This window comes from Pleomorphomonas koreensis DSM 23070 (genome assembly GCF_000425185.1).
GTDB classification, from domain to species: Bacteria; Pseudomonadota; Alphaproteobacteria; order Rhizobiales; family Pleomorphomonadaceae; genus Pleomorphomonas; species Pleomorphomonas koreensis.
In genome coordinates, this window is record NZ_AULH01000008.1 from 1 (window position 1) to 56,011 (window position 56,011).

Consider the following 56,011-nt stretch of genomic DNA (forward strand, 5'->3'; position numbering starts at 1 on the left):
CCACGCGCTACGACAAGACGAGACTTTCATACGAGAGTTTCCTCAACCTCGCCGCCGCGATGATCTGGATAACGGCTTTTGTCAACGCAACCTAGATACCGTCGTCGGCCGGCCGCTTGACCCCGACATCCTTCGGCGGAGCCTCGATTTGCTTTGTCCGAAGCTCCAGAACGAGTGCGGTCGCGTTCAGCGTGACGTTCTCCACGTAGCCATCCATGACGGAAGCACCATTGCCGCCTCGCCCGACCACCATGGGAATAAGTGCAGCGGCCACTACATCTTCCTGAGGCTTGCAATATCCTATGGCCGCCTTGACAACCGTTTCCGCGGACTCGCTCAGCAATAAAGCATATTTGGCGCTCTGGGCCTGGACGCACTCCAGATGAAGTCCCTTTGCTTCCGCTACACGCTCATCGGACAGCTTTTCATTCTCAGCCCTTATTTTCTCATTCAATACATTTGTATAAAATTCAAATAGGATATACTGCCGATCCCTATAAATCTTGTTGACAAGAGATTTAGCCTCCTTTGTGGACAGTCCCATGGATTGAAGACGGCCCAGGACGGAAACCATAAACGACCGGCATGTCTTCCCGATCTTAAGCTCCACCTCGTCGAAACTCTGCGAACCTGCCTCGACTGCGTTGTTGATGGTGCGCAGGGCACAAGTGGCATATGTATCGGTAAAATATTGATTTACTTGCGGAGTCCAGTACGGAATCAATAACGCCACCGGTCGCTCCGAGGCCAGGGCGGGAAAGCCGATAGTCATCGACAACAGGACAAGCCACACTCCAACGCGCACCAAGATCCCGGGACTCGAAAGAGCGCTGCGCCTCACCAACACTGCGACCTCCGTTCCGACACCACAGATTTTGCCAGCAGCAGAATACAATCATTTCACAGACCGAATGGCCGCGCGAGTCCCTTCTCAAGGTTCCCCCTTCCCGTCATGCAATTGACGAGAGAAGTCGGCATGACGGCCCGACAACAGGCCGCCGCCCATTGACACCTCATGCCGCCGGTGCTTCACTCTTGTATAGACAAGCATGGAGGCTGTCATGCCGAGCAACACCCGCTATCGCGACGTCGAGATCCGCGCTCCCCGCGGCACGACCCTCCGGGCCAGGAGCTGGCTGACGGAAGCGCCGCTCCGCATGCTGATGAACAATCTCGACCCCGACGTCGCCGAGAATCCCAAGGAGCTGGTCGTCTACGGCGGCATCGGCCGCGCCGCCCGCGACTGGGAATGCTTCGATACGATCGTCGCGACGCTCGAACGCCTCGAAGACGATCAGACGCTGCTCGTCCAGTCCGGCAAGCCGGTCGGCGTGTTCCACACCCACAGGGACGCGCCGCGCGTGCTGATCGCCAATTCCAACCTGGTGCCCAACTGGGCGAGATGGGAGCACTTCAACCGGCTCGATGCGGCGGGGCTGATGATGTACGGCCAGATGACGGCCGGCTCATGGATCTACATCGGCGCGCAGGGCATCGTGCAGGGCACCTATGAGACCTTCGTCGAGGCCGGCCGCCAGCATTATGGCGGCGACCTTCGGGGCCGCTGGGTGCTGACGTCGGGCCTCGGCGGCATGGGTGGCGCCCAGCCGCTCGCCGCCGCCATGGCCGGCGCCGCCTCGCTCAACGTCGAGTGCCAGCAGTCGCGCATCGATTTCCGCCTGAGGACCGGCTACGTCGACGAGCAGGCGGCCGACCTCGACGACGCCCTCAACCGCATCGCCGGCCACACCGAGCGCGGCGAGGCCGTCTCCGTCGCCCTGCTCGGCAATGCCGCCGACGTGCTGCCCGAACTGGTGCGGCGCGGTATCCGTCCCGACCTCGTCACCGACCAGACCTCGGCCCACGATCCGCTCAACGGCTACCTGCCGTCCGGCTGGACCTGGGATGAGTATCGCGCGCGCGGCCTCATCGAGCCCGAGGCGGTGGTGGCCGCCGCCACGGCGTCGATCCGCCGGCACGTCCGTGCCATGCTCGACTTCAGGGCAATGGGCGTGCCGGTGTTCGACTACGGCAACAACATCCGCCAGCGCGCCTATGACGCCGGCGAGGCGGACGCCTTCGCCTTTCCCGGTTTCGTGCCGGCCTACATCCGGCCGCTGTTCTGCCGCGGCATCGGGCCGTTCCGCTGGGTGGCGCTGTCGGGCGATGCGGCCGACATAGCCGCCACCGACGCCAAGGTGAAGGAGCTGATCCCCGACAATCCGCACCTGCACAACTGGCTCGACATGGCCTCGGCGCGCATCGCCTTCCAGGGCCTGCCGGCCCGCATCTGCTGGGTCGGCCTCGGCGCCCGCGCCCGGCTCGGCCTCGCCTTCAACGAGATGGTGCGGCAGGGCATCGTCAAGGCGCCGATCGTCATCGGCCGCGACCATCTCGATTCGGGCTCAGTCGCCTCGCCCAACCGCGAGACCGAGGCGATGCGCGACGGCTCGGACGCCGTCTCCGACTGGCCCCTCCTCAACGCGCTGCTCAACACCGCCTCCGGCGCCACCTGGGTGTCGATCCACCACGGCGGCGGCGTCGGCATGGGCTTCTCCCAGCATGCCGGAATGGTGATCGTCTGCGACGGCTCCGAGGATGCCGACCGCCGCATCGCCCGCGTGCTCACCAACGATCCGGCCACCGGCGTCATGCGCCACGCCGACGCCGGCTACGACATCGCCGTCGACTGCGCCCGCGAGAAGGAACTCGACCTGCCGATGCTGGGGAAATGAGCCTGCGCCTGCTCGGCGCCGCCGACTTCCGCCGCCTGCCCTGGCAGAACGGTCGCGGCAGCACGCTGGAGCTTGTCCGCCGCGACGACCCGGACGGCGCCCTCTCCTGGCGCCTTTCCGTCGCCGACGTCGTCGAGCCCGGCCCGTTCTCCCCGCTCCCCGGCATCGACAGGGTGATCACGCTGATCGACGGCGACGGCTTCGATCTCGATTTCGGCGCCGCCCGGCCACCGTCCGCGCTCAGGCCGTTCGAGCCGCTGACCTTTTCCGGCGACTGGCCGACGACCGCAACGGCGGTTCACGGCCCGTCGCGCGACTTCAACGTCATGACGGCGCGGGGACGCATCGCCGCCGAGGTCGAAGTGGCCAAGGGAAGCCTGAGGGCCGGTCCCCTCGCCTATGTCTTCGCGGCGCGCGGCGGCGTGACCGCCATGGCCGGCGAGACAACGGTGCATGCCGGACCGGGCAAACTGATCGAATGTCGGGAGGAGCGGCAGATCGACCTGACGATGGACGATGCGGCGGTCGCCCTTGTCGTCCGCCTTCGCCGCGCCGATGGCGGGACGCCGGCCTAAGGCGCCACCGCCATGCGTATTGGCACGAGGACGCCGCTCGCCGCCTGGATGCTGGCGTTTGCCGGCCACCGGTGCTAGGGGAAAGCCGTTATTTTCGGCGTAGCAGCTTGGACACGGGCCATGAGCGACAAGACCAGGATCGTCATCACCTCCGACCACACGGCCATCGACCTCCGGAGGGCGGTTGTCGCCCATCTCGAAGCGCGCGGCTGCGTCGTCGAGGACGTCGGCCCTGTGACGACCGAGAGCACCGACTATCCCAAGTGGGGCGAGAAGGCGGCGCGGGTGGTGCTGGCCGGCGGCGCCGACCTCGGCATCGCCATCTGCGGCACCGGCTTCGGCATTTCGCTGGCCGCCAACAAGCTGGCCGGCATCCGCTGCGTCGTCTGCTCCGAGCCCTACACCGCCAAGCTGTCGCGCCAGCACAACAACGCCAACATGCTGGCTTTCGGCGCCCGCGTCGTCGGGCAGGATCTGGCGCTGATGATCGTCGACACCTTCCTCGACGCCGAGTTCGAGGGCGGTCGCCATGCCCGCCGCGTCGGCATGATTTCCGAGCTTGAGGCGGGCCGTTCGGTCTGCTGAAAGGGCGCGGCCGCGACTCCTGGAGATGCGGCCGGCCGGGAGGAGATCAAGGGCGCCCGGACCGAGGTTCGGGCGCCCTTCTTGTCAGAGCCCGCCGAGCAGCTCGGTGAACAGCTTGCCGGCCTTGCCGGGGTTCTTCACCGCCTTGGCAGCCTCGAGGTTGGGCGACGGATCGCCGACCACCACCACGGCCACCATGCCCATCACGAAATGCGGCTTGCACTTGACGCCGTAGACGCCCGGCACCGTGAAGGTCACCGTCACGTCCTTGCTGAGCTGGCCCTCGAAGGGCTCGGCGCCGTCCGGCAGCATGCCCGGCACGCTCATCGCGTCGTGGCCGGGATTGACCGAAATGAAGGTGACGCTGTCGCCCGGCTGGATCTTGACGAGATCGGGCTCGAACACCATGACGCCCTTGGCGCCCTTGTTCAGCATCTTGACTTCGATATTGGCGGCCTCGGCGGCCGAGAGGGTGAACGCCAGGGCGGCGGCGATGGCGGCAGGCAGCAGGAACTTCATTTCTTCAGGTCTCTCCCATTTCCGGCACGACAGACGCGCCGGTTAGAATTAATCTAAACGGCAGAAGGGCTAAACCTTTGATCTGGATCAAATTGTCGCGAAAAAACGCTTGCCGGACGATATGGAGGATCACACCGTCCGGCGGCGCGGCATCAGCGGCCGCACCAACCGGTAGGCGAGAAGCAGGACGATCAGGCCGACATGCGCCGCCTGCGTCGGATCGACCACCTTGGTCGCCATCAGATAGTGCACGGCGGCGAGCGCCGCCGCGACATAGATGAGGCGGTGCAGCCGCCGCCAGTTCCTGCCGAGCCGGCGGATCGACAGCCGGTTGGAGGTAAGCGCCAGCGGCACCAGCAGCACCAGGGCCGAGAAGCCCAGCGTGATGAACGGCCGTTTGGCGATGTCCGGCAGGATGGTGCCCCAGAGAAGGCCGCGATCGAGCGTCAGGTAGACGGTGAAATGCATCACCGCGTACCAGAAGGCGAGGAGGCCGAGGGCGCGGCGATAGCGCAACAGGTTGACGCCGGCAAGCTCTCGCAGCGGCGTCACCGCCAGCGTCAGGATCAGGAAGCGCAGCGCCCAGAGGCCGAGCGTCTGCTCGAACTCGCGCACCGGATCGGCGCCGAGACCGCCGGTCGCCCCCAGCCAGAAATAGATGGCGGCCGGCAGCAGGCCGACGACATAGATGCCCCAGCCGATGAGACTGTCGGCGATGCCGAACGACCGCCCGGCCATCAGTAATTGGCCCCGAGGTCCATGCCGGCATAGAGGCTCGCCACCTCCTCGGCATAGCCGTTGAACATCAGCGTCGGCCGCCGGCCGGAGCCGAAGAAGCCGCTCTCGCCGATGCGCCGCTCGGTCGCCTGACTCCAGCGCGGATGGTCGACCTCCGGATTGACGTTGGCGTAGAAGCCGTATTCGCTGCCTTGCAGCAGGTTCCAGGAGTTGGGCGGCTGCGCCTCGACCAGCGAGATGCGGACGATCGACTTGATGCCCTTGAAGCCGTATTTCCACGGCACCACCAGACGGATCGGCGCGCCGTTCTGGTTGGGCAGCGTCTCGCCGTAGAGGCCGACGGCCAGAATGGTCAAGGGATGCATCGCCTCGTCGAGCCGGAGGCCCTCGACATAGGGCCAGGGCATCGGCTGGAACAGGCCGGACTGCCCCGGCATCTCGTCGGGCCGTACCACGGTCTCGAAGGCGACGTATTTGGCCGAGCCCAGCGGCTCCACCTTGTCGAGAAGCGCCTTCAGCGGAAAGCCGTCCCAGGGGATCACCATCGACCACGCCTCGACGCAACGCATGCGGTAGACGCGCTCCTCGACCGGTATCTCGGCGATCAGCTTGTCGACATCCAGGGTCTGCGGCTTGCCGACCAGCCCGTCGACGGTGATCGTCCACGGCCGCGGCTTGAAGTCGCCGGAATTGCGGGACGGATCGGCCTTGCCCGAGCCGAATTCGTAGAAGTTGTTGTAGGTGGTGACGTCGTCGCGCGAGGTCAGCGGCTCATCGACCTTGTAGGCGCTCGGCACCGTCTTCAGCGGCACTGTCGCCGGCGCCTCGGCATGGGCCGGACCGAGGCCCAGCGCCGCCCCTGCCCCGGCCATCAGGCCCATGAATTCGCGGCGCCTGAGATAGACGGCCCGCGGCGTGATCTCGGACGCGGCAATCGGCGGTGGACGATAGGCGGGCATCGGTCGATCCTCCCGGCGGCATGGAGCCGCACCTTGGAGGCATTCTTGATTGAAGTCGCCGGAATGAAAAGCCACGATTTCGTGTAGCTCGACGCGAAAAAAGCCGGCGCCGCGCGAGGCGACGCCGGCCGTTCTCAGCAGGGATCGACGGTCACTCGGCGGCGACGGCCACCGGTGCCGACGCGGCGGCAAGCGCCTGGTCGAGATCGGCGATGATGTCGTCGGGGTGCTCGATGCCGATGGAGAGGCGCACGTAGCCGGGCGTCACGCCGGTGCGGAGCTGTTCCTCGGCGGTCAGCTGCGAGTGGGTGGTCGAGGCCGGATGGATGGCCAGCGACCGGGCGTCGCCGATATTGGCGACGTGGTAGAACAGCTTCAGCGCGTCGATGAACTTGCGGCCCGCCTCGATGCCGCCCTTCAGCTCGAAGCCGATCAGCGCGCCGTAGCCGCCTTCGAGATAGGCGTCGGCGCGACGCTTGGACTCGCCGTCCTGCAGCTTCGGATAGATGACGCGCGTCACTTCCTTGTGCCCGGCAAGATAGTCGGCCACCTTCTCGGCGTTCTGCACGTGCTGGCGGATGCGGAGCGGCAGCGTTTCGAGCCCCTGGATGAGCTGGAAGGCGTTGAACGGCGACAGCGCCGCGCCGATGTCGCGCAACAGCTTGACGCGGACGCGCAGCGCGTAGGCGATCGGGCCGAGCGGCTTTGCCGCCTGCGACCACACGGCGCCGTGGTAGGCGGCGTCGGGCGTGTTGAACAGCGGCTGGCGCTCGGGGAAGGCTTCCCAGTCGAAGTTGCCGCCGTCGACGATCAGCCCGCCGATCGACGTGCCGTGGCCGCCGATATACTTGGTGGCCGAATAGACCACCACCGCCGCGCCATGCTTCAGCGGCCTGGACAGCAGCGGCGCCGCCGTGTTGTCGATGATCAGCGGAATGCCGAGGGGACGGCCGATGTCGGCCACCTCCTTCACCGGGAAGACGTTGAGCTTCGGGTTGGGCAGCAGTTCGGCATAGTAGGCGCGGGTGCGGTCGTCGGTCGCCTTGCGGAAGTTCTCCGGATCGGCCGGATCGACGAAGCGCACCTCGATGCCGAGTTGCTTCAGCGTGTCGGCGAACAGCGCCCAGGTGCCGCCGTAGAGGTCGGTGGACGACACGATATTGTCGCCGGCCGAGGCGACGTTGAGGATGGCGAAGGTCGAGGCCGTCTGCCCCGACGACACGGCAACCGCCGCAGCGCCACCCTCGATCTCGGCGATGCGCGTCTCCAGCGCGTCCTGCGTCGGGTTGCCGAGGCGGGTGTAGATGAAGCCGAGTTCCTCGAGCCCGAACAGCCGGGCGGCGTGTCCGGCATCCTGGAACTGATAGGAGGTCGTCTGGTGGATGGGAACGGCCACCGATCCGGTCGTCGGGTCGGCACGGAAGCTGCCGCCATGCAGGGCGAGGGTTTCGGGATGCAGCGACTTGCTCATGAAGGACACTCCCAGCTCGATCATCCGGCGCTCGCAGGGGCGCCCGTTCAGGCAGGGAAGGATTTCTCATCTCGCATCCCTTTGCCGAAATGCATTCCACCATGCCCGCGAAAACCGGGACAGTTCTGGAATTTCATTCGCCCGGCCGAAACAGCAATTTCCTTCTCCGAAAGGCGAACCGACGAGGCATCTTTTCTCCTGGGCGCCAGGGCTTCCCACCGCCCCCGATCGGTCGTTCCCGATACCGCCATGGCCGGACGGCGAGTTGATTGTTCAACGGAAATCGGAAATGCTCGTCAATGCTCCGGTTTGACGTCGAATCGTGCGGAACGCAGCCCTTCGCCTGATGTCGGAACGGCTGGACAGCAGCGGCGGATTGCCGGCGCTGTGCGAGCAGGACCGACGGGAGGATCGATTCGGTGAGCGAGCTGTTATCCCGCCAGCTTTCCGAGGCGACACGTCCGAGCGGCGAAGTCGACATATCCCGGCTGCTGGAAGCGGTCGGCGCCACCTACCAGCATCTGGACGCATCGCTGACGCAGGCCGTCCGCACGGCCGAAGCCTTGCGCGCCCGCATGGATGCCGTACTCGACGTCGCCGCGGAGGGCTTTGCCCTCTTCGACCCCGACGACAGGATCGTCCTCTGGAACCGGCGCTTCGTCGCGTTCTATCCCGAGCTTGACGGCTTCATCGAGCCGGGTCGCACCTTCGAGGCGATCCTGCGGCACAGCCTCACGCACGGCACCTACCTCGAGGCCCGCGGCCGTGAGAAGGAATGGCTGGCCGCCCGTCTCGAACGGCACGCGCGGCCGAGCAGCACCGAGGAGCAGCAGCGCTCCGACGGGCGCTGGATCCGGGTGGAGGAGAACCACCTCGCCGACGGCAGCCGCATCGGCATCCGCATCGACATCAGCGAGTTCAAGCGGCGGGAGGCGTCGTCGCGGCTGCTGTTCGAGGACAGCCCGCTGCCGATGTGGCTGTTCGACTTCGAAACGCTGCGCTTCCTGGCCGTCAACCGCGCCGCCGTCGCCCATTACGGCTACAGCCTGCACCAGTTCATGAACATGACGATCATGGACATTCGCCCCGAGCGCGACCGGGTGGAGGCGCTCGATGCCATCCGCCACTCGATCGACTCGCAAAGCGGCGAGCGGCTGTTCAGGCACCTGAAGGCCGACGGCACGGAGATCGACGTCGAGGTCTACATCCGCCAGCAGATGCACAACGGCCGGCGGGCGGTGCTGGTCACCGCCCTCGACGTCACCGAGCGCAAGCGCGCCACCGACGAGCTGAAGGCGACGCAGGAGTTCCTCAACACCATCCTGGAGAACGTACCGGCGGCGCTGTTCGCCAAAGACCCGGTCAGCCGTCGCTACATCCTGCTCAACAAGGCCGGCGAGCTGCTGTTCGGCCACCAGCGCGAAGCCTTCATCGGCCAGAACTCCCGCAACATCTTCGGCGAGCGCGTTGCCGCCGCCGCCGAGGCGGTGGAGGACGAACTTCTGTCGAGCGGCGTCCGCCAGCTCACCGCCTCCGAAACGCTGCCGACGCCCAACGGCAACCGGCAGGTGACCGTCACCCGCATGGTGGTGCGCAACGCCGACGGCACGCCCCGCTTCATCGTCGGCGTCACCATGGATGTCACCGAGAAGCGCCGCGCCGAGGAGCAGATCGCCTACCTGTCGCACCACGACACGTTGACCGGCCTGCCCAACCGCGAGGCGATGATGATCCGCCTCGCCGACGGCATCTTCGCCGCCACCGCGACGCAGGCGCGTTTCGGCCTGCTCAGCATCGACATCGACCGCTTCAAGACGCTGAACGACCTCTACGGCCATACCGTGGCCGACCAGGCGCTGAAGGAAGCGGCGCGCCGCCTCGTCGAGATCGCCGGTGAAGGACTGGTGTTCCGCCTCGGCGGCGACGAGTTCGTGGTCATCTCCAACGATCCCGACCAGCCGGATGCCTCGTGCCGGCTGGCCGCCCTCGCCCAGCGGGTGTTCGCCGAGGACATCGTCATCGATGGCAAGGCGATCCGCCTCGGCATCAGCATCGGCATCGCCACCTATCCGCTCGACGGCGACGACGGTTCGGTGCTGCTCGCCAACGCCGATGCCGCGCTCTACCACGTCAAGTCGGAGGCGCGCGGCTGCGTCCGCGTCTACGAATCGAAAACCGACCAGCTGATCCGCGACCGCTGGGCCTTGCAGGCCGACCTCGGCCATGCCCTGCGCAACCGCGAGCTGTCGCTGCATTTCCAGCCGCAGGCGGAAATCGACGGCCGCATCTTCGGCTTCGAGGCGCTGATGCGCTGGACGCATCCGACGCGCGGGCCCATCCCGCCGGACGACTTCATCCCGCTTGCCGAGGAATCCAACCTGATCCTCGACATGTCGGCCTGGGTGCTGGCCGAAGCCTGCCGCACGGCCGCCGGCTGGGCGCATCCGCTGACCGTCGCCGTCAACCTGTCGCCGATCCAGTTCCAGCACGGCGACCTGCCGCTGCTGATCCAGCAGACGCTGGTCAACACCGGCCTGCAGCCGTCGCGCCTGGAGCTGGAGATCACCGAGGGCATCCTGCTGGGCGATTTCGCCCACATCGTCGGCATGCTCAGGCGGATCAAGGCGATGGGCGTGCGCATCGCCATGGACGACTTCGGCACCGGCTACTCGTCGCTATCCTATCTGCAGGCTTTCCCCTTCGACAAGATCAAGATCGACAAGAGCTTCGTCCAGTCGATCGGCCGCACCGAACAGGCGACGACCATCATCCGCGCCGTCATCGGCCTCTGCCGCGGCCTCGGCATCCCGGTGATCGCCGAGGGCGTCGAGACCGAGGAGCAGCGCGGCTTCCTCGCCCAGGAGCATTGTCCGGAGATCCAGGGCTACATCATCGGCCGGCCCGCGCCGATCCAGGTCTACAGCGAGATCGTCCGCCCGCTGGACGCGGCGCGCATGATCTGAGCGCTCACGGCGGCAGGGCGAGGCCCGGCAGCTCGGCGGCCAGCGCGTCGATGGCGGCGCGGACGCGCGTCGGCAGGTAGGGCGTCTTCGGCCAGATGGCGTGGATGTCGGTGCGGCGACCCTCGGTCGCGACGGCGAGCAAGCCGACGAGGCGACCGTCGCGCACCGGCGCCCGCACCAGCCAGCAGGGCAGATAGGCGATGCCGAAGCCGGCCAGCGCCGCCTCGGCGATGGTCTCGATGTCGTTGAAGCCGACGCGGCTGTCGATCGTCAGTTCCCGAAGGCCGCCGCTGCCGTCGGGAAAGCGCCAGCGCTCGTTGCGGCCCTGCCGCCGGTAGACGATGCAGTCGTGCGCGGCGAAATCGTCGAGGCCAGCCGGCATGCCCCGCAGGGCCAGATAATCGGGCGCCGCCACCAGCATCATCCCCTGCCGCACCAGGAGGCGCGCCATCAGGTTGCCGCTGTCGCCGACCGGGCCGGAGCGCACCGCCAGGTCGAAGCCCTCTTCCACCAGGTCGACCGGCCGGTCGTTGAAGTCGATCTCCAGCGACAGCTCGGGATGCCGCCGGGCGAGCGCCAGCAGCACCGGCGCCACGCAGCGCCGGCCGAAGGACAGCGGCACGGAGACGCGCAGCCGGCCGCTCGCCACCCGCCGGCCGGTGTCGAGCAGCGCCCGGCCGGCCCGGATCTCGGCGAGCCCGCGCCGGCAATGGTCGAAGAACGCCGCGCCGTCGTCGGTCAGACTCTGCAGCCGCGTGGTGCGGTGGAACAGCCGCACGCCGAGCCGCGCCTCCAGCCGCGCCACCGCCTTGCCGACCGCCGAGCGCGTCAGGTGCAGCCGCGCCGCCGCCGACGCGAAGCCGCCGGCCTCGGCCGCTTCGACGAAGACCGCGATGTCGTCGAGGGACTCCGGCATGTCCGTCTCCGTAGAATTTCAGGAACCAAAGTGACGACGATTCGTCATCACCGGCGCTCTCAAAGCTACGATAGTCTTGCCGCCGTCGCCCGCAAGTCCCTCATCGCATCAAGGAGCCCTCATGACCGCCACCATCCGCCATTGGCTTCAGTCCGGCACCGGCCGCGGTAGCCTCAGCCTCGTCACGGCGCCGAAGCCCATTCCCCATGCCGGCGAGGTGCTGGTGAAGGTGAAGGCCGTTTCCCTCAACTATCGCGACAAGCTGGTGCTGGAGGGCGGCATCGGCCTCACGCCCGTGGAGCCGATCATCCCGGCCACCGACTTCGCCGGCGTGGTGGAGGAGGTCGGCGACGGCGTCGCCACCTTGCGGCGCGGCGACCGCGTGGTGAGCGTCATTGCGCCCGACTGGTTCGACGGTGCCGTGCCGACGCCCGACCTGCCGCTCGCCCCGACTTTCCCCAGCCCGGCAAGAGGCACGATCCCGCCGGGTGCCCTCTCCGAATACGTCGTCCGACCGGCCCATGCGCTGGCCCGGTCGCCCGACAGCCTCGACGACGCCGAGGCGGCAACACTGCCGATCGCCGCGCTGACCGCCTGGTACGCGCTGATCGAGCGCGGCCGCCTGAAGCCCGGCGACGGCGTACTGATCCACGGCACCGGCGGCGTGGCGCTGTTCGGCCTGCAATTCGCCAAGCTGGCCGGCGCCATCGTCCTCGTCGTGTCGTCGTCGGCCGACAAGCTCGCCGCCGCCCGCCAGCTCGGCGCCGGCCATCTCCTGAAGCGCGACACGCCCGATCTTGCCGCCGAGGTGCGGCGGCTGACCGGCGGCCGCGGCGCCGATCACGTGCTCGAAACGGTGGGCGGCGCCAACTTCGCCCTGTCGCTCGACGCGGCGGCGCCCGGCGGCCGCGTGTCGCTGATCGGCCAGATCGACGGCACCGACCTCGCCGGCAACAGCCTGCACCTTGCCCGCAAGCGGCTGATCGTCGAGGGCATCGCCGTCGGCCACCAGCGTGCCTACGACGAGATGCTGCGCGCCGTCGATGCCGCCCGGCTGAAGCCGGTGATCGACAGCCGCTTCCCGCTAACCGACCTCCCCGCCGCCCTCGACCGGCTCGACGCCGGCCCATTCGGCAAGATCGTCGTCGACCTCGCCTGAGGCCGATGGCCCGTCATCCACATGAAACGTTTCGACCCGGTTGTGTCGCGCACCCCGGACGCCTAACCTTGCGCCCAACGCCGCGCCGTCCGCCGACAAGGACCGCCGGCATCAGGGAGAAACGCCATGGAGAATTTCACCTTCCTCAACCCGACCAAGATCATCTTCGGTCGCGGCACCGAGGCGTCGGTCGGCATGGAGACGGCGCGCTACGCCAGCAAGATCCTGCTCCACTACGGCGGCGGCTCGATCAAGGCGTCCGGCCTCTACGACCGCGTCTGCGCCTCGCTGAAGGCGGCCGGCGTCGAGTGGGTGGAGCTTGGCGGCGTCAAGCCCAACCCGCGCCTGTCGCTGGTCCAGGAGGGCGTCCGGCTCTGCAAGCAGCACGGCCTCGGCTTCATCCTGGCGGTCGGCGGCGGCAGCGCCATCGATTCGGCCAAGGCGATCGCCATGGGCGCCGTCATCGACGGCAACGTCTGGGACTTCTACGTCGGCCGGGCGCAGCCGTCCGACGCGCTGCCGATCGGCACGGTGCTGACCATTCCGGCCGCCGGCTCGGAATCGAGCGACGGCACGGTGATCACCAACGAGGAAGGCTGGCTGAAGCGCGCCGTCGGCGGCGCCTTCCTCTATCCGAGGTTCTCGATCCTCAACCCGGCGCTCTGCAACACGCTGCCGCCCTTCCAGGTGGCCTGCGGCGCCGCCGACATCATGGCGCACCTGATGGAGCGCTATTTCACCAACATCCGCCACGTCGCCTTCACCGACCGACTGATCGAGGCGACCATGAAGACCGTCGCGGCGCAGGCGCCCAAGGTGCTGGCCGATCCCGACGACTACGACGCCTGGTCGGAGCTGATGTGGGCCGGCACCATCGCCCACAACAATCTGCTCAACACCGGCCGCATCGGCGACTGGGCCTCGCACGACATCGAGCACGAGGTGTCCGGCATCTACGACGTCGCCCACGGCGCCGGCCTCGCCGTGGTTTTCCCGGCCTGGATGAAATACGTCCTGCACCACGACGTCGACCGCTTCGTGCAATGGGCGGTGCGCGTCTGGAACGTCGAGCTGGACGTGTTCGACAAGGAGGCGACGGCGCGCGAGGGCATCGCCCGGCTGGAAGCCTTCTTCCACCGGATCGGTCTCGGCACGACGCTCGCCTCGCTCGGCATCCACGACGACCGCATCGACGAGATGGCGAAGAAGGGCACCAACGACGACAGCCGCACGCTCGGCCAGTTCGTCAAGCTCGACAGCCGGGCCGTCGCCGACATCCTGCGCCTCGCCCGGTGAGCCAGACTGCGGCGGAGGATCACTTTCTCCGCCGCACCGACCAGGCGACGAACCACGGCGGGCAGCGGCCATCGCTGATCCGGCCCTGTTGCCAGATCGCCTTGCCAGGCAGCGGCGCCGGCAGCGGTGCCGGCTGACAGGAAAGGTTGAGCGTCAGCATCAGGTCCTTGTCCGCGCCCTGCCAGACGACGCGGACGACGCCGTCATCGACGCGCCACGCGCCGGCCTCGCGGATGCCGGGCAAGAGCGGCACCACCTCGCGTCGGCGGACCCGCAGGATGGCGCGATGCCAGTCGAGCACGCGGGCGTGGCGCGACTGTCGCGGCTCCCGCCAGTCCAGCCGGGCGGCGGCAAAGGTCGCGGGATCGAAGGGATCGAGCAGGATGGCGGGATCGACGTCGAAGGCGGCGATCCGCCCGTCCCGCACCGCCGCGACAAAGGCCGGCGACAGGTCCGAGAAGAAGGGAAAGGGCGTGCCGGCCGCCCATTCCTCGCCCTGGAACAGCATGGGGATCTGCGGCGCCAGCAGACAGGTCGCCGCCGCGGCCCGGCAGGCGGCGGCCGGCGCCAGCGCGCCGATGCGCTCGCCGCGCGCCCGGTTGCCGATCTGGTCGTGGTTCTGGAGGAAGGCGATGAACGCCGAGGGCGGCAGGGGCGCCGCGCTGCCCTCGCCGTCGCCGGGCCGGAAGCCCTCGGCCAGCGCCCGGGCCAGCACGTCCGGCCGGCCGGCGCATTTGGCATAGTCCCGGTCGCACTCGCCGGTGATCGCCGCGTGCAGGGCATGGTGGAGATCGTCGTTCCACTGGCCGTCGAAGCCACCCGACGCCAGCACCCGGTCGGCCTCCAGCCGCGCGCTTTCGAGGACGAGATGCACCTTTCGTCCGCCGGCGGCGGTCCGCGCCGCCTCGGCGAGGTCGGTGAGGATGTGGTCCTCCGACCCCTCGTCGCGGATTTCATGGGCGGCGTCGATCCGGAGGCCGTCGAAGTGGAACTCACCGATCCACATGCGGACGTTGGCGAGCACCATGTCGCGCATCGACGTGCCATCGCGGCGCCGGAAGTCGACGGCATCGCCCCAGGGCGTCACGTGGCGGTCGGTAACGGCCGGCGCCAGCAGCGGCAGATAGTTCCCCTCCGGACCGAAGTGGTTGTAGACGACGTCGAGCAGCACGGCCATGCCGAGGCCATGCGCCCGGTCGACCAGCGCCTTGAGATCGTCGGGCCGGCCGTAGCGGCTGTCGGGGGCGAACGGCAGCACGCCGTCGTAGCCCCAGCTCCAGCGGCCGGGAAAATCGCTGACCGGCATCAGCTCGATCACCGTGACGCCCAGCGATTTCAGGTGGGACAGCCGGTCGATGGCGGCGCGGAAGGTGCCGGCCGGCGTGAAGGTGCCGACGTGCAACTCGTAGATCACCGCCTGGTGCCACTTGAGGCCGCGCCAGCCGGCATCGGTCCAGTGGAAGGCATCGGGCGCCACCACCTCGCTCGGCCCATGCACGTCGTCGGGCTGGAAGCGGCTGGCCGGATCGGGCACGGTGCTGCCGTCCGGCAGCAGAAAGCGATAGCGGGTGCCGGCCGGGGCGACGACCGTCGCCTCGAACCAGCCGCCGGCGTCGCGCGCCATCGGCAGCGGCTCGCGGCCGTCAAGAAGGAGGGAGACGGCATCCTGCTTCGGCGCCCACAGGCGGAAGGTGAGTCGCCCGTCGCGCGAGACCGGCCCGAAGTCCGTCGGCGCCGGCCGGCCGGCAACGGGCGGGCGGGCGGCAAGCGGCGTCGACAAGTCCATCCTGGCGTCTCCCGGTGGCAGGCCGACGGCAGTCGGCACGGCGATTATCGCCGGGGAGCGCCATGCAAGCAACCGGCCAGAGCCGAAGATCACACGCAGGACGTAGTAATCGCCCTGGCACGCAAGCGCTCGCGGTGCAGCGAATAGAGGCCGCTCGCCACGATCAGCGAGGCGCCTATGGTGGTGGTCAGGCTCGGAACGATGCTCCAGACGAGATAGGAGACGGCGGTGGCCGAGATCATCTGCACGTAGCTGAAGGGGGCGAGCAGCGAGGCCGGCGCCATGCGGTAGGCGAACACGCAGCAGATCTGGCCGAAGGCGAAGAACAGGCCGCCGGCCATGCCGTAGACCGCCTCGTGCCAGGAGGTCTGCGGCAGTTCGCGCCAGACCAGCGCCGTCGCCACGGTGAGGCCGATCACCGACGTCCAGGCCATCATCGTCTCGGCGCTGTCGCGCACCGCCTTGCGCGTCAGGATGGTCGAGAAGGCGCCGACGAAGGCGGCCACCAGCGTGAAGATGGAGGCGGGATGGAAGCTGGAGGTTCCCGGCTGGACGATGATCAGCACGCCGATGAAGCCGACCAGCGCCGACAGCCAGCGCCGCACGCCGACCACCTCGCCAAGAAAGACGATCGACAGCGCCATCACGAACACCGGCGACACGAAGGAGATCGCCGTCGCGTCGGGGATCGACTGGTAGTGGAGGCCGAGCAGGAACAGGATGGTGCCGCAGATCGCCGAGAACCCGCGCATGAGGTTGAACCAGGGATGCCGCGGCTTCAGGATGCGCAGACCCTCGCGCCTCAGCGCAAAGGGCACGGCGACCAGCACATAGGCGAAATTCCGCCACCAGGCGATCTTCTCGGCGCTCGCCTCGTTCTGGATGAACTTGGCACCGATGTCGCAGGCCGCAAACAGCAGCGTCGAGGCCGCCACCAGGGCGATGGCCAGCAGCACCGTCTCGTTGACGCGCGGCAACCCGGCGTCGACCGCCGGGGTCATGCTCTGGGAAGTCACCTGAAACCGTCCGAAGGGAGCTGGTTGATCGGCGAGGCCGGCTCCGTTTGGCTCGTTCGCCAGCTTCTGGATGAAACGATTTTGAGGCAAAGACAAGGCAGCCGCGAAAAGTCGGACAAAAATACCGGCCGCGTGGCGAAAAGGCATGAATGGCCGGTAAACAGCAGCTTTCAGGCTTTAGGACAGGTAGCTCGACAGCGTCAGCTTGGCGATGTTGCCGATGGCGGCATAGGCGGCCTGAAGCTGCGTCTCGTAGGCCGACATCTGAGCCGCCACCACGGCGATGTCGACGCCGCTGAGATTGGTGGCGAGGTCGCTGGCGAAATCCTGATAGGTCTCCTGATCGCTGATCGCCGTCTTCAGCGTCGAGGCGTTGAGCGACAGCCGCGTCTGCACCGTGGCGAGGCCGCTGATCGCCTCGTCGAGCAGGTCGCGCGCCTCGGACAGCGTGTCGTCGTCGGTGGCCCCGGAAGCGACCAGCGACAGCGCCCTCAGCGCCTTCTCGAAGCTGGGGTTGTCGGCAGTGACGCCGTAGGTCACCGTCTGCTCCGACGACACCTTGACCGAGGTGACGGCACCGTCGCCCCTGTAGTAGCCGGTGTCGGCCGACGATGGCGCCGTCGCCGCGGCGAGGCTGTCGAGATCGACCGGCGCCGTGCCGACGGCGCTGCCCGAGAACAGGTAGCGACCGCCGAGCTGGGTGTTCATCAGCGAAGCCAGGCTTTCCAGCATCTCCTCGGCCGTCACCTGCAACTCGCCGGTGTCGCTGGTGGTGGCCGAGAAGGACGACAGCGTCGCCTTCATGCTGGTGATCTGGTCGATGATGCTGCCGACGGCGTCGTACATCGCCTCGACGCGGTCGCCGGCCGTGCTTGCCGCGCTGGCATAGGCCTTGGACATCGAGATCGACGATTGCAACGACACCACCGAGCCGGCCTTGCCGCCGAGGCCGCCGTAATCCCCGGAGATTTGTCCGGACGCCTGCTGCAGCGTCGCCTCGGCCTGTTTGGCCTGCACCTTCAGCGCCGCCTGCAACAGACGGTCGGACGAGGCGAAGGTGGCAACGCGCATGCTCATCGGCTTCTCGTCCTCCGGTTCAGGCCGACTTGGCGGCGGCCAGCAGCGCCTCGAACATCTCGTTGGCCGCCTGGATGATCTGGGCGGCCGCCGAATAGAGCGCCTGATAATCGGACAGCTTGGCGGTCTCCTCGTCGATGTTGACGCCCGACTGCGAGGCGATGGTGTCGGACAGCGAGCCGGCCAGCGTCTCGGCGCTCGTCTCGGCCGCCTCGGCCTTGGCGGCGCGGCTGGCATAGTCGGAGACGACGCGCGCCGCGTAGTCGCCGAGCGTCACCGTCGTCGAGCCGATACCGCCGGTCGCCGCGAAGGACTGCTTGCCGGTCATGGCCGAGAGCAGGCCGTCGGCCACCGTCGTCGAGCCTGATGTCAGCACCGTCGCACCGATGGTCGTCGACGATGACAGCGTGCCGACGGCCAGCGCGCCGGCATCGGACGACAGCGCCGACGACAGCGAGATGCTGGCGGCGCCGCTGCCGGTGAACAGCGCGTTGAAGCCAAAATAGCTCGAAAAGCTGGTGCCGCCGCCGTCCATGTCGCCGTCGAGCGCGCCGATGGCGACGCCGGCGCCCGAGGTCGTCGAGGTGATGGTCAGCTTGCCGCTGCTGTCGAGCGAAGCGTCGATGCCGTCGATGGCATCGAGCGCCGAGACGAGATCGCCGACCGTGGCGTAGCTCGATAGGTCGAGATCGCTGTAGGAGACCAGCGCGCCGTCCCCGTCGACCTGGGCTATGCGGACGCTGCCCGTCGCCGCGAGCGCATCGGTCGACGCAACCTTGGCGGTGCCGGCGAGGCTGTCCGGCGCCGGCACGGCCGAGCCGTCGGCGGTAACGGCGTTGAGCGAGGCGATCAGCGCCGAGGCCAGCGTGTCAAGCTCGTCCTGCGCCTCGACGAGCGTCGTGTCGCGCAGCGTCAACAGGCCGCCGACCTCGCCGCCGGTGAGTTCGCCGGTGATGTCCTTGCCGTCGACCGAGATGCCGCTCAGCACGGTGTCGGCGCTCATCGCCGCCGAGGCGGTGAAGCTCAGCGCATGCACGGAGCTGGTGAGCAGCGCCGTGCCGCCGCTGGTGGAAATGTAGATCGCACCGCTCGAAGCAGTCGTCGTCCTGATGCCGATCAGGCTGGAAATGGTCTTGATGGCGCTGGTGCGCTGGTCCTCGAGGTCGGCGGTGGTGAGGCCCTTGGCCTTGGCCGCGACGATCGCCTCGTTGAGGCCGTCGATGGTCTGGAGCGCCTCGTTGATGGTGCCGACGTCGTCGGCGATCTGCTGGTCGGCGTCCGATCTGAGGCTCTGGATCGAGGCGGAGGTCTCGCGCAGCGAGCTGGCGAGGCTGTCGGCGGCGGCGATCACCTCGCTCTGCACGGTGTCGTCCTCCGGCGAGGAGGCGAGCGAGGCGACGGCGGTCTGGAGGTTGGTCACCAGCGTCGCCACCGAAGTGCCGCCGTCGTCGCTGCCGGTGGTCGAGCCCATCAGCGCCTGCAGGCGGTCGGTGTAGCTCGCCGTCACCGAGGCGGCGCCGAGGTCGGCGTTGGCCGAAACCAGCGAGGCGAAGACGTATTTGTCGACGCCGCCGGTGATCGAGACGACGGCGGTGCCCGAGCCGGTCGAGGCGGCCACCGTCGATGCCTGGTTGGCGGTCTTGACGGTGTATCCGTCGACGTCGGCGTTGGCGATGTTCGAGGAGGTGACGCCGATGCCCACCTGCGCCGCCCGGAGCGCCGACAGGGCGATGGTGCTGGCGATCGACAGCGACATGGCGTCTCCTCCCTCGGCCCGCTCAGGCCAGGCGGTCGGGCAACAGCGACGGCCGGCCGGCCGACGTGTCCGGGGCGCAGCCGGTGCGCCCGTAGACGGGAGCAACGGCACTCGTCTCGCGGACGGCGGCGACCACGGCGGCGATCCGCCGGCGGGAAGCGCCGATCGCCCCGGCGAGGCGGGAGAGATTGTCCCGGGCCTTCGACTGGACCAGACCGATCCGCTCATCGAGATAGGCGCGCTCGGCGTCCGTCACCGGGCCGGCGGCGCCGAGCGCCTTGAGGTGGTCCTCGATGCTGCCGGCAAGGTTGCTCTTGACGCCGGTGGTGGCGGCGAGCGAGGCCGGCATGCCGCCGGCGAGCAGCGCGTTCTCCTCGTCGATCACCGCGACCAGCCGGTCGATCAGCGCATCCAGCCCGGCGAAGCGCGGAAAGCCCGCCGGCTTCCGGTCAGCGGTTTGCCTGGCGCTTGGCATGGCTCGTTCTCCTGACCTGATCGAGGGGGATGACCGTGGCGGTTTCCGCCGGCCCGGTGATCAGCTTGCCGACCGCGAGATAGGCGCGGCTGACGGCATAGCCGGTGCTGGCGTTGGCGAGCGCCGCTGCCGTCTCGTCGAGATGGCGCTCCAGCTCGCCGAGCACCTCGGCGACATCGCCCTTGTAGAGGCCAAGGCTGCGGGCATCGGCGCCCTCGCCTTCCCGGCGGATGTCGCGCCGGATGCGCTCCAGGCGCCCGACCAGCAGGTCGATGGCCGCCTGCGTTTCGTCTTTTTCCGATTGAACCGTCATTTCAACGCACCGCCGACAGGAGGGACTCGAACATGTCCTTGGCCGTGGAGATGACCTGCGAGGCGGCCGAATAGGCCTGCTGCGCGGCGATCATCGACGAGAACTCGGTGTTGGTGTCGGTGGTCGACTCCTCCAGTTCGTAATCCTGGATCGAGCCGACGCCGTCGGAACCGGCGAAATGGTAGGTGGCTCCGGATGAGGTGCTGGAGGCCGAGTAGACCGAATTGCTCATTTCGATGAGGCCATTGGCATTGGAGAAGGTGGCGAGCGGGATCTTGTAGATCGGGATCGACTCGCCGTTGCTGTAGTTGCCGTAGACGGTGCCGTCCTCGTCGATGGTGACGCCGGACAGCGTGCCGTAGGCGCAGCCGTTGCCGGTGCAGGAGATGTCGACCGTCGTGCTGCTGCTGTCGTCGGGCGAATACTGCGACAGACCGTCGGTGGCGCCGGCCGTGCCGAGATCGAGCGTGACCGACAGGTCGCTGGCGCCGCTGGTCAGGCCGGAGATCGACAGCACCGCCGTCTCGGGGCTTTTGAGCGTGCCGTCCGAGTTGAAGGTGATGGTCGTCTCGCCGGAGATCGTCGCTCCGGTCACCGCCGTGCCGTCGCCGGTCGTCAGGTCGCCGAAGGACATCGTCCAGCTGTTGTCGTCGGTGGTGCTCTTGGTCCACGTCACTTCCAGCGTGTAGGCGGTGCCCAGGCTGTCGTAGAGTTCGAGTTCGCTGGTGTAGCTGCTGGTGGCGTTGGCCGGCAGGGAGCCCTTCAGCTCGACGCTGGTGGTCGCGGCGGCGTAGCCGGTCAGCTTGTCGGTGTCGATCTGCTCGAGGTTGGTCGCGGTGGTGCCGCCGACCACGTTGCCGTCGGCGTCGGTCGGCCAGCCGAGCAGCGTGTAGCCGTTGCTGGTCAGGTAGCCGGTGTCGTCGTCGACCGTGAAGCTGCCGTTGCGGGTGTAGTAGATCTCGCTGCCGTCGCCGGTGGTGACGGCGAAGAAGCCGTCGCCGTCGATGGCGATATTGGTGCTGATCGACGACGAGACCAGCGTGCCGCTGGCCAGGATGTTCTGCGACTTCGCCACCGTCACGCCGCCGCTGGCGCTGCTGGTCGAGCCGGAGGTAAGCAGCGACGAGAAGCTCGCCGAGCTGGCCTTGTAGCCGGTGGTCGAGACGTTGGCGAGGTTGTTGGAGATGATCGACAGCGCGGTCGACTGGGCCTTCATCGCCGAGACGGCGGAGTTCATCGCACCGGTGAGGGACATGACGGTGCTCCTCAGGCCGAAGCGGTGCTGAGGCCGGAGGAGATCGTGTCGACCGCCTCCTGCAAGGACAGCAGCGTCGTGTTCATCTCGCTGAGCTGCGAATAGCTCGCGTAGGACATCATCTGGTTGAGGAAGTCCGAGGTGTCGGTCGGGTTCAGCGGGTTCTGGTTCTGGACTTCCTGGACCAGAAGCTGGAGGAACTGCGACGTATCGACGGTCGACGAGGACGAAGAAGAAGTCGTCGCGGATGTCGTGGATGTCGTCGATGCCGTCGCCGAAGAAATGGAGGACATGATAAACCTCACCCGCTCCCGGTCTTCACTGAGGAAGACCGGACCAAGAGACTGATCGGTGCCGTTGTTGATTGGCTTCAGTCTTTGAACGGGCCAGCCGGATAAATCAGGCGCGAAACCTTAAAGGAAATTAGAGATCGAATTTATTAATGTGCATTAATACTTCGGCGCCTTGCCGGAAGGCCCGGCAGCCCGCCGCACGGCCGGCACGGTGGAAAACCGCCGTCCGCCGGCATCGGTCATCTGCGAAAATGGGCGTCGTTCCCCTCCCCGGCCGGCGCGGGCGACGCGTTCTGCAAAAAAGCGGCGGGCCGCCTCGGCTGGAGGCGGCCCGCCAAAGAACACGTCGGTGAGGGTCAGGAGCCGGCGCCGAGGCGCGGCGACGGCGCGGGCTTGTCGTCCGCCTCGTCGTCCTCGGCGAGCGCGATGATGCGCGCCTTGAGGCCGGCCGGCGCGCGCGCCGCCGGCGCGGCCGAAAAAGCGGTACGCAGCGCCGCGGCGGTTTCCAGGATGGCGCGCGCGCTGTCGGATTGCCGCAGCAGCGCCTCGGCGTCCGCGCGAACGGCCGCCGGCCAAAGCCTCAAGTCCTCGCCGTGACGATCGACGAGGTCCTGAAACTGCGCTTCGTCCATCGGTGCAACCCGTTCATTCGTAACAGAATGCCTCGGAGTATCTACCGGCGCCGGAAAGGGATCAATAGAGAAACGTTTGTGACGCGCCGTTACGTCCCCTCGCCGTCCGACGGCACGAAGGTCGCCATGCCGGCGATGCCGGCCCAGGCGTCGCGCAGTTCCACCAGACTGTCGTGCAGCTTGCGATAGCGCCGCACCACGTCCGGCTTGCCGTAGGATAGATGCAGCGCCAGGATATAGCCCTTGTAGACGCGGTGCAGCCGCTCGGCCACCGCGCCGCCGCGCTTGTCGTCGAGCGCGTGGTCGAGGCCGCGCAGGATGGTCGCCGCCCGCATCACCTTGACGAAGCACTCCTCGAACTCTGACGCCTCGCGCGCCCGGATGGCCTGGGAGATGGCGAGCAGCGTCGCGTCGTAGAGCTTGACGACGGCGACGGTGGGATGAACGGAGGCGGCCGCCTGCCGGTAGGCGGCCGTGGCCTGGCCCATGCGGGAATTCATCTGTCGGGGCTCCTCGTGTCGATGGTCAATCGCTGTTCTTGGCGGCAAGCAGGGCTTCGAGATAGGCGAGCGTCGACTGCGCCGTGCTGATCGAGGCCTGAAGGCGGGCGTAGCGGGTGGTCAGGTTGGTCTTGTAGGTGTCGGCGCGCGAGGTGATGTCGTCGATCTGGGTCTGATAGTCGTCGTTCTTCTCGGTGAGGCTGGTGACGAGGGCCGTCAGCTTGCCGTCATCGGAGTTGATGGCACTCTTCGTCAGGTTGTAGATCTGCTCGGCGATGCCGGATGCCTGCTTGATGGTGACGGACTGCGAGGTGCTGCCGGTGAACACCAGCGTGTAGCCCTCGTAGGCGGTGCCGGCGACGCCCTTGATGCGGTTGCCGGCCACGGTGAACAGGCCCGACTGGCCGTTCACCGTCACCGAGGACAGCGCGCCGCTGCCGTCGACGCTGATTTCGAGCTGGAAGGTCGACGGCGCGCCGGTGCCGCGATAGAGCACGCCGACGTCGCTCGACGAACTCTCGAAGGTGTAGGCGAACAGCCGCTGCACGAGATCCGGATCGTCGAGCAGCACGTCGTCGAGCGTGTCCTCGTCCAGTTCGAGGTCGTTGTTCTCGTCGAAGCTGAGGCCGATCGCCGACAGTGACGCCTCGTCGAGCGAGAAGGTCAGCGCCGAGGCGATCTGCTGGTTGATGCTTCGGATGGTGGCGTCGCCAAACAGCACGGAATCCGACGAGGCGCCACCGCTCGACGACAGCTGCTGCTGCGACAGCGCCCATTCGCGATAGGCGTTGTAGGCATCGACGAAGGTGGTCACCGCCGTCTTGATGTCGGAGAGGTTCTGGCCGATCTCGACGGTGATCGACTGCCCGTCCGTCGTGGTCGAGTAGAGGTAGAAGCTGACGCCGTCGATGACGTCGTCGATGTCGTTGGTGGAACGGGTGATCGACACGCCGTCGACGGTGAAGATGGCGTTTTGCGCCGTCTGGAGTTCGTCGGCGAAGGCGCCGTCCTCGTCGACGATGCCAAGGCTTTTGAGCACGCCATCGTCGTCGCCGACGCTGATGGTCTCGCCGGTCTCGGCGCTGGACAGCACCAGTTCGTAGGAGGTGCCGGATACCTTCAGCACGGTGGCTTTGACGCCGCTGGTGCCGCTCTGCTTGTTGATGGCCGAGGCGATCTCGGCGAGCGACATGTCCTCGGTGAGGGAGATGCTGACGCTGGTGCCGCCCTCGATGCCCAGAGTGAAGCTGCCGGACAGCGACAGATCGGTGCTCGATGACGAATAGCGGCTGCCCGCCACCTTGTGGGCGGTGGCGAGCTGCTGGACGGTGATCGAATAGCTGCCGGTATCGGCTCCCGCTTCGGCCGACACCGACAGCGTCGAAGCCGTGTCGACGCCGCCGACGGCGGTGAGATAGGCGGTGCGCTCGTCGAAGACGTCGTCGTCCTTGCCCGAGGAATCGGTGGCCACGCGCAGCGCCGTCGCTGCATCCTTCAGGGTCGAGAGAAGATCGGCGGCATCCTGATAGGCGGTGATCTTGTTCTGGTTCTTGGTGATCTTGGTTTCGTAGGTGTCGGTCTTGGCGAGCTTGGCCTGGTAAAGCTCCTCGATCAGGCCGTCCCAGTCGATCGACGAGACGTCGGTCGAGGCATAGTTGGTCGAGGTCGTGCCGCTGCTCGACGTGGAGGTGCTGGTCGCCGTCGTCGACGCGGTCGAACTGCTGGTCGCGCTGGTGACCGAGGACATGGGGGCTCCTTCGCCATCCCGCAGCCGGGCGGCGTTGTCGATGCGGACGGCGCGTCAGCCGCGCCGCCCGTGTCCGTCCCACTGCCTTACTGGAGCAGCTTCAGGAGGTTCTGCGTCATGTCGTTGGCCGAGGAGGCGGCGGCGACGGCGGCCTGCACCTTGACCTCGGCCGAGGCGAGCTTGGCCTCTTCGGAGGCGACGTCGACGTCGGTGATTGCCGAATTGGCGGACTCGAGGTTCTCGACCTGCGTGGCGATCGACTCCGAGCTGAACTCGAACCGGCTTTCCTGGGCGCCGATGCTGGCGCGCGCCGCCGACACGGTGTCGATCGCCTTGTCGAGCTTGTCGAGCACGGCGTTGGCCGCATCCTGCGTCTTGACGTTCAGCGACTCGCCGGCATCCATGCCCTTGGCGGTCGACACGTCGATGCCGATGTCGGAGACGTTGCTCACCGCGTCGCTGGTGCTGGTGCCGTCGACCGACAGCGAGATGGAACTCGACGATCCCTCGACGCTGCTCTTCAGCGTGACCGAGTCGTCGTCGCCATCGACGGTCAGGCCGGAGGTGCCGGCGTCGAACGCCATGGTGCCGCCGTCCTCGGACGCCGTCGTGCCTTGCAGGCCGGCGATCAGGTCGGCTCCGGTAAAGGTGGTGCCGCCGGTGCCGCCGGTCAGCGTCAGCGTGGCGGTGCCCGTCTCGGTCTTCAGGTTGAAGACCACCGTCTCGCCCTCATCCACGGAAAACTGGTCGATGCTGTCGGCGTCGAGGGTCATCCCGGCGGCCGTGTCGCTGGACGCCACCAGACCGAGGTCGGCGGAGGTCAGCGAGGCGATCGACACGTTGATGGTGTCATCGGAGGACGAGCCGACGACAATGGCGGTGCCGCCGGTCGAGGCGGCGAAGGCCGAGGTGCCGTCGAGCAGGCTGGCGCCGTTGAAGCGGGTGCCGGTGGCGATGGTGTCGATCTGCTCGGTCAACTCCTGGAATTCGGCGTCGATATAGGTGCGCTCATCGTCGGTGACCGTGCCGGAGGCCGACTCGGTGGCCAGCGTCTTCATGCGCTCCAGGATGTCGGAGATATTGGAGGCGCCGCCGTCGGCGGTCTGCAGCACCGAGACGGCGTGCGAGGAGTTGGTGGCCGCCTGGTTCAGCGTGGCGACGTCGGAGGAGATGCGCGTCGAGATGGCAAGGCCCGCCGCATCGTCGGACGCCTGGGTGATGCGCGAGCCGGACGCCAGCTTGGACAGCGAGGACGACTGCTCGGAGGCGTTGATGTTCAGGTAGCGGACGGCGGAGTTGGCGGCGGTGTTGGTGGAAATGACGGGCATGGCGCTCTGGTCCTCATCGATGGAGGGCGTCGCCCCTTTTCGGGGAAGACGCCGGCGCGAGGCGTCGTCGCCCCTCGCTTCGTGTCTTCAACGGACGAGCGGGAGCGAACCCGGCGCTTGCCGCGCGCCGGAGGCTGCTTTTATGGTTAATTCCGGGTAAACGACTGACGGATATCGTCTTCGGACCGCACGAGATGCTTGCGCAACTGCTGCCGGCCGCGCTTCAGCAGCGATTCCACGGCCATCACCGTCGTCTCCATCACCTCGGCGATCTCGGCGTTCGACATCGCCTCGTGATAGCTGAGGATGACGGCGATCCGCTGCTGGTCGGGCAGGCGCGACAGTGCCGCTTCCAGAAGGCTGGTCATCGAGGCGCGGTGCAGGCGCGACAGCGCGTCCTCGGCCTCGTCGGCCACTTCCGGCGCCGTCTCGATGTCGTCCATGGCCGGCTTGCGGCGCAGGTCGATGCAGCGGTTGGTGATCACCCGGTAGAGCCAGGTCGAGAACTTGGCCCGGCCGATCTCCATGCGCTTCCGGTGCGTCCACAGCTTCAGGAAGCTGTCCTGCACCACGTCCTCGGCGTCGTCGGAGTTCTTGAGGATGCGCAGGGCCAGCGCGAAGCCGCGATCGGCGTGCCGCTCGACCAGCCGGGCGAAGGCGTCGCGATCGTCGGCGGCGATGCGCATCAGCAAGAGATCGTCCTCGCTCGGCGCCCGCGCCGGTTCGCTTCCCGCGTCGCCCCGCGACACGAACGGCAGCGGAGCCACGACGCCTAGGGAACTTGCAGCAGCAGCCATCATCGCACCCCCCTACACAAACACGGCATCACGCCGAAACACCCCTGATGACCTTTGAACGAAGCAACCGGCAAATCCAGGCGCACAAAAAGCAAGAAATCATAGCCGATCTGAAGTATAGGCAAATAATTCACGGCACATTCGGCAGGTTTTGCCTTGCGGAAAGTTCTGCCGGGCAACCCTTGCCGGGGCCGAAGACCATCGAAGTCCGGATTTCCGCCCTTTCCCACCAAAGTCACTCCCAAAATGCAATCGTGGCTGGTGCGCGCACCGAAGTCATGGCGGAACGGTGCAAGCGCCATGCTACGTGTCTGAATTTTGCTATATCTTGCAATGAGTTACAGAGCGTTGCGATCAGCAGCGACGACAGGCAGATTCTGCCTGCCCTGCCGGCGGCCGTAACGGCCCGGCACGTCACCGCGCCGGAGCGACAAAGGGGTGGCGCACGCCAAAGCGCGACTGCGACGGTTTTGCCGGTCGGGCGGCAAAAAGCGCTATCGGGCGCGGAAGGATTGCAGGATGGAGGCGAGGCCCGGCTCGTCCACCAGAATGGCGGCGTCCTCGCGGCTCAGCCAGATGCGCTGCCGCTCGTCGCGCTCGGGCCAGTCGTCGAGCTTCTCGGTCACCTCGAGGCTGTAGACGTCGACATCGACAAGCGTGAAGCAGTCGTCGAGGCGCTTCCAGTAGCGGTAGCGGCCGATCGGCGCCTTGGAGGTGGTGCCGAGGACACCGGCCTCCTCCATCGCCTCGATGGCCGCTGCCTTGCGGTCGCTCTTGCCCTTCATGCGCCAGCCCTTGGGGATCAGCGGCCGGTGGGTATCGCGCGAGGAGACCAGCAGCACCGACACGTCGCCATCCGCCGTCCGCCGGAACGGCAGGGCGGCGACCTGATGCTGCACTTTCCCGCTGGCGGTTCCCTTGACCATCGGCAACCCAGTCGTTCCCTTTGCTAAGCCGGCTGACCCGATTCAACCTTATACAGCCGACATATCACGAAAATGTTCCTGCTTTCTCGATCGATGTCAAACTTCGAGGCGGCAATTCGACATCCGGCGCCGGACATGCCATCAAATCGGCACGTTCTCGGCTTTATCGGGAACAATCCGCCATCAGCGGGTCTTCTGGGTCTTGAAATCACTCCGGCAACCCCTTGCCTGGATGCATGTTTACGGGGGGCGGGCCGCCAGTGCCTTCCCCTCGCAACCGAGGAGGAAACTCCGGCCATGCCGTTCACCACCGTCGATCCCCGCACCGCCCTCATCGTCATCGACCTTCAGAAAGGCATCGCCGCGCTGCCGCCGCCCGAGGCGGCGCGGTCGGCGATCGCCAATGCCGCAAGACTCATCGGGCTGTTCCGGGAGAAGCGGCGGCCGGTGGTGCTGATCAACGTGGTCGGCGCCGCGCCGGGCCGCGCCGAGCGCAAGCGCAGCGGCGACCGGCCGGCCGACTGGGCCGAGCTGCTGCCCGATCTCGGCTACGCGCCGGACGACATCCGCCTCAGCAAGAAGACCTGGGGCGCCTTCACCGGCACCGGCCTCGACGCCCGCCTGCGCGATCTCGGCGTTACGCAGGTGGTGGTCTGTGGCATCGCCACCAGCATGGGCGTCGAGTCGACGGCCCGCTTCGCCCACGAACTCGGCTACAACGTGTCGCTGCCGGTCGACGCCATGACCGACGGCGACCCGGAAGCGCACCAGCGCAGCGTCGGGCTGGTGTTCCCCTGGATCGCCGAGACCGGCACCACCGACGAACTGATCGCCCTCATCAAGTAGGGTCAGGCGAAGAAGCGCCGGACCAGCGCGTGCAGGAAGGCCGGGCCGCGCTCCAGCAGGCCGTCGTTGAAATCGTAGCGGCTGGTGTGCAGTCCGGCGCTGTCGCCGTTGCCGAGGAAGAGATAGGCGCCGGGTACCTTCTCCAGCATGAAGGCGAAGTCCTCGCTGCCCATCATCGGCTTGTCGAGCGGCGCGAAGGCGTCGGAGCCGAAGGTGTCGCGCACCACCGACGCCGCCAGCTCCGTTGCCGCCGGATCGTTCATGGTGACGGGATAGCCGACCTGCCAGTCGACACGCGCCTCGGCGCCGTAGCTCGCCGCCTGCGCATGGGCGATCGTTTCCAACCGCCGGCAGAGCATCTCCCGCACCGCCGGATCGGTGGCGCGCAGGCTGATTTCCAGCACCGCCTCATCGGGGATGATGTTGCAGGCCGAACCGGCATGGAAGGCGCCGACGGTGACGACGCCCGCCTCCTGCGGCGGCACGTTGCGCGAGATCATCGTCTGCAACGCCATGACGATGCTCGCCGCCGCCACCACCGGGTCGATGGTGTCCTCGGGCCGGGCACCGTGGCCGCCGGCGCCGCGCACCGTCAGCGTCGCCGCGTCGATCGCCGCCATCATGGCGCCGGGCCGGGCCGAGAAGCGGCCGGTGGCGAGGCCGGGATAGTTGTGCAGAGCGAACACGGCGTCGCAAGGGAAGCGCTCGAACAGGCCGTCGGCGATCATCCGCGCCGCGCCGCCGGCCGTCTCCTCGGCCGGCTGGAAGATGAAGTGCGCCTTGCCGCGAAAATCCGCGTCGTGCAGCAGCCGCCAAGCGGCGCCGACCAGCATCGCCGTGTGGCCGTCGTGACCGCAGGCGTGCATCATGCCGGGCGTGCGGCTGGCGTGCGGCGCGCCGGTCTCCTCAAGGATGGGGAGAGCGTCCATGTCGGCGCGGAGGCCGATTGCCCGGTCACCGCCGCGATCCAGCGTCGCCACGAAGCCGGTGACGGCGAAGCCGCGCGTCACCTGAAGGCCCCAGTCCTCAAGGATACCCGCGACGAAGTCCGACGTCTGCCGCTCCTCGAAGCCCGATTCCGGCATCTGGTGCAGGCGGTGGCGGATGTCGACAAGGTCCGGCAGGAAGGCGCGGAAGGCGGCCTCGGTCATGATCGGCTATCCCTGTTGCGGCCGCGCCGGCTGGCGGTAGAGCGTCAGGCGCCGCTCCACCTCGGCCATGACGCGGGTCAGCACCACGACGACGGCGAAATAGAGGAGGCCGGCGGCGATCAGCGGCTCGAAGATCAACAGCGACTGCCGTTGCAGCATGCGCGCCGTGCCCATCATCTCCATGATGGTGATGGTCGAGGCGAGCGAGGTCGATTTCAGCAGGATGATGACGTCCGAGGTCAGCACCGGCAGGCAGAGCCGCAGCGCCTGCGGCAGCGTGATGCGGCGGAGGATGGTGAACGGCCGCATGCCCACCGAGATTGCCGCCTCGATCTGCCCCTTGGGCACGGCGAGGATGGCGCCGCGGATCACCTCGGCGTTGTAGGCGGCCTGGTTGAGCGACAGCGCGAACACCGCGTACCAGAGGCCGTCGCGGAGATAGGGCCACAGGAAGGAATGGCGGATGAAGGTGCCCGGCAGCACCTGCCCGAGACCGTAATAGATCAGGTAGAGCTGAACGAGCAGCGGCGTGCCGCGGAAGGCGAAGGTGAACGCCTTGGCCGGCCAGGCCACCAGCCGCCGGCCGTAGACCATGGCGACGGCCGTGGCTGTCCCCATCAGCAGGCCGAAGACGACGCCGGTCACCGTCAGGAACAGCGTCAGCGGCATGGCGGCGATCAGCGGCGGCAGGAACGTGACGACGTGAACGAGCGACTCCATCAGCGGAAGCCCCGCGAGAAGCGCCGTTCCAGCCGGGCGATGATGTAGACCGACACCAGCGTGATCAGCAGGAACAGGACGGCGGTGATACCGTAGAAGAAGATATACTGCCGCGTGCCGGCCGCCGCCCGGTAGCCGACGTAGAGCAGGTCGTTGAAGGCGCCGAGCACCGAGATGATGGCGCTCTCCTTGGTCATCTCCAGCCAGAGGTTGCCCATGCCGGGAATGGCGTGGCGGATCATCTGCGGCGCCACGATGCGCAGCAGGATCTGGCCCCTGTGCATGCCCAAGGCGAGGCCGGCCTCGATCTGGCCGAGCGGCACGGCGAGATAGGCGGCGCGCATCACCTCGGCCATGAAGGCGCCGGAGACGAAGGCCAGCGCCACCACCGCCGCCCAGAACGGGCTGACCTGGAAGGTGTCGCCGGCGAGGCCGAGGCCCTTCACCAGCCGCTCGATGCCCGAGGCGATCGAGAAGTAGAGCAGCAGGATGACCAGCAGCTCCGGCAGCGCCCGCACCACCGTGGTGTAGACGCCGGCGATGAAGCGGACGGCCCGCCAGCGCGACTGCTTGCCGATGGCGCAGACGGCGCCGAACACCAGCGCGATCACATAGGCCGACACCGACACCTTGATGGTGGTGACGATGCCCCAGAAGAGATCGTCGCTCCAGCCGGTGTCGCCCCAGGCGAGCAAAGAGAGAGTGCCGTCCATCGGCGTCCGTTCCGAGAATGAAAACCGCCGCCGGCCCGGTCGGGCGCGGCGGCGGAGAAGCGTTATTTCGCCCCGTCGACCCAGTGGGCGATGCTCTTGTCGAGCGTGCCGTCGGCCTTGATCGAGGCGAGCGCGTCGTCGACCTTCTTCAGCGTCGCCGCGTCGCCCTTCTTGACGACGTAGCCGACGCCCTCTCCCAGCACCTTGTTGTCGGGCGCGGCAGCCTTGATGTCGAAGTCGGCGCCCTGCGGCGTCGCCAGGAAGGTGTGGAGATAGAGGTCCGGCGACAGCACGAAGTCGATGCGGCCGGCGGCGAGGTCGGCCATCGAGTTGTCGGCCGTGTCATAAGCCTTCACCTCGATGTCGGGATAATACTTGGTCAGATAGGCATGCTGCACGGTGGAGGCCTGCACGCCGACGATCTTGCCCTCGAAGGCCTTGGGGTCGAGGATCTTGCCGCCGTCGGGCGCATCGACCGTACCGACCGTCACTTCCTCCGACTTCGGGCCGACCAGCGAGGTGCCCTCGGTGTAGTAGGAGGCGCTGAAGTCCACCGTCTCGCGGCGTTCGTCGGTGATCGAGAAGGCGCCGACCGCCACGTCGAGCTTGTTCTCCTTGAGGGCCGGCAGCAGGCCGTCGAAGGCCATGGCGGAAATCTCGCACTTCACCTGCATGCGCTCGCAGAGGGCGTGGGTGATGTCGGCCTCGATGCCTTCCCACTGGCCGGCGGCGTTGACCTGGCCGAACGGCAGATAGGGCTCCGGCGTCATGCCGATTCTCAGCACGTCCTCGGCGAGAGCCGGCAGGGCGAAGGACGCGGCGACGGCCAGCGCCAGCGCGCCCTTGACGATCATGTTGGACATTTTGACGTTCCCCTTTTTCGTTGCTTCAATCTCAGCCGCGCCGCCAGCGCAGCGACATGCAGGAGAGGCCGGCGTCGATCTTGCCGATCTCGGTCGTCCTGAGCGGCACCACCTTGTAGCCCCTGGCGGCCAGAAGCTCGATGGTGCGCGGATAGTCGGACCCGACGAACACCACGTCGTTGACGCGCAGCGCGTTGGCGGCGGCCTCCTCGCCGGCCGGCACCAGCAGCGTCTTGAATCCCTTGAACACGCCCGAGCGTTCGAGCCGTCCGGTGGTCAGCACCGTCTCCTCGTCGAGCAGCGAGCAGTCGGTCTTGAAATGCAGCACGTCCTTCGGCGTCTCGACGATCTCGCCCTTGCGGCCGAGTTTGGCGAGGCAGCCGATCAGCGCCTCGGCGCCCTCGCGGTTGGTGCGGGCGGAGAGGCCGATCATCACGCTGTTCTGCGTCGTCAGCACGTCGCCGCCGTCGGCATAGCCGCGCGGCAGGTCGAGGACGGTCGAAAACAGGCGGCGGAGGATCGGCGCGATCTCGGCGGTCTCGCCGGCGCGGGTCGGCGCGCCCGGTCGCAGCAGGATGGCGCCTTCGGGAAACACCAGCGCCGGGTCCTCGACGAAGATGGAATCGGGGAAGGCTTCGAGCGGCGGCAGCACCGTCACCTCGACGCCGGCGCGGCTCACCGCCTGGACGTAGGCGGCATGCTCGGCGAGCACGCCCTCATAGGTCGGATTGCCGCGATCGTCGGCCCGAAGGCCGTTCACCACCGAGGACGACGGCGTGCGGACGATGAAGCTGTCGAAACGGTAGACGGGAAGGGAGTCGGGCATCGGTGCACCTTGATGGAAAGCGCTGTCATAGACGAACCGCCCGTCCGGGTGCAACAACCGCAGCGATCAACTCGCTTCGTGCGAAGACGGATGCCCGCTGGAGGCGGGACGGCCGGGCCGCCCCGCCGGGGATCGTCACTTCAGCGAGTAGAGGTTGATCTTGAAGTACTTGTCGTTGATCGTCTTGTAGGTGCCGTCGGCCACCGCCTCGTCGATCGCCTTGTTGAGGGCTTCCCGGAGGGCGCCGTCCTCCTTGCGCACGGCGATGCCGACACCCTCGCCGACGAAGGCCGGATCGGTGATCGGCTCGCCCGCCAGCTTGCAGCAGGCGCCGGCCTCCTTGCTCACCCAGTCGAACATCGGCAGGAAGTCGCCGACCTGCAGGTCGAGCCGGCCAGCCGCGAGGTCGAGGTTGGCCTCGTCCTGGGTCGGATAGGTCTTCAGCGTGGCGCTCGGATAGGTCTTTTCGATGTATTCGGCCTGCGTCGTGCCGGACTGCGCGCCGATGATCTTGCCGGAGAGCGCCGCGTCGGAGAATTCGGTGATGTCGCTGTCCTTCGGGACGACGTGGGTCATCGCCGCCTTGTAATAGGGCTTGGTGAAGTCGACGACCTTCTTGCGCTCCTCGGTGATGAACATCGAGGCGATGATCATGTCGTATTTCTTGGCCAGAAGCGCCGGGATGATGCCGTCCCAATCCTGGGCGACCACCTCGCACTTCACTTTCATCTTCTCGCAGAGCGCGAGGCCGATCTCGACGTCGAAGCCCTTGATGGAGCCGTCGGTGTCCACGTAGTTGAACGGCGGATAGGCGCCCTCGGTGCCGATCTTCAGCGTCTCCTCGGCGTGGAGGGCGACCGTCGAGGCGGCGAGAAGCGCGGCGGCGACGAGGCCGCCAATGGTGCGGTTGGTCATGGTCCTTGGTTCCCCTGGAAGTGCGCGGGCCGGTTTTTCTCTTTGCCCGCGACGCCGAAAGACTAACGGCAGAAGGCAGGGGATGACAATTCTCCGGCGGAAAATTTGTTGAGCCGCCCTGCCCTCATTCCCCCTGCCGCTTCAGGATGGCCGAGAAGCTGGGGTCGAAGGCGCGGCGGATCGGGTCGGCGGCGGCGCCGATCGCCACCGCCCACGGATCGGTCATGCCGAGGCGGAGGCGCGGCACGGCGCGGCCGGCGGTCGGCGACAGCGACGGCAGCAGCGGCTCGATGGCCGCCACCAGCGCCGGCATCAGCGCGCCGGGCACGCCGCCCGACAGGATGACGGTCTGCGGGTCGAACAGCGTCTCGGCGGTGTGGACGGCGCGGCGCAGGTCGCGCGCCGCCCGGCCGATCCAGTCGGCGACGCGGCGGTCGCCGGCCGCGACGAGCGCCTCCAGCCGGTCGAACTGGCCGGGATCGGCCGGATCGATGCCGACCAAGGCGTAGAGCGAGGCGATCGAGGCGCGATGTTCGAGCGGCACCAGTTCGTCCGGCTCGCCGAACAGCACCATGCCGATTTCGCCGGCGTTGCCGTGGCCGCCGCTGTAAAGCTCGCCGCCGAGAATCAGTCCGGCGCCGATGCCGTAGCCGACGTAGATGCAGACGGCGTGGTCGAGGCCGTGGGCGGCGCCCAGCATGCGCTCGGCGGTGGCGCAGGCGGCGGCGTCGTTCTGGAGGCTGACGGCAAGGCCGGTGCCGGCCGCCAGCCGCTCGACCAGCGGGAAGCTCTGCCAAGCCTGCATCAGCCACAGGCTGTCGTCGGCGATCTCGACGCCGAACGGACCGGGCATGGCAACGCCGATGCCGGCGATGCGCGCCTCGGCATCCGGCCGGCCGGCGGCGAACGCCGCCCGGACGCCGGCCACGAGGTCGAGCAGCACGGCGACGCCCTCCTCCGGCGCGCGCGGCGGCACCTTGGCGGTGGCGCGGGCCAGGATGTTGCCGACGAGATCGACGACGATGACCCGGCTGATGTGGCGGTCGATCTGGAGGCCGATCGAATAGGCGCCGTCCGCCACCAGGCGATAGGGCGTCGACGGCTGCCCCCTGCCCTTGCGCACCAGTTCCTCGGAAGCGACGAGACCGTCGCCTTCCAGCGTCTCGATCAGGTTGGACACCGCCTGCTTGGTGAGCCCGGTGGCGCGGGCGAGATCGGCGCGCGACAGGGCGCCGTTCACCCGCAGCGCGTCGATGATGACGCGGCGGTTATGAGCGCTGGTCCCCTCGTGATTGGCGCCGCTCTTGGCGCGGATCGGCCGCTGTTCGCTCATGCCCAATTCCATCTTGACAGCAGTTGATATTTCGCCCACGAATAAGTCAAGCAATTTGACTTAATAAGGAACCGTCAGAGTTCCGGGGAACGCTAGTCCGCCTAGAGGTGTGACGACGCTCCAGAAGACGGCCCTGCCAGGGCCTTCAGGCGAACGGTCGCGACGGCGAAAGCCGCCGCGATCCTTTCCGCGCAGTCACCGACCAAAGGGAGCCCACAATGACCAGATTCTTCGGCAGGACACTCCTCTCCGCGACGCTGCTCTCGGCGCCGTTCGCCGTTCCGGCCGCCTACGCCGAAACCGAGATCAATGCCCTGTTCATGGCCCAGGCCGCCTACAGCGAAGCCGACGTGCGCGCCATGACCGAGGCCTTCACCAAGGCCAACCCCGACATCAAGGTCAACCTCGAATTCGTGCCCTACGAGGGCCTGCACGACAAGACGGTGCTCGCCCAGGGCGCCGGCAACGCCTATGACGTGGTGCTGTTCGACGTGATCTGGCCGGCCGAGTTCGCGGCCAACAACGTGCTGGTCGACGTCTCCTCCAGGATCACCGACGAGATGAACAAGGGCGTGTTGCCCGGCGCCTGGACCACCGTCAAGTACCAGGACAAGTTCTACGGCATGCCGTGGATTCTCGACACCAAGTATCTCTTCTACAACAAGGAGATCCTGGAGAAGGCCGGCATCGCCAATCCGCCGAAGACGTGGGAAGAGCTGGCCGCCGACGCCAAGATCATCAAGGACAAGGGCATTCTGGCCTCGCCGATCGCCTGGAGCTGGGCGCAGGCGGAAGCCGCCATCTGCGACTACACGACGCTGGTCAGCGCCTTCGGCGGCGACTTCCTCAAAGACGGCAAGCCGGCCTTCCAGACGGACGGCGGCCTCGACGCGCTGAAATACATGGTCGACAGCTACAAGTCGGGCATCACCAACCCGAACTCCAAGGAGTTCCTGGAGGAGGACGTCCGCAAGGTGTTCGAGAACGGCGACGCCGCTTTCGCCCTCAACTGGACCTACATGTACAACATGGCCAACGACCCGAAGGACTCCAAGGTCGCCGGCAAGGTCGGCGTCGTGCCGGCGCCCGGCGTCGCCGGCAAGAGCGAGGCGTCGGCCGTCAACGGCTCGATGGGCCTCGGCATCACCTCGGTCAGCAAGCATCCCGACGAGGCGTGGAAGTACATCGTCTTCATGACCTCTGAGGCGACGCAGAACGCCTATGCCAAGCTCAGCCTGCCGATCTGGGCGTCGTCCTATGACGATCCGGCCGTCACCGCCGGCCAGGAGGAGATGATCGCCGCCGCCAAGATCGGCCTCGCCGTCATGTATCCGCGTCCGACCACGCCGAAGTACCAGGAGATCTCCGTCGCCCTGCAACAGGCGATCCAGGAGGCGCTGCTCGGCCAGGCAAGCCCCGAGGACGCGCTGAAGACCGCCGCCGACAACAGCGGCCTCTGAGCGTATGATAATCCGGGCGCCAAGTTGGCGCCCGGACCGTCTGGACCCTTTAGAAACCCACGAGGACCCCGCATGTCCGGCACCTGGATCACCACCCGGGCGTGGCTGCTCATGCTGCCGCTCCTCATCGTCATGGTGGCCGTCATCGGCTGGCCGCTGGCCGACACCGTGCATCTCTCCTTCACCGACGCCAAGCTGGTCGGCACGTCGGGCAGTTACGTCGGCTTCGACAACTACGTCCGTCTCGTCACCGGCAACGCCTTCGGCCGCACGCTCTACACCACCACCTTCTTCGCGCTGGTGGTGGTGACGACGGAAATGTGTCTCGGCGTGCTGGCCGCCCTGCTGCTGAAGCAGCAGTTCCGCGGACGCACGCTGCTCAGGGCGCTGATGATCCTGCCGTGGGCGCTGCCGACCGTCGTCAACGCCACCCTGTGGCGGCTGATCTACAATCCCGAATACGGCGCCCTCAATGCGGCGCTGACCCAGCTCGGCATTCTCTCCGACTACCGCTCGTGGCTCGGCGAGCCCGGTACCGCCCTGACGGCGCTGATCGTCGCCGACTGCTGGAAGAACTTCCCGCTGGTGGCGCTGATCGCGCTGGCCGCCCTCCAGGCGGTGCCGCGCGATGTCATCGCGGCCTCCTACGTCGACGGCGCCAATGCGTTCTCCCGCTTCCGCTTCGTGACGCTGCCCTATCTGGCCGGCCCCCTGATGGTGGCGCTGGTGCTGCGCACCATCGAGGCGTTCAAGGTGTTCGACATCATCTGGGTGATGACGCGCGGCGGCCCGGCCAACTCGACGCGCACCATGTCGATCCTCGTCTATCAGGAAGCCTTCTCCTTCCAGCGGGCGGGCTCGGGCGCCTCGCTCGCCCTGATCGTCACGCTGATCATCACGGTGCTGGCCGTCGCCTACGGCACCGCCGTGAGGAAAGTCGCCGGGAGCGCCGCCTGATGGAACGCCAGAGCCCCCTCTTCCGCCTGTTCCTGCACGTCGCGGCGCTGCTGCTCGCCGCCATCATTCTGGCGCCGCTGCTCTGGCTGTTCGTGATGAGCATCTCGCCGGCCGCCGATCTCGCCGCCAAGCCGCTGCGCTGGTGGCCGGAGACCATGGACTTCTCGCGCTACGCCGCCCTGCTCTCCTCGGTGGAGAACAGCGCCGGCGCCGCCTTCACGGCCAGCCTCAGGAACTCGCTGATGGTCGCCGGCATGGCGACGATCGCCGCGGTGTCGCTGGCCGTGCCGGCCGGCTGGGCGGTGTCGCGCACGCCGTCCGTCGGCTGGTCGCTGTCGCTGGTCATCGGCACCTACATGCTGCCGCCGGTGGCGCTGGCCGTGCCGCTCTACATGGCGCTGGCCAAGTTCGGCCTGCTCAACAACGTGTTCGGCCTGGCGCTCGTCTACCTCACCATCCTCGCTCCCTTCACCACCTGGCTGATGAAATCCGGCTTCGACGGCATTCCGCGCGAGATCGAGCAGGCGGCGGTGATCGACGGCGCCAGCCTGTGGCAGACGCTCCGCATCATCACCCTGCCGCTCGCCATGCCGGTGGTGGCGACGTCGGCGCTGTTCGCCTTCCTCCTCGGCTGGGACGAATTCTTCTACGCTCTCCTTTTCACCTCCGACCAGCGGGCCAAGACGCTGACCGTCGCCATCGCCGACCTCGCCGGCGGGCGCGTCTCCGACTACGGCCTGATCGCCACGGCCGGCGTGCTCGCCGCGCTGCCGCCGGTGCTGGTCGGCCTCGTCATGCAGCGGGCGCTGATCTCCGGCCTCACGGCCGGCGGCGTCAAAGGCTGACCCAACAACAAGGACAACAAAAATGACCGCTCCCCGCCCCGAAAGCCTCCTCGCCATCGACCGCGAGATGGCCCGCCAGCACGCCGACGCCCTCGCCTCCTTCGAGCAAAACCGCGAGGTCGCCGCCCGCGCCGCCGCTTCGCTGAAGCGGACCGGCCGCCTGCTGATGCTCGGCATGGGCGGCAGCCACGCCGTCGCCCGCGCCGTCGAGCCCTACTACCGCGCCCTCGGCGTCGACGCCGTGTCGCTGCCGATGTCCGAGCAGCTCACCGCGCCGCTGATGACCGAGGGCCGCACCGTCTTCGTCACCTCGCAGTCGGGCGAGAGCGCCGAGGTGGTGCGCTGGTTCAAGGAGACCGGCGGCGCGCCCGACACCTTCGGCCTGACGCTGGAAGCCGGCTCCTTCCTCGGCAAGGCCGCCCCGGCGCTGGTCGCCGCCGGCGGCTCGGAACTGGCGTTTGCCGCGACGCGCAGCCTGACGCTGACCTTCGCGCTGCATCTCGCCGTGCTCGCCGCCCTCGGCGCCGATCCCGCGCCGGCGCTCGCCGTGCTCGCTGCGCCCGAGACGCCCGACACCTCCGCCGCGCTCTCGGCATTGAAGAACGTCCGCACCGTCGTCACCTCCGGCCGCGGCCTGCAAGGCGTCGCCGAAGCGATCGCCCTCGGCTTCACCGAACTGTCGCGCCGGCCCTGCTTCTCGCACGAAGGCGGCCAATTGCGCCACGGCCCGATGGAGATGCTGTCGCCGGAGATCGGCGCCGTGCTGTTCCGCGGCAAGGACCCGACGTCGCCGCTCGTCGCCAGCATGGGCGCCGAGATCGTGGCGACCGGCGCGCCGGTGATCGTCTTCGACGCCTCGGGCGACGCCCCGGTGCCGGGCGCCGTCACCGTCGCGGTGAAGCCGGCGTCCGGCATGGCCGCCGTGTTCGCCCTGTTGCCGGCCGCCCAGACGCTGATGGTCGCCTTCGCCGCCGAGCGCGTCGAGAACGCCGGCACGCCGGTCCGCTCGAACAAGATCACCCGGAGCGAATAAGTGAAGCCGATCGCCGTCATCGGGAACGTCAACGTCGACCTGATCCTCGGGCCGGCCGCGCCATGGCCGCAGCCGGGCACCGAGATCATCGTCGACCACGACGAATTGCGCGTCGGCGGCTGCGCCGGCAACTCGGCGCTGACGCTGAAGGCGCTCGGCGTGCCGTTCGAGCTGGCCGCCAGCATCGGCAGCGACCGCTTCGGCGCCTGGCTGGCCGAGGAGTTCGGCGAGCAGTCGCAGCGCTGGAAGGTGCATGCCGAGAACACCACCATCTCCGTCGGCATCACCCATCCCGACGGCGAGCGCACCTTCTTCACCACGCTCGGCCACCTGCCGCACTATGGCGCCGGCGACGTGCTGGCCGTGCTCGACGGCGAGGCCCATCGCGGCGGCTACGCGCTGTTCGCCGGCCCGTTCCTGATGCCGCGCCTCGCCGGCGAATACGGCCAGCTCTACGACTGGGCCGACCGCCACGGCATCCGCGTCGCCCTCGATACCGGCTGGCCGCCGGCCGGCTGGACCACGGAGGTGGTCGCGGCGGCGAAGGGCTGGCTCGCCCGCTCGGCGATCGCCCTGTTCAACGAGGTGGAAACCACCTCGATCACCGGCCGGGACGACGTCCGCGACGCCGCCCGCGCCATGCTCGGCCTGATGCCCGAGGGTGCCGTTGCCGTGGTCAAGCGCGGCCCGCACGGCGCACTGGCCGCCTCCGCCGCTGGCCTCGTCGAGGTGGAGGCGCCGGACGTCGCGGTGATCGACACCATCGGCGCCGGCGATGTGTTCAACGCCGGCTTCCTTGCCGCCTTCGCCGCCGGAAAGTCGCTGCGCGACAGCCTCGCGGCGGGAACGGCCACCGCTTCGCTCGCCGTCTCCACCTACCCGCGCCGCTACGCCCCGCCGGAGTCCCGCCCATGAGCGCCCTCGTCGTCGACAAGATCCGCAAGTCCTTCGGCGCGCTGGAGACGCTGAGGGGTATCGACATCGCCCTCGAAAGCGGCGAGTTCCTGGTGCTGCTCGGCGCCTCGGGCTGCGGCAAGTCGACGCTGCTCAACATCATCGCCGGCCTCGCCGAACCCTCGGGCGGCGACGTCCGCCTTGATGGCCGGTCGCTGATCGGCGTCCACCCCAAGGACCGCGACATCGCCATGGTGTTCCAGTCCTACGCGCTCTATCCGAACCTCTCCGTGCGGCGGAACATCGGCTTCGGTCTCGAAATGCGCAAAGTTCCGGCCGCCGAGCGGGAGAAGGCGGTGCTGGAGGCGGCGCGGCTGCTCCAGATCGAGCCGCTGCTCGACCGCCGGCCGTCGCAGCTCTCCGGCGGCCAGCGCCAGCGCGTCGCCATCGGCCGGGCGCTGGTGCGCCATCCCAAGCTGTTCCTGTTCGACGAGCCGCTTTCCAACCTCGACGCCAAGCTCCGCATGGAGATGCGCACGGAACTGAAGCGGCTGCACCAGATGATGAAGACCACCGTGGTCTACGTCACCCACGACCAGATCGAGGCAATGACGCTCGCCACCCGCATCGCCGTGATGCAGGGCGGCCAGATCGAGCAGCTCGGCACGCCGGAGGAGATCTACAACCGGCCGGCGACGCTCTACGTCGCCACCTTCGTCGGCGCGCCGCCGATGAACCTTCTCGACGCCGTGGCGACCGGCAGCGGCCTTCAGGTGGTCGGCAGCGACACCGCGATCCCGCTGCCGCCGGCCCTCGCCGCCGCCCTGCCGCGTGACCACGCCGTCAAGCTCGGCATCCGTCCGGAATCCTTCCGCGCCGAGGGCGGCGGCCTGCCGCTGACGCTCACCTGCGACGTCACCGAACTGACCGGCCCTGAGCTGATCCTCTCCGGCAGCATCGGCGGCCAGCGCCTCGTCGCCACGCTGCCGCCGCGCACCAGGGCCGCGCCGGGCGAGACGATCACATTGGCGCTCGACGTCGAGGCGTTGCACCTGTTCGACGTCGAGAGCGGCCGGCGGATCGAGGCGGCCTAGGGCTCACGCCCGCCGCCGCGCCTCGATGCTGGGCAGGAACACCGTCAGCAGCCCGAAGGCCGGCAGGAAGGCGCAGACGTGGTAGACGAAGTCGATGCCCTTGACGTCGGCGACATGGCCCAGCACGGCGGCACCGATGCCGCCGATGCCGAAGGAGAAGCCGAAGAAGAAGCCGGCGATCATGCCGACCTTGCCCGGCACCAGCTCCTGCGCGAACACGATGATCGCCGAGAAGGCCGAGGCCAGCACCAGGCCGATGATCACCGTTAGAATCGCCGTTGAGACGAGTCCGACATAGGGCAGCGCCAGCGAGAACGGCAGCACGCCGAGGATCGACACCCAGATCACCGGCTTGCGGCCGACGCGGTCGCCGATCGGCCCGCCGATCACCGTGCCCGCCGCCACCGCGCCGAGGAACAGGAACAGCAGCATCTGCGACTGCTGAACGCTGACGCCGAACTTATGCATCAGGTAGAAGGTGTAGTAGCTCGATAGGCTGGCGAGATAGATGTATTTCGAGAACACCAGACAGCCGAGCACGATCAGCGCCGTCACGACGCGCCAGCGCGGCAGCGCCACCTGCGGCGTCGCGACGGCGCGCTTGGCCGAGGAGCGGCGGTGACGGCTGTACCAGTTGCCGACCTGCCACAGCACGATCATCGCCACCAGCGCGGCGAGCGAGAACCAGGCGACGCTCCGTTGGCCGTTGGGCAGAACGATGAAGGCGGCGAGCAGCGGCCCCAGCGCCGAGCCGAAGTTGCCGCCGACCTGGAACAGCGACTGCGCCAGGCCATAGCGGCCGCCCGACGCCATGCGGGCGACGCGCGAGGATTCCGGATGGAACACCGACGACCCGATGCCGATCAGCGCGCAGGCGACCAGCAGCAGGTGGTAGCTGTGGACGTTGGCGAGCAGCAGCAGGCCGGAGAGCGTGAAGCCCATGCCGATGGCCAGCGAATAGGGCTGCGGATGCCGGTCGGTGTAGGTGCCGATCAGCGGCTGCAGCAGCGAGGCGGTGAACTGGAAGGTCAGCGTCATCAGGCCGATCTGGCCGAAATCGAGCGTGTAGCTCTCCTTCAGCATCGGATAGAGGCCGGTCAGCAGCGACTGCATCATGTCATTGAGCATGTGGCAGAAGCTGATGGCGAAGATCACGGAAAAGGCGGTGGTGGTGGCGGACGGAACGGCGGCCGGGGCGGTGGTGTCGGTCAACGGGTACTCCATGGCGCGGCCGGCATCGCGATCGGGCGGTACCGGCCGACTACGACAATAGTCGTTTCGGCGCTTCCTGCCTTCGTGATATGGTCCAAATCTTCTTCGACTGGGCCAACTTCACCATGGACCTCAACTTCTCCCCCGCCGCCGGCGACAGCAGCCGCTCCGACCTCGTGGCGCCCTGGTCCGAGGAGCCGCATGTGAAATGCGTCGAATGGCTGGAGCGGGCGGTCGGGCCGATCGTCGCCAAGGCCAGCGAATACACCGACGGCCACGTCGTGCCGCCACATCGCCACAGCCGCGCCCAGATGATCTATGCGCTGTCCGGCGTGGTGACGGTGACCATGCCCGGCGAGCGCTGGATGGTGCCGCCCGACCATGCGCTGTGGGTGCCGGCCGGCACCGTGCATTCGGTGGCCGCCAGCGGCCATGTCAGCATGCGCTCGATCTACGTGAAGCCCGGCGCGGTCGCCGACCTGCCGAGCCGCGGCCGGGTGGTGGAGCTGACCGGCCTGATGCGCAGCCTGATGCTGGAGGCGGTCAACCTGCCGCAATGCTACGAGCCGGCCAGCCGGGCCGGCCTGGTGATGGCGCTGATCCTCGAAGAGATTCCGCGGCTGCCGGTACGGCCGCTCGGCCTGCCCTTTCCGGCCGATCCGCGCATGGCGGCGCTCTGCCACCGCTTCCTCGACGCCCCGACGACGCGGACCGGCATCGACGACTGGGCGGCCGCTCTCGCCATGAGCCGTCGCACCTTCACCCGCGCCTTCCGCCGCGAGACCGGGCTGAGCCTCTCCGAATGGCGCCAGCAGGCCAGCCTGTTCGCGGCGTTGCCGCGTCTGGCCGGCGGCGAGAGCGTCACCAGCGTCGCCCTCGACCTCGGCTACGACAGCTCGTCAGCCTTCTCGACCATGTTCAAGCGCATGACCGGCGCAACGCCCGGCCGCTACCTGCGCGAGGCGGAATCCGTCAGCGCGGGCTGAGGCGCAGGAGCCGGCCGGGGTTCTCGTCCTCGATCACCCACACGGCGCCATCGGGCGCCACCGCCACGTCGCGGATGCGGGCGCCCATGGCGAAGCGCTCGTCCTCGTGCGCCGCCGTGCCGTCGATGGTCACCCGCGACAGCGACTGCGTCTTGAGGCCGCCGATCAGCGCCGACCCCTTCCAGGCCGGGAACAGCTCGCCCTCGTAGAAGGCGAGGCCGGCCGGCGCGATCACCGGATCCCAGTAGAGCGCCGGCTCCTGGAACTCCGGCCGGGTCGGCGGCTTGGGGATCGGCGAGCCGTCGTAATTGTCGCCGTAGGAGACCTCCGGCCAGCCGTAGTTCTTGCCCGGCTCGATCAGGTTGAGTTCGTCGCCGCCCTTCGGCCCCATCTCGTTGAGCCACAGGCGGCCGTCGGAGGCGAAGGCGAGGCCGTAGGGGTTGCGATGGCCGAGCGTCCAGGTCTCGGCGCGGGCGCCGCCGTCGTCGGCCCACGGGTTGCCGGGCGCCGGCTTGCCGTCGAGCGTCAGGCGCAGCACCTTGCCCAGTTCGAGATCGGCATCCTGCGCCGTTGCCGGCCGCATGCGATCACCGACCGTCAGGAACAGCAACTGGCCGTCGGGCGAGAAGGCGATGATGCCGCCCGGCTGGCCGCCCTTGCCCTTGGGCAATTGCCGCCACAGCACCTCGAAGCCGCCGAGCTGCGCCTTGCCCTCCGCCTCGTCGAGCGTGGCGCGGGCCAGCGCCAGCGAGCTTCCGCCCTCGCCCGGCTCGACATAGGTCAGATAGATGCGCCGGCTGTTGGGGAAGTCCGGCGCCAGCGCCACGTCGAGCAGGCCGTTCTGGCCGCCGTAGGCGACATCGGGAACGCCAGTCACCTCGATCGGGTCGCCGCCCCGGCGATCGACGACGAACAGCTTGCCCGGCTTGGTGGTGACCAGCAGCCGATCGGCGTCGATCAGGGCGATCGCCCAGGGCAGGTTGAAGCGGGCGACGGTCTGGGCCTGGAAGGGCAGCTTACTGGTCGCCTTGATGGTCCCGGCGTTTTCCGGCGCGGCAAAGGCCGGCGTAGCGATCAGGACGGCAAGCACCGTCGAGCGGAGAAGGGCGTGCATGTCGGCGTCTCCCCGGCTGTGCCGGCGGCGCCGGCCTATTCAGGGAGATTTGGGGTGTCGCGACCCATTCTCAAGAGGACATGGTTAAAGCCAGCCAAGCGCCTTCCACCACAGGAAGTCGATCGGCACCAGCGCGACAAGCGTGATCAGCGCCAGCGGCACCGTCACCTTGACCAGATGATCGAGCTTCTCGCCGGAGAGCTGCATCGCCACGACGAGCGGTCCCACCTGATAGGGAAACAGCACCGTCGAGAAGCCGACCACCTGCGTCATCAGGACGGTCATGGCGCCGTAGCCGGTCAGCGCCGCCAGGTCGTTGGTCATCGGCGTCAGCACCGCCGGCGCGCTCGGCACGGTGGTGAACATGCCGGTGAAGAAGGACAGGAAGGTCAGTGAGAAGAAGTTGACGGCGTCGTGGCCGGGCGCCAGCGGCAGCACCGAAGTGAGGAAGGCGCCGAGCTTGCCGCCGAGCCCGGAGGCGCCCACCACGGCGCCGAGCGCCAGCGCGCCGGCAACGAACAGCAACAGGCCGAAGTCGACCGACTGCTTGAAGGCCGGCGGGCTGACCACGCCGAAGCGCGGCGCCAGCAGCAGTATGGCGGCGCCGAGGCCGATCCAGGCGGCGTTGATGCCGTGCAGGCTGTCGGTCATCCAGAAGGCGAGCGTCAGGACGAGGATGCCGATCACCTTGCCCTGCCCCGCCTTGCCGGCGGCCGCCGCCTTGGCCTCGCCGCCGAGCGGCGCGCCGACCGTCGCCGGGAACAGGAAGAGCACCAGCGCCACGGTGACCGCCGACTTGACGATGCCCAGCACCGGATAATGCAGCAGGAGATAGTCGGTGTAGCTGAAATGGACGCCGAGCATGGTCTCGGCCGAGCCGGCCAGCACCATGTTGGGGATGTTGGACGGCAGGATGGCGAAGCTCGGCATGTTGCAGCCGATCGCCAGGATGGCGGCAATGCCGATGCGGCCGTTGGAGCCCTTGGCGAAGCCGCAGCGGTCGGCCAGCGCCATGCCGATCGGCACCATCACCACGGCGCGGCCCACCGACGACGGCATCAGGAAGCCTAAAAGCATGCAGGCGAGCATCAGCCCGCCGACGAGGCGCGGATAGCTCCGCGTGACCAGCGGCGCGATGATGTCGGCGAGGCGGGCGTCGAGGCCGGTGGCGCTGACCGCCGAGCCGATCACGAAGCCGGAAATGATCAGCCACACCGCCGCCGAGGCGAAGCCGGAGAAAACCAGCGGCGCCGGCTGCAAGCCGGCGATCAGCACGCTGGCAAAGAGCAGCAGGCTGGCAAAATAGCCCGGCACCAGCGCCGTCGCCCACAGCCCCAGCGTCACCAGAACGATGGCCAGCGTGACGCCGCCTTTTGGCCCCAGGGCGGCCGGCGACCACAGGGCGACGGCGGCGGCGATGATCAGGATCGCCGCAAGGACGACGTGGCGGACGGTGAATTCGGAAGTGGTGAACATCTTCGGTCCGTTGAGAAAATGCCGTTCGATTCCGGAGGCGCCGGCGCAGACTATCCGAAGCGAAGCCGTCGCGTTAGTGTGTTGTCCGGCCGGCGGATCGGCGAAACGGGTGCCCGACATGGACCTTCTGGTGAGACTCTACGACGTCGCGGCCGACGCTGCGCTCGACGCCCGGCTCAGGGAGAACGGCGTCGCCGTCCGCCGGGCGCTGGCGCCGGAGCTGGAGACCATCCGCGCCTTCGTCGCCGCCCGCTTCAGCGCCGGCTGGGCGAGCGAGATGCAGGTAGCCTTCTCGCGCGATCCCACCGCCTGCCTGATCGCCGTGCGCGACGGCAAGCTGCTCGGCTTTGCCTGCTACGACGCCATCGCCCTCGGCTTCTTCGGCCCGACCGGCGTCGACGAGGCGGCGCGCGGCCTCGGCATCGGCAAGGCGCTGCTGATCCGGACGCTGCTCGCCATGCGCGAGCGCGGCTACGGCTATGCCGCCATCGGCTGGGCCGGGCCAGTCGACTTCTACGCCCGCGCCGTCGGCGCTATCCCGATCCCCGGATCGGAGAAGAGCGTCTACGCCGGCCTGCTCGATCCGCTGCTCGGCGCCTCCTAGAGAACCGGGCAGAAGCGGCAAAGCGCCCGGAAGCGCTCCCAGTCCTTCTCCGCCGGCGGCGTCCAGCCCGCCTCGGCGACGGCGGCAAGGCGTGGGAACACCAGGTGATTGAAGTGGGCGCGGCTGGCGATCAGTTCGGTCCAGATGCAGGACTGCACGCCCCTGAGGCGCGGCAGCAGGCCGGCCGGAATGTCGCCGCCCACCTCGTAGGCGTAGGTCGTCTCGAGCGGCGTCGCGCCGGCCCAGCTCATGCCCACCTCGTCCCAATCCCCGGACTGGGCCATGTCGAGATAATAGGCCTCGGCCGGCGCCATGACGATGTCGTAGCCGCGCGCCGCCAGACCGGCGCCGATCGCCGCCTTCTGCCAAACGGTGAGCAGCGTGCCGTCCGTCTCGACGCCACCGCCGTTGGCCACTTCGTTCCAGCCGGCGAGCTTGCGGCCGCGCCGGCCGAGCATCGCCTGCACCCTGCGCATGAAGTGCGATTGCAGCGCCTCGGTGCCGTCAAGGCCGAGGTCGGCCATCAGCCGGCGCGCCAGCGGCGAGGCGAGCCACGCCCCCTCCGCCACCTCGTCGCCGCCGACGTGCAGATGCGGCGACGGGAACAGCTCCGCGAGATCGTCGAACACCGCGTCGAGCACGCTCCAGGTAAGCTCGACGGCCGGATTGAGGGCATTGTTGGCAAAGCCCTGCACCGAGGCATAGGTATCGGCCGGCTCGTCCGGATCGACGAGCGCCGGCAGCGCCGCCAGCGCGGCGGTGCTGTGGCCGGGAATGTCGATCTCCGGCACGATGTCGATGTTGAGCCGGGCGGCGTGGGCGACGAGCGCCCGCACCTCGGCATGGCTGTAGCAGCCGCCGCTCGGATGGCGGCCGCCGCCGATCTGCGGCGGCAGCGCCGCGTCCGGCCCGTGCGTGGAACCGATCGCCGTCAGCTCGGGAAAGGCCCGGATATCCAGCCGCCACGCCTCGTCGTCGGAAAGATGCCAGTGGAAGACGTTGAGCTTCAGATAGGCGAGGATGTCGAGGAAACGGGCGACATCGGCCACCGGGAAGAAGCGGCGGGCGGTGTCGAGATGCGAGCCGCGCCAGGAAAAGCGTGGTTGATCAAGAATATGGCCGTGCGCCGGAAAGCGGCAGCCGGCGCGGGCGCCACGCCGGAGCTGGCCGAGCGCCGTCAGCCCGTATTGCCGGCCGGCGGGACCAGATGCGGTGAGCAGGATATCTTCGCCCTGGAAATCCAGGCGGTAGGCCTCGCGCCCGAGCGCCGCGTCGTGGGCGAAGCGCAGCGGCCGGTCGCCCGGCAGCGCCATCAGCGAGAAGGGCACCGGCTCCAGCGGGAACAGCCGCCGGAACAGCGCCGATACCGCCGAGACGGCGGCGAGTTCGTCGACGCTGGCGCCGTCGGCCGGCACCAGATAGCCGGGAAGCCGGTCGGAGGGCGTGAGGTCCGCCTCGGCCGGCCAGGGTGTCAGCGCGTAGACGATCGGTCCCGTCGCCGCGCCTTGCTCGGGCGCCTCGCGCCGGAGATCGCCCACCGTCACTGCCGGCCGCTCGCCGCCCGCCAGCGTCAGATAGGCCGAGGCGATGCCCTCGCCTCGGTGCTGCGGCGCGCCGGCGATATCGCCGAGCGAGAAGCGCCAGACGTCGCCGGGCGCCAGGCGGAAGCCGCCCGGCGGCGCTACCTCGTGGAAATAGCCGCGACGGTCGAGGAGACGCGCGTTGTCGGCCGCCGCACCACGGCCGGCGAAGCGCAGCGTCGTGAAAGCGAGACGAAAGCCTTCGATCGGCGCGGCACCGAGGTTGCGAAGCTCAAACAGCAGGCGGCCGGCCGAGTGAGGGCCTGCACTCTGCCAGCGGCAGTCGAGGTGGAAGCTGGCCGCCTCTGGAACGGCCGCATGCGGATCGGTCATCGAAACTCCTCCCCTGAGAGCCTCAGCCCTTGCGCAGGGCCCGGTATTGCGTCGGCGAACCGTCATGCACCCGCCGGAAACAGCGCGAAAAATACAAGGGATCGTCGAAGCCGAGATCGGCGGCGATCGCCTTCACCGACTGGTCGGTGGTGTCGAGCAGGAAGCAGGCGCGCTGGATCTTCAGGCGGATGAAGAAGTCGAGCACCGTGAAGCCGGTGCGCTTCTTGAACACGGCGGCAAGGTGCGACGACGACAGGTTGGCCTCGCGCGCCAGCTCATCGACCTTCAGTGAGCGGCCGAGATTGCCCTGCATCACGTCGATCACCCGACGGATGCGCTGGTCGAGATTGTCGTCGCGGTTGGGCGTCCGATGGCGCAGCACCACGAGATGGGTGACGAGTTGGCCGAGCGCCATCGACGCCGACAGCAGGTTGTCCGGCGTATAGCCGCGGCCGAGGATCGACAGCATCTTCTCGAATAGCGTCGGTATGGCCGGATCGCGGCCCGGATGCAGCAGCGGCTCGCCGGCATCGAGTTCCAGCAACTCCGGCAGCAGCGCCACCTTGGCGCCGTCGAGATGCACCCAGTAGATCGTCCATGGATCGTCGGGATCGGCGCCATAGGCGTGCGGCGCGCCGGCCGGCATCACCAGCGCCTGGCCGGGGCGGACGCGCAAGGTCGAGCCGCCGAGCCGCGCCCAGCCGCCGCCGTCGGTGCAGTAGATCAGCACCGATTGCGAAATGCCCTCCGGCCGCTCGACGAAGTGCCATTGCGCCTTGGGATAGTGGCCGACGTCGCTCGGCAGCAGCTCGATCAGCGGCCGGCCCTCCAGCCAGCCGGACACCACCGGGCGCGGCAGCACGATCGACCGCTGCCCCGGAAAGCCCTCCCTGATCCGCTGTTCCCCATCCTCTGCCATGCCTCAAGGCTATCAGAGGATCCTCCATGATGTCCATCGTTACCGCTATTCCCGGCGACAGGGACCGCGCCTAGCGTTCCATCAATGGGAAATCCGGGACTCCGGGATGGGAAGGAACGCCATGAGACAAGTCGAACTCCCCGCCGCGCCGCCGTCGCTGGCCGGCCCGGTCAAGGCGTGGTCGGCGCCGCTGGTCATCCCCACCTACGAGCCGGCGCCAGCCGAGCGCAACCCGATGTTCCTGGAAAAGCGCGTGTTCCAAGGCTCGAGCGGCCGCGTCTATCCGCTGCCGGTCGTCGACCGCATCGGCGCCGAGCTTACCGAGAAAAGCTGGACGGCGCTGCACATCGAGAACGAATACCTGCGCGTCACCGTGCTGCCGGATCTGGGCGGCCGCATCTATGCCGTCGTCGACAAGGTCAACGGCTACGATCTCGTCTACCGCAACCGCGTCATCAAGCCGGCGCTGGTCGGCCTCGCCGGCCCCTGGCTGTCCGGCGGCATCGAGTTCAACTGGCCGCAGCACCATCGCCCCAGCACCTACATGCCGTGCAGCTGGGAAATCGTCGAGGAATCAGATGGTTCTCGCGTCATCTGGCTCGGCGAGCACGAGCCGATGAACCGCATGAAGGGCCTGCACGGTGTTCGCCTCAGCCCCGGCAAGGCGGTCGTGGAACTCGCCGTGCGCCTGCACAACCGCACGGAGCTGACCCAGACCTTCCTCTGGTGGGCCAACGTCGCCACCGAGGTGCACGAGGACTACCAGAGCTTCTTCCCCGAGGACGTGCATTTCATCGCCGACCATGCCAAGCGCGCCACCTCGGCCTTTCCGCTGTGCGAGGGCCGCTATTATGGCGTCGACTACGCCGGCCGCGCCCGGCACGGCGTACCGCCCGAGGAGACGCCGGCGCAGTTCGTGCCGAAGCGCGGCTATGCCCCCAACGACCTCCGCTGGTATGCCAATATCCCAGTACCGACCAGCTACATGTGCCTCGGCTCGCGCGATGATTTCTTCGGCGGCTACGACCACGCCGTGGAGGCGGGAATCGTCCATGTCGCCAACCACCACATCTCCCCCGGCAAGAAGCAGTGGACCTGGGGCAACCATGATTTCGGCTACGCCTGGGATCGCAATCTGACCGAACCGGACGAGGCCGGCGTCTATCGGCCCTATATCGAGATCATGGCCGGCGTCTACACCGATAACCAGCCGGATTTCGCCTTCCTCGTCCCCGGCGAGACCAAGACCTTCTCGCAATTCTGGTATCCGATCCGGGCGATCGGCGCCGCCGCGGCGGCGACGCTGAAGGCGGCGATCGGCCTGAAGCTCGACGGCAGCAGGTTGACGGTCGGCGTGCAGGCGACCGAGGCGGTGGCCGGCGCGCGCGTCGCCGTCTCGGCGGACGGCAAGGTGCTGACTGAGAGCGTGGCCGATCTCGATCCGGCCACGCCCTTCCTCCTGTCGGTCGACCTGCCTGAAGGCATCGGCCGCGACGACGTCCGCGTCGTCGTCCAGACGGGCGGCACCGTGCTGGTCGAGCGCCGACCGGTCGACCGGGGCGAGGTGGTCGTTCCGCCGCCGGCCATCGAGCCGCCGCCACCCGAGGAGATCGGGAGCGCCGACGAACTCTGGCTCACCGGCGTCCATCTCGACCAGTATCGCCATGCCACCCGGCCGGCCGATATCTACTGGCGCGAGGCGCTCCGTCGCGATCCCGGCGACACCAGGTGCAACACCGCCCTCGGCGTCTGGCATCTGCGGCGCGGCGAGTTCGCTGCGGCGGAAAGCCGCCTTCGGGTGGCCATCGAGCGGCTGACCCGCCGCAATCCCAACCCGTCGACCGGCGAGGCGCACTATCACCTCGGCATCGCCCTGCGCCATCTCGGCCGGCCCGACGCCGCCTATGACGCGCTCTACAAGGCAACCTGGAACGCCGCCTGGCGCGGCCCGGCGCATCTCGCCCTGGCGGAGATCGACGGCAGCCGCGGCGCCCTCGCCGACGCCCTCGCCCACGTCGAGGAGGCGCTCCGCCACGACGTCGAGAATGCACTCGCCCGCAATCTCAAGGCCGCGCTGCTGCTCAGACTCGGCCGCAAGGCCGAGGGCGATGCCCTGCTCGCCGAGACGCTGGCCCGCGACCCGCTCGACGCCCGCGCCCGCGTGCTGGCCGGCCTGCCGCTCGACGGCGACGACCAGCTTTTCCTCGACATCGCCATCGAGACGGCGCGGGGCGGCTTCTTCGACGACGCCCTCGCTCTCCTCAAAGCCCGCATCGCCGCCGTCGGCGCCGCCGCATCGCCGCTCCTCCACTATCACGCCGCCGCCTGCGCCGCCCGGCTCGGCCGCCCAACGGGGCCGCATCTCGCGGCCGCCGCCAAGGCGTCGCCGGACTATTGCTTTCCGGCCCGGCTCGAGGACATCGCCGTGCTGGAAGCGGCGATCGCCGCCAATCCGGCCGACGGCCGCGCGCCCGCTTATCTCGGCAACCTCCTCTACGATCGCCGCCGCCATGCCGAGGCGATCGCGCTCTGGGAAAAGGCTGTCGCCGTCGACCCCGGCTATTCGGTGCCCTGGCGCAACCTCGGCATCGGTTATTTCAACGTCGAGGGTTCCGCGGAGAAGGCCGTCGCCGCCTACGACAAGGCGCTGGCCGCCGCCCCGCGCGACGCCCGCCTCGTCTACGAACGCGACCAGCTCTGGAAACGGATCGGCCGTTCGCCGGCCGAGCGGCTGGCCGAACTGGAAAGCCGGCTCGATCTCATCGCCTCCCGCGACGACCTCAGCGTCGAGCTGTCCGCCCTCTACAACCAGTTGGGCCAGCCGGAGAAGTCGGCGCCGCTGATCGCCGGCCGCGCCTTCCAGCCCTGGGAGGGTGGCGAGGGCCTGGCGCTCGGCGAATGGGTGCGCTGCCGCCTCGGCCTCGGCCGGCGGGCGCTCGCCGCCGGCGACGCCGCGAGGGCAGTGGCCGAATTCGAGGCGGCCTTGACGCCGCCGCAGTCGCTGGGCGAGGCGCGGCACCTCCTCGCCAACCAGAGCGACGTTCACTATTGGCTGGGCAAGGCGCTGGCCGCCGCCGGACGCCCCGACGAGGCGAAACGCTGGTTTACGCTGGCCGCCGGGTTTGCCGGCGATTTCCTCGGCATGGAAGTGCGCGCCCATTCGGAGAAGAGCTTCTTCTCGGCCCTATCGTTACGCGCCCTCGGCCGCGAAGACGAGGCAGTAAAGCTGCTTGGGGAGCTTCGCGCCTATGCCGACGACATGATGGCGACACCGGCGAAGATCGACTATTTCGCCACCTCGTTGCCGACCATGCTGCTGTTCGACGACGACCTGCAACTGCGCCGGCGCGTCTCCGCCCTCGTCATGCTGGCCGAGGCGGCGATCGGCCTCGGCGACCCGGAGGCCGGCCGCGCGCAGTTGCGGGAAGCCCTCGGGCTCGACCCCAACCACGCGCTCGCCGCCGACCTCCTCGGCGATCTCCCCCCACGCTGAGGAGGCTCTACATGGGCGTGCTGCGCCTTGAGACGGATGTCGCCGAGCTGACACTGTCGACACAGGGCGCCGCCGTGCTCGGCTGGCGCCTCAAGGCCAGCGTCGGCGGCGTGCCTCTGCTGCGGCCGGCCCGCCACGCCGGCGGCGGCCCGCCCGACGAGGCCGCCGCCTTCCCGCTGGTGCCCTATGGCAACCGCATCGGTGGCAACGCCTTCTCCTTCGCCGGCCGCGACTATCGCGTCACGCCCAACGCCGGCGACCGCTATCGTCTGCACGGCGACGGCTGGCTGTCCGACTGGACCGTCGAGGCGGCAACCGCCGAGAGCGCGACGCTCGCCCTCCGCCGCGCCGCCGATGCCGCCGCCCCCTGGGACTATCTCGCCCGGCAGACGGTAACGCTCGACGGCCGCCGTCTCACCGTCGCGCTGTCGGTGGAGAACACCGGCGACGCTCCCCTGCCCTTCGGTCTCGGCTGGCATCCCTATTTCCCGCTCACCCCGCGCATGCGGCTGACGGCGCCGTCCTCGTCCGTCTGGCTGGAAGGCGCCGACTATCTCCCCACAGAGGACGTGCCGCTCCCGCCCGATCTCGACTTCCGCCGGCCAGCGCCGCTGCCGAACCGCTGGATCAACAACGGCTTCGAGGACTGGAACGGCTGCGCCCGCATCGACTGGCCGGAGCGCGGGCTCACCCTGCTGATCGACGCCGATCCGATCTTCTCCCGCTACGTCCTCTACCGCCCCGACGCCGCCCGCGACCCCGCCTATTGCGGCGACTGGTTCTGCTTTGAGCCGATGACGCACACCGTCAACGCCTTCCGCCTCGATGATCTCGGCGGGTTGAGACCCCTCGCGCCGGGGACTAGGATCGAGGGCACGCTGCGCCTGACCGCGGTGGTGAAGTAGGAGTTGGCGATGGTTGAGATCGGCCGCCGGCTCGGCGCTGGCAAGGAGGCCGAGGTCTACGAATACGGCGGGCTGGCGCTGAAGCTCTATCCGTCGCAGGCGTCGAAGGCCGCCGTCTTCCGCGAGGCCGCCAATCTCGCCCTCCTCGAACGCCTCGCCCTGCCGACGCCGCGCGTCCATGCCGCCGGTGAATATGGCTGCCGATGGGGCCTGGTCATGGACCGGGCGGCCGGCCCGAGCTTCGCCGAGCGCATGATGGCCGGCCACCGTCTGCCCTGCCTTGAGGAAATGGCGCGGCTGCACCGCGACCTTCACGAGCGCCCCGGCAGCGGGCTTCCCTCCCTGAAGGCGCCGCTCTCCGCCAACATCCGCCGTACCAATCTGCTGGATGCGGCATCCCGCGACCGCCTCCTGTCGCAACTCGACGCGCTGCCGGACGGCGACCGGCTGTGCCACGGCGACCTTCACCCCTGGAACATCCACGGTGACGGCGAGGACGTCATGATCCTCGACTGGCTCGACGCCTGCGCCGGTCCCCCGGCGGCCGACGTCTGCCGCAGCTATCTGCTGATCCGTCCGGTCGACCCCGCCACCGCCACCGACTACGTCGACACCTACTCCCGGCTGACCGGCCTGCCGGTCGCCGACATCATGGCCTGGCTGCCGTCCATCGCCGCCGCCCGTCTGGCCGAAGGCGTCCCGGCCGAGACCGAAAGCCTCCTGCGCCTCGCCGGCCTGACGCCAGCGGCCGGCTAGGCCGATCGGCGCGGCTCAAGGCGGCGTCGAGTTGGTCTTTCGCCAACTCAACGGCTTCGCGACGTCCGTTCGATGAAGCGTTGCAGCCCTTCGCCGCAAATCGCCGGCATCAACCCGAAGGCGACCAGCTTGAGCGTCCCGTCCATGCCGAACGCGCTGGAGAGAAGAAAGGCGAGCAGGCATCCCAACACGGCGCCGGCGATATAGGAGAGATAGGGGTGCAAGTTGGCGATCCCTCGGCGGGCGGACAGGTTGACACAGGAGCTTCATTCCTTGCCCGACACAGCCCAGGATAGTCATTTCCTCGATGGCCGCAATGTCGGCTCGCGGCATTCTTCTTCCTGTGGAAAGCAACGCCCCGACGGTTTACCCATCGGGGCGCTTTCCGTCTCGGCTCTCGGCCACCCTCACTTCCTCCCCAGCCCCGTACTGCGGACGTTGTCCAGGAGCACGGCGAGCAGCAGGATCAGGCCGCGCACCAGATATTGGTAGAAGGCCTGGATGTTGAGAAGGTTCATGGCGTTCTCGGCGATGCCGAGGATCAGCACGCCGACGATGACGCCGGTCATCGCCGCCCGGCCGCCGGCCAGCGACACGCCGCCGAGCACGCAGGCCGAGATGGCGGAGAGTTCGAGGCCGGTCGCCGCGTTCGGCTGGCCGGAGGTGATGCGCGAGGCGAGGAGGATGCCGGCCACGGCGCAGACGAGACCCTGGATGGTGAAGATCCAGATGCGCATGCCGTCGACGTTGACGCCGGCAAGCCGCGATGCTTCCGGATTGCCGCCGATGGCCAGCGTATTGCGGCCGAACACCGAGCGGTTGAGCACGAAGCCGAACACGCAGAACAGGATGACCATAATCCAGATCGGCGTGGGTATGCCGAGGAAGCGCGACAGCGCCAGCTGGTAGAAGCCGGGATCGTTGATGCCCACCGCCCGGCCGTCCGAGGAGATCAGGGCGAGGCCGCGCACGATCTGCATGGTGGCGAGCGTGGTGATCAGCGCGTTGATCCTGAGCTTGGCGATGATGGCGCCGTTGACGAAGCCGACGAAGGTGCCGCAGAGAAGCGCGGCGAGGAGGCCGACGACGATCGAGCCGGAGGCATTGGAGGCCATCACCGCCACCATGCCGGTGAAGGCGACGATCGAGCCGACCGACAGGTCGAA

At 68.2% G+C, this 56,011-nt stretch carries 52 protein-coding genes and 2 pseudogenes (1 of these 54 cut by a window edge); 18 read left to right on the plus strand and 36 right to left on the minus strand.

The features are described from left to right. Positions 1-91: 91 nt before the first annotated feature. Positions 92-808, minus strand: a complete 717-nt coding sequence (locus H512_RS0106770) for a hypothetical protein (RefSeq protein ID WP_169507133.1) — start codon at positions 806-808, stop codon at positions 92-94. Between the two features lie 253 nt (positions 809-1,061). On the opposite strand from H512_RS0106770, the gene hutU reads away from it, so the two are divergent. The 3 genes from hutU to rpiB all read left to right on the plus strand — a co-directional run bounded on the left by hutU (position 1,062) and on the right by rpiB (position 3,895). Next, complete coding sequence (gene hutU, locus H512_RS0106775; RefSeq protein ID WP_026782814.1) at positions 1,062-2,735, plus strand: urocanate hydratase; 1,674 nt, start codon at positions 1,062-1,064, stop codon at positions 2,733-2,735. Continuing rightward, positions 2,732-3,310 (plus strand): HutD/Ves family protein, encoded by a 579-nt coding sequence (locus tag H512_RS25675; RefSeq protein WP_053239643.1) that lies wholly within the window; start codon positions 2,732-2,734, stop codon positions 3,308-3,310. Before hutU ends, H512_RS25675 begins: the two co-directional genes overlap by 4 nt. Positions 3,311-3,430: 120 nt before the next feature. Next, positions 3,431-3,895, plus strand: a complete 465-nt coding sequence (rpiB, locus tag H512_RS0106785; protein WP_026782815.1) for a ribose 5-phosphate isomerase B — start codon at positions 3,431-3,433, stop codon at positions 3,893-3,895. A gap of 84 nt (positions 3,896-3,979) precedes the next feature. On the opposite strand, the gene H512_RS0106790 is transcribed toward rpiB, so the two are convergent. The 4 genes from H512_RS0106790 to H512_RS0106805 form a co-directional block, all read right to left on the minus strand. Continuing rightward, positions 3,980-4,414: a pseudoazurin gene (locus tag H512_RS0106790; RefSeq protein ID WP_026782816.1), complete on the minus strand. Its 435-nt coding sequence runs from the start codon at positions 4,412-4,414 to the stop codon at positions 3,980-3,982. 129 nt (positions 4,415-4,543) lie between these two features. Beyond that, positions 4,544-5,152, minus strand: a complete 609-nt coding sequence (gene msrQ, locus H512_RS0106795; RefSeq protein WP_026782817.1) for a protein-methionine-sulfoxide reductase heme-binding subunit MsrQ — start codon at positions 5,150-5,152, stop codon at positions 4,544-4,546. Beyond that, positions 5,152-6,111 carry a protein-methionine-sulfoxide reductase catalytic subunit MsrP gene (gene msrP / locus H512_RS0106800; protein WP_026782818.1) on the minus strand — a complete coding sequence of 320 codons (960 nt, stop codon included), beginning with the start codon at positions 6,109-6,111 and terminating at the stop codon, positions 5,152-5,154. Before msrP ends, msrQ begins: the two co-directional genes overlap by 1 nt. A 151-nt stretch (positions 6,112-6,262) precedes the next feature. Then, on the minus strand, positions 6,263-7,582 hold the full coding sequence (locus H512_RS0106805; RefSeq protein WP_036790608.1) for an O-acetylhomoserine aminocarboxypropyltransferase/cysteine synthase family protein: 1,320 nt from the start codon (positions 7,580-7,582) through the stop codon (positions 6,263-6,265). Between the two features lie 419 nt (positions 7,583-8,001). On the opposite strand from H512_RS0106805, the gene H512_RS22920 reads away from it, so the two are divergent. Beyond that, positions 8,002-10,545, plus strand: a complete 2,544-nt coding sequence (locus H512_RS22920) for a sensor domain-containing protein (protein ID WP_053239644.1) — start codon at positions 8,002-8,004, stop codon at positions 10,543-10,545. A 4-nt stretch (positions 10,546-10,549) separates the two neighbouring features. Here H512_RS22920 and H512_RS0106815 read toward each other — a convergent pair whose 3' ends face one another. Continuing rightward, positions 10,550-11,461 (minus strand): LysR family transcriptional regulator, encoded by a 912-nt coding sequence (locus H512_RS0106815; protein ID WP_026782820.1) that lies wholly within the window; start codon positions 11,459-11,461, stop codon positions 10,550-10,552. 121 nt (positions 11,462-11,582) lie between these two features. On the opposite strand from H512_RS0106815, the gene H512_RS0106820 reads away from it, so the two are divergent. Next, positions 11,583-12,620, plus strand: coding sequence for a zinc-dependent alcohol dehydrogenase family protein (locus tag H512_RS0106820; protein ID WP_026782821.1), 1,038 nt, complete (start codon positions 11,583-11,585; stop codon positions 12,618-12,620). A gap of 126 nt (positions 12,621-12,746) precedes the next feature. Beyond that, the gene (locus tag H512_RS0106825) at positions 12,747-13,916 is read left to right on the plus strand and encodes an iron-containing alcohol dehydrogenase (protein WP_026782822.1); all 1,170 of its coding nucleotides are present in this window, start codon (positions 12,747-12,749) and stop codon (positions 13,914-13,916) included. 19 nt (positions 13,917-13,935) lie between these two features. On the opposite strand, the gene treZ is transcribed toward H512_RS0106825, so the two are convergent. From treZ to H512_RS0106895, 16 genes and pseudogenes are all read right to left on the minus strand, one after another. Next, positions 13,936-15,702 carry a malto-oligosyltrehalose trehalohydrolase gene (gene treZ, locus H512_RS22925; protein ID WP_053239645.1) on the minus strand — a complete coding sequence of 589 codons (1,767 nt, stop codon included), beginning with the start codon at positions 15,700-15,702 and terminating at the stop codon, positions 13,936-13,938. A gap of 89 nt (positions 15,703-15,791) precedes the next feature. Then, positions 15,792-16,718, minus strand: coding sequence for a DMT family transporter (locus tag H512_RS22930; RefSeq protein ID WP_169507134.1), 927 nt, complete (start codon positions 16,716-16,718; stop codon positions 15,792-15,794). A 177-nt stretch (positions 16,719-16,895) separates the two neighbouring features. Further along, positions 16,896-17,795 (minus strand): flagellin, encoded by a 900-nt coding sequence (locus H512_RS0106840; RefSeq protein WP_026782823.1) that lies wholly within the window; start codon positions 17,793-17,795, stop codon positions 16,896-16,898. Between the two features lie 19 nt (positions 17,796-17,814). Continuing rightward, positions 17,815-19,551, minus strand: a complete 1,737-nt coding sequence (gene flgK / locus H512_RS0106845; protein WP_026782824.1) for a flagellar hook-associated protein FlgK — start codon at positions 19,549-19,551, stop codon at positions 17,815-17,817. Between the two features lie 22 nt (positions 19,552-19,573). Then, complete coding sequence (locus tag H512_RS22935) at positions 19,574-20,026, minus strand: hypothetical protein (protein WP_053239646.1); 453 nt, start codon at positions 20,024-20,026, stop codon at positions 19,574-19,576. Next, positions 20,001-20,339, minus strand: coding sequence for a hypothetical protein (locus H512_RS0106855; RefSeq protein WP_026782825.1), 339 nt, complete (start codon positions 20,337-20,339; stop codon positions 20,001-20,003). The genes H512_RS22935 and H512_RS0106855 overlap by 26 nt, the downstream gene beginning before the upstream one ends. Position 20,340: 1 nt before the next feature. Next, positions 20,341-21,594 (minus strand): flagellar hook protein FlgE, encoded by a 1,254-nt coding sequence (flgE, locus tag H512_RS0106860; protein WP_026782826.1) that lies wholly within the window; start codon positions 21,592-21,594, stop codon positions 20,341-20,343. Positions 21,595-21,605: 11 nt separating this feature from the next. Then, the gene (locus tag H512_RS0106865; protein ID WP_026782827.1) at positions 21,606-21,887 is read right to left on the minus strand and encodes a flagellar hook capping FlgD N-terminal domain-containing protein; all 282 of its coding nucleotides are present in this window, start codon (positions 21,885-21,887) and stop codon (positions 21,606-21,608) included. Positions 21,888-22,243: 356 nt separating this feature from the next. Then, the gene (locus H512_RS22940; protein WP_036790518.1) at positions 22,244-22,519 is read right to left on the minus strand and encodes a hypothetical protein; all 276 of its coding nucleotides are present in this window, start codon (positions 22,517-22,519) and stop codon (positions 22,244-22,246) included. 89 nt (positions 22,520-22,608) lie between these two features. Next, positions 22,609-23,019, minus strand: a complete 411-nt coding sequence (locus H512_RS22945; RefSeq protein WP_053239647.1) for a flagellar export chaperone FliS — start codon at positions 23,017-23,019, stop codon at positions 22,609-22,611. Between the two features lie 25 nt (positions 23,020-23,044). Beyond that, positions 23,045-24,766 (minus strand): flagellar filament capping protein FliD, encoded by a 1,722-nt coding sequence (gene fliD, locus H512_RS0106880; protein ID WP_026782828.1) that lies wholly within the window; start codon positions 24,764-24,766, stop codon positions 23,045-23,047. Positions 24,767-24,852: 86 nt separating this feature from the next. Continuing rightward, positions 24,853-25,122 (minus strand): annotated as a pseudogene (locus tag H512_RS27875) (flagellin); the annotation flags it as partial. 390 nt (positions 25,123-25,512) lie between these two features. Further along, a pseudogene (locus H512_RS27880) lies at positions 25,513-26,094 on the minus strand (flagellin); the annotation flags it as partial. A gap of 146 nt (positions 26,095-26,240) precedes the next feature. Then, a complete protein-coding gene (locus tag H512_RS0106890) occupies positions 26,241-26,891 on the minus strand; it encodes a sigma-70 family RNA polymerase sigma factor (protein WP_425414160.1) in 651 nt (216 codons plus the stop codon). Continuing rightward, complete coding sequence (locus H512_RS26890) at positions 26,891-27,193, minus strand: hypothetical protein (protein ID WP_156899412.1); 303 nt, start codon at positions 27,191-27,193, stop codon at positions 26,891-26,893. The genes H512_RS0106890 and H512_RS26890 overlap by 1 nt, the downstream gene beginning before the upstream one ends. A gap of 192 nt (positions 27,194-27,385) precedes the next feature. Continuing rightward, positions 27,386-27,817: an NUDIX hydrolase gene (locus H512_RS0106895; RefSeq protein ID WP_036790521.1), complete on the minus strand. Its 432-nt coding sequence runs from the start codon at positions 27,815-27,817 to the stop codon at positions 27,386-27,388. A 297-nt stretch (positions 27,818-28,114) separates the two neighbouring features. Here H512_RS0106895 and H512_RS0106900 point away from each other — a divergent pair, with 297 nt between their 5' ends. Then, on the plus strand, positions 28,115-28,663 hold the full coding sequence (locus H512_RS0106900; RefSeq protein ID WP_026782832.1) for a cysteine hydrolase family protein: 549 nt from the start codon (positions 28,115-28,117) through the stop codon (positions 28,661-28,663). A 2-nt stretch (positions 28,664-28,665) separates the two neighbouring features. Here the strand turns inward: H512_RS0106900 and H512_RS0106905 are convergent, their stop codons facing one another. The 7 genes from H512_RS0106905 to H512_RS0106935 all read right to left on the minus strand — a co-directional run bounded on the left by H512_RS0106905 (position 28,666) and on the right by H512_RS0106935 (position 35,184). Next, positions 28,666-29,814 carry a M20 aminoacylase family protein gene (locus H512_RS0106905; RefSeq protein WP_026782833.1) on the minus strand — a complete coding sequence of 383 codons (1,149 nt, stop codon included), beginning with the start codon at positions 29,812-29,814 and terminating at the stop codon, positions 28,666-28,668. A 6-nt stretch (positions 29,815-29,820) separates the two neighbouring features. After that, positions 29,821-30,534 carry an ABC transporter permease gene (locus H512_RS0106910; RefSeq protein WP_036790523.1) on the minus strand — a complete coding sequence of 238 codons (714 nt, stop codon included), beginning with the start codon at positions 30,532-30,534 and terminating at the stop codon, positions 29,821-29,823. After that, positions 30,534-31,247, minus strand: a complete 714-nt coding sequence (locus tag H512_RS0106915) for an ABC transporter permease (RefSeq protein ID WP_026782835.1) — start codon at positions 31,245-31,247, stop codon at positions 30,534-30,536. Before H512_RS0106915 ends, H512_RS0106910 begins: the two co-directional genes overlap by 1 nt. A gap of 62 nt (positions 31,248-31,309) precedes the next feature. Continuing rightward, entirely contained in the window at positions 31,310-32,110 is an 801-nt protein-coding gene (locus H512_RS22960) for a transporter substrate-binding domain-containing protein (RefSeq protein WP_053239648.1), read from the minus strand. A 31-nt stretch (positions 32,111-32,141) separates the two neighbouring features. Continuing rightward, complete coding sequence (locus H512_RS0106925) at positions 32,142-32,936, minus strand: dimethylarginine dimethylaminohydrolase family protein (RefSeq protein ID WP_026782836.1); 795 nt, start codon at positions 32,934-32,936, stop codon at positions 32,142-32,144. Positions 32,937-33,071: 135 nt separating this feature from the next. Continuing rightward, positions 33,072-33,851 (minus strand): ABC transporter substrate-binding protein, encoded by a 780-nt coding sequence (locus tag H512_RS0106930; RefSeq protein ID WP_026782837.1) that lies wholly within the window; start codon positions 33,849-33,851, stop codon positions 33,072-33,074. 124 nt (positions 33,852-33,975) lie between these two features. Then, entirely contained in the window at positions 33,976-35,184 is a 1,209-nt protein-coding gene (locus H512_RS0106935; protein ID WP_026782838.1) for an ROK family transcriptional regulator, read from the minus strand. Positions 35,185-35,402: 218 nt separating this feature from the next. On the opposite strand from H512_RS0106935, the gene H512_RS0106940 reads away from it, so the two are divergent. The 6 genes from H512_RS0106940 to H512_RS0106965 all read left to right on the plus strand — a co-directional run bounded on the left by H512_RS0106940 (position 35,403) and on the right by H512_RS0106965 (position 41,467). Further along, positions 35,403-36,644 (plus strand): extracellular solute-binding protein, encoded by a 1,242-nt coding sequence (locus H512_RS0106940; RefSeq protein ID WP_026782839.1) that lies wholly within the window; start codon positions 35,403-35,405, stop codon positions 36,642-36,644. Between the two features lie 72 nt (positions 36,645-36,716). Further along, positions 36,717-37,601, plus strand: a complete 885-nt coding sequence (locus H512_RS0106945; RefSeq protein ID WP_026782840.1) for a carbohydrate ABC transporter permease — start codon at positions 36,717-36,719, stop codon at positions 37,599-37,601. Continuing rightward, a complete protein-coding gene (locus H512_RS0106950; RefSeq protein WP_026782841.1) occupies positions 37,601-38,446 on the plus strand; it encodes a carbohydrate ABC transporter permease in 846 nt (281 codons plus the stop codon). Before H512_RS0106945 ends, H512_RS0106950 begins: the two co-directional genes overlap by 1 nt. Before the next feature lie 22 nt (positions 38,447-38,468). Beyond that, positions 38,469-39,479, plus strand: a complete 1,011-nt coding sequence (locus H512_RS0106955; protein ID WP_026782842.1) for an SIS domain-containing protein — start codon at positions 38,469-38,471, stop codon at positions 39,477-39,479. Next, the gene (locus tag H512_RS0106960; RefSeq protein WP_026782843.1) at positions 39,480-40,394 is read left to right on the plus strand and encodes a carbohydrate kinase family protein; all 915 of its coding nucleotides are present in this window, start codon (positions 39,480-39,482) and stop codon (positions 40,392-40,394) included. Further along, complete coding sequence (locus H512_RS0106965; RefSeq protein ID WP_026782844.1) at positions 40,391-41,467, plus strand: ABC transporter ATP-binding protein; 1,077 nt, start codon at positions 40,391-40,393, stop codon at positions 41,465-41,467. Before H512_RS0106960 ends, H512_RS0106965 begins: the two co-directional genes overlap by 4 nt. Before the next feature lie 3 nt (positions 41,468-41,470). On the opposite strand, the gene H512_RS0106970 is transcribed toward H512_RS0106965, so the two are convergent. Further along, complete coding sequence (locus tag H512_RS0106970; RefSeq protein ID WP_053239649.1) at positions 41,471-42,691, minus strand: MFS transporter; 1,221 nt, start codon at positions 42,689-42,691, stop codon at positions 41,471-41,473. Positions 42,692-42,768: 77 nt separating this feature from the next. Between H512_RS0106970 and H512_RS22965 the strand changes: the two genes are divergently transcribed. Then, entirely contained in the window at positions 42,769-43,665 is an 897-nt protein-coding gene (locus H512_RS22965) for an AraC family transcriptional regulator (protein WP_245585361.1), read from the plus strand. Here the strand turns inward: H512_RS22965 and H512_RS0106980 are convergent. Both H512_RS0106980 and H512_RS0106985 read right to left on the minus strand, forming a co-directional pair. Continuing rightward, positions 43,652-44,779, minus strand: coding sequence for a PQQ-dependent sugar dehydrogenase (locus H512_RS0106980; protein ID WP_026782846.1), 1,128 nt, complete (start codon positions 44,777-44,779; stop codon positions 43,652-43,654). The two genes, H512_RS22965 and H512_RS0106980, sit on opposite strands and share 14 nt — an antisense overlap. Before the next feature lie 84 nt (positions 44,780-44,863). Beyond that, positions 44,864-46,255, minus strand: a complete 1,392-nt coding sequence (locus H512_RS0106985; protein WP_026782847.1) for an SLC13 family permease — start codon at positions 46,253-46,255, stop codon at positions 44,864-44,866. A gap of 118 nt (positions 46,256-46,373) precedes the next feature. Between H512_RS0106985 and H512_RS0106990 the strand changes: the two genes are divergently transcribed. Beyond that, a complete protein-coding gene (locus H512_RS0106990; RefSeq protein ID WP_036790526.1) occupies positions 46,374-46,859 on the plus strand; it encodes a GNAT family N-acetyltransferase in 486 nt (161 codons plus the stop codon). Here the strand turns inward: H512_RS0106990 and H512_RS0106995 are convergent. Then, positions 46,856-48,772: a beta-N-acetylhexosaminidase gene (locus H512_RS0106995; protein ID WP_026782849.1), complete on the minus strand. Its 1,917-nt coding sequence runs from the start codon at positions 48,770-48,772 to the stop codon at positions 46,856-46,858. The two genes, H512_RS0106990 and H512_RS0106995, sit on opposite strands and share 4 nt — an antisense overlap. Before the next feature lie 22 nt (positions 48,773-48,794). After that, positions 48,795-49,691 (minus strand): AraC family ligand binding domain-containing protein, encoded by an 897-nt coding sequence (locus H512_RS0107000; RefSeq protein WP_026782850.1) that lies wholly within the window; start codon positions 49,689-49,691, stop codon positions 48,795-48,797. Positions 49,692-49,812: 121 nt separating this feature from the next. Between H512_RS0107000 and H512_RS0107005 the strand changes: the two genes are divergently transcribed. From H512_RS0107005 to H512_RS0107015, 3 genes are read left to right on the plus strand one after another with little or no spacing between them, the layout of a single operon-like run. Continuing rightward, positions 49,813-53,184: a DUF5107 domain-containing protein gene (locus H512_RS0107005; RefSeq protein ID WP_036790529.1), complete on the plus strand. Its 3,372-nt coding sequence runs from the start codon at positions 49,813-49,815 to the stop codon at positions 53,182-53,184. Positions 53,185-53,195: 11 nt separating this feature from the next. After that, positions 53,196-54,089 (plus strand): aldose 1-epimerase, encoded by an 894-nt coding sequence (locus H512_RS0107010; protein ID WP_026782852.1) that lies wholly within the window; start codon positions 53,196-53,198, stop codon positions 54,087-54,089. A gap of 9 nt (positions 54,090-54,098) precedes the next feature. Next, a complete protein-coding gene (locus H512_RS0107015) occupies positions 54,099-54,845 on the plus strand; it encodes a phosphotransferase family protein (protein WP_026782853.1) in 747 nt (248 codons plus the stop codon). Between the two features lie 47 nt (positions 54,846-54,892). Here H512_RS0107015 and H512_RS26895 read toward each other — a convergent pair whose 3' ends face one another. Beyond that, positions 54,893-55,069 carry a hypothetical protein gene (locus H512_RS26895; protein WP_156899414.1) on the minus strand — a complete coding sequence of 59 codons (177 nt, stop codon included), beginning with the start codon at positions 55,067-55,069 and terminating at the stop codon, positions 54,893-54,895. Between the two features lie 183 nt (positions 55,070-55,252). Beyond that, positions 55,253-56,011: the 3' portion of an L-arabinose ABC transporter permease AraH gene (gene araH, locus H512_RS0107025; RefSeq protein ID WP_026782855.1), read on the minus strand. Its footprint extends 189 nt past the window's final position; 759 of the gene's 948 nt are visible here — the last part of the coding sequence; the start codon falls outside the window, past its right edge; the stop codon is at positions 55,253-55,255.

Coding starts and splice junctions, on each gene's coding strand:
- hutU (WP_026782814.1), top strand. CDS start 1,062: ATGCCGAGCAACACCCGCTATCGCGACGTCGAGATCCGCGCTCCCCGC.
- H512_RS25675 (WP_053239643.1), top strand. CDS start 2,732: ATGAGCCTGCGCCTGCTCGGCGCCGCCGACTTCCGCCGCCTGCCCTGG.
- rpiB (WP_026782815.1), top strand. CDS start 3,431: ATGAGCGACAAGACCAGGATCGTCATCACCTCCGACCACACGGCCATC.
- H512_RS0106790 (WP_026782816.1), bottom strand. CDS start 4,414: ATGAAGTTCCTGCTGCCTGCCGCCATCGCCGCCGCCCTGGCGTTCACC.
- msrQ (WP_026782817.1), bottom strand. CDS start 5,152: ATGGCCGGGCGGTCGTTCGGCATCGCCGACAGTCTCATCGGCTGGGGC.
- msrP (WP_026782818.1), bottom strand. CDS start 6,111: ATGCCCGCCTATCGTCCACCGCCGATTGCCGCGTCCGAGATCACGCCG.
- H512_RS0106805 (WP_036790608.1), bottom strand. CDS start 7,582: ATGAGCAAGTCGCTGCATCCCGAAACCCTCGCCCTGCATGGCGGCAGC.
- H512_RS0106815 (WP_026782820.1), bottom strand. CDS start 11,461: ATGCCGGAGTCCCTCGACGACATCGCGGTCTTCGTCGAAGCGGCCGAG.
- H512_RS0106820 (WP_026782821.1), top strand. CDS start 11,583: ATGACCGCCACCATCCGCCATTGGCTTCAGTCCGGCACCGGCCGCGGT.
- H512_RS0106825 (WP_026782822.1), top strand. CDS start 12,747: ATGGAGAATTTCACCTTCCTCAACCCGACCAAGATCATCTTCGGTCGC.
- treZ (WP_053239645.1), bottom strand. CDS start 15,702: ATGGACTTGTCGACGCCGCTTGCCGCCCGCCCGCCCGTTGCCGGCCGG.
- H512_RS0106840 (WP_026782823.1), bottom strand. CDS start 17,795: ATGAGCATGCGCGTTGCCACCTTCGCCTCGTCCGACCGTCTGTTGCAG.
- flgK (WP_026782824.1), bottom strand. CDS start 19,551: ATGTCGCTGTCGATCGCCAGCACCATCGCCCTGTCGGCGCTCCGGGCG.
- H512_RS22935 (WP_053239646.1), bottom strand. CDS start 20,026: ATGCCAAGCGCCAGGCAAACCGCTGACCGGAAGCCGGCGGGCTTTCCG.
- H512_RS0106855 (WP_026782825.1), bottom strand. CDS start 20,339: ATGACGGTTCAATCGGAAAAAGACGAAACGCAGGCGGCCATCGACCTG.
- flgE (WP_026782826.1), bottom strand. CDS start 21,594: ATGTCCCTCACCGGTGCGATGAACTCCGCCGTCTCGGCGATGAAGGCC.
- H512_RS0106865 (WP_026782827.1), bottom strand. CDS start 21,887: ATGTCCTCCATTTCTTCGGCGACGGCATCGACGACATCCACGACATCC.
- H512_RS22940 (WP_036790518.1), bottom strand. CDS start 22,519: ATGGACGAAGCGCAGTTTCAGGACCTCGTCGATCGTCACGGCGAGGAC.
- H512_RS22945 (WP_053239647.1), bottom strand. CDS start 23,019: ATGAATTCCCGCATGGGCCAGGCCACGGCCGCCTACCGGCAGGCGGCC.
- fliD (WP_026782828.1), bottom strand. CDS start 24,766: ATGTCCTCGGTCACCAGCGCGACCAGCAGTTCGACCGCGTCGACGACG.
- H512_RS0106890 (WP_425414160.1), bottom strand. CDS start 26,891: ATGGCTGCTGCTGCAAGTTCCCTAGGCGTCGTGGCTCCGCTGCCGTTC.
- H512_RS26890 (WP_156899412.1), bottom strand. CDS start 27,193: ATGGCGCTTGCACCGTTCCGCCATGACTTCGGTGCGCGCACCAGCCAC.
- H512_RS0106895 (WP_036790521.1), bottom strand. CDS start 27,817: ATGGTCAAGGGAACCGCCAGCGGGAAAGTGCAGCATCAGGTCGCCGCC.
- H512_RS0106900 (WP_026782832.1), top strand. CDS start 28,115: ATGCCGTTCACCACCGTCGATCCCCGCACCGCCCTCATCGTCATCGAC.
- H512_RS0106905 (WP_026782833.1), bottom strand. CDS start 29,814: ATGACCGAGGCCGCCTTCCGCGCCTTCCTGCCGGACCTTGTCGACATC.
- H512_RS0106910 (WP_036790523.1), bottom strand. CDS start 30,534: ATGGAGTCGCTCGTTCACGTCGTCACGTTCCTGCCGCCGCTGATCGCC.
- H512_RS0106915 (WP_026782835.1), bottom strand. CDS start 31,247: ATGGACGGCACTCTCTCTTTGCTCGCCTGGGGCGACACCGGCTGGAGC.
- H512_RS22960 (WP_053239648.1), bottom strand. CDS start 32,110: ATGTCCAACATGATCGTCAAGGGCGCGCTGGCGCTGGCCGTCGCCGCG.
- H512_RS0106925 (WP_026782836.1), bottom strand. CDS start 32,936: ATGCCCGACTCCCTTCCCGTCTACCGTTTCGACAGCTTCATCGTCCGC.
- H512_RS0106930 (WP_026782837.1), bottom strand. CDS start 33,851: ATGACCAACCGCACCATTGGCGGCCTCGTCGCCGCCGCGCTTCTCGCC.
- H512_RS0106935 (WP_026782838.1), bottom strand. CDS start 35,184: ATGAGCGAACAGCGGCCGATCCGCGCCAAGAGCGGCGCCAATCACGAG.
- H512_RS0106940 (WP_026782839.1), top strand. CDS start 35,403: ATGACCAGATTCTTCGGCAGGACACTCCTCTCCGCGACGCTGCTCTCG.
- H512_RS0106945 (WP_026782840.1), top strand. CDS start 36,717: ATGTCCGGCACCTGGATCACCACCCGGGCGTGGCTGCTCATGCTGCCG.
- H512_RS0106950 (WP_026782841.1), top strand. CDS start 37,601: ATGGAACGCCAGAGCCCCCTCTTCCGCCTGTTCCTGCACGTCGCGGCG.
- H512_RS0106955 (WP_026782842.1), top strand. CDS start 38,469: ATGACCGCTCCCCGCCCCGAAAGCCTCCTCGCCATCGACCGCGAGATG.
- H512_RS0106965 (WP_026782844.1), top strand. CDS start 40,391: ATGAGCGCCCTCGTCGTCGACAAGATCCGCAAGTCCTTCGGCGCGCTG.
- H512_RS0106970 (WP_053239649.1), bottom strand. CDS start 42,691: ATGGAGTACCCGTTGACCGACACCACCGCCCCGGCCGCCGTTCCGTCC.
- H512_RS22965 (WP_245585361.1), top strand. CDS start 42,769: ATGGTCCAAATCTTCTTCGACTGGGCCAACTTCACCATGGACCTCAAC.
- H512_RS0106980 (WP_026782846.1), bottom strand. CDS start 44,779: ATGCACGCCCTTCTCCGCTCGACGGTGCTTGCCGTCCTGATCGCTACG.
- H512_RS0106985 (WP_026782847.1), bottom strand. CDS start 46,255: ATGTTCACCACTTCCGAATTCACCGTCCGCCACGTCGTCCTTGCGGCG.
- H512_RS0106990 (WP_036790526.1), top strand. CDS start 46,374: ATGGACCTTCTGGTGAGACTCTACGACGTCGCGGCCGACGCTGCGCTC.
- H512_RS0106995 (WP_026782849.1), bottom strand. CDS start 48,772: ATGACCGATCCGCATGCGGCCGTTCCAGAGGCGGCCAGCTTCCACCTC.
- H512_RS0107000 (WP_026782850.1), bottom strand. CDS start 49,691: ATGGCAGAGGATGGGGAACAGCGGATCAGGGAGGGCTTTCCGGGGCAG.
- H512_RS0107005 (WP_036790529.1), top strand. CDS start 49,813: ATGAGACAAGTCGAACTCCCCGCCGCGCCGCCGTCGCTGGCCGGCCCG.
- H512_RS0107010 (WP_026782852.1), top strand. CDS start 53,196: ATGGGCGTGCTGCGCCTTGAGACGGATGTCGCCGAGCTGACACTGTCG.
- H512_RS0107015 (WP_026782853.1), top strand. CDS start 54,099: ATGGTTGAGATCGGCCGCCGGCTCGGCGCTGGCAAGGAGGCCGAGGTC.